The organism is Streptomyces sp. SID13666, from assembly GCF_010548325.1.
Classification (GTDB): Bacteria; Actinomycetota; Actinomycetes; order Streptomycetales; family Streptomycetaceae; genus Actinacidiphila; species Actinacidiphila fildesensis.
This window is the reverse complement of sequence record NZ_JAAGLX010000008.1, coordinates 1-57,671: the sequence shown is the minus strand read 5'-3', so window position 1 is coordinate 57,671 and position 57,671 is coordinate 1. Positions and strand designations below refer to the sequence as shown.

At 71.1% G+C, this 57,671-nt stretch carries 50 protein-coding genes (1 of these 50 running past the window's edge); 28 read left to right on the top strand and 22 right to left on the bottom strand.

Annotated elements, in window-relative coordinates; translation table 11 throughout:
* A protein-coding gene (locus G3I60_RS14035; RefSeq protein ID WP_138350988.1) for a MarC family protein crosses the window boundary here: on the top strand, positions 1-369 show its 3' portion. 240 nt of this gene lie to the left of the window's left edge; the window shows 369 of its 609 coding nt (coding positions 241-609); the start codon falls outside the window, past its left edge; its stop codon occupies positions 367-369.
* Between the two features lie 84 nt (positions 370-453).
* Here the strand turns inward: G3I60_RS14035 and G3I60_RS44575 are convergent, their stop codons facing one another.
* Positions 454-594 (bottom strand): hypothetical protein, encoded by a 141-nt coding sequence (locus G3I60_RS44575; RefSeq protein WP_203672895.1) that lies wholly within the window; start codon positions 592-594, stop codon positions 454-456.
* 124 nt (positions 595-718) lie between these two features.
* Between G3I60_RS44575 and G3I60_RS14030 the strand changes: the two genes are divergently transcribed.
* Entirely contained in the window at positions 719-1,615 is an 897-nt protein-coding gene (locus tag G3I60_RS14030; protein WP_138350987.1) for an NYN domain-containing protein, read from the top strand.
* A 4-nt stretch (positions 1,616-1,619) separates the two neighbouring features.
* Here the strand turns inward: G3I60_RS14030 and G3I60_RS14025 are convergent, their stop codons facing one another.
* Positions 1,620-2,477, bottom strand: a complete 858-nt coding sequence (locus tag G3I60_RS14025; protein WP_164607181.1) for an alpha/beta fold hydrolase — start codon at positions 2,475-2,477, stop codon at positions 1,620-1,622.
* Positions 2,478-2,617: 140 nt separating this feature from the next.
* Positions 2,618-4,216, bottom strand: coding sequence for a DEAD/DEAH box helicase (locus G3I60_RS14020; protein ID WP_239069816.1), 1,599 nt, complete (start codon positions 4,214-4,216; stop codon positions 2,618-2,620).
* Between the two features lie 467 nt (positions 4,217-4,683).
* Here G3I60_RS14020 and G3I60_RS14015 point away from each other — a divergent pair, with 467 nt between their 5' ends.
* Positions 4,684-5,412 (top strand): ferritin-like fold-containing protein, encoded by a 729-nt coding sequence (locus G3I60_RS14015; RefSeq protein ID WP_138350985.1) that lies wholly within the window; start codon positions 4,684-4,686, stop codon positions 5,410-5,412.
* 33 nt (positions 5,413-5,445) lie between these two features.
* Here the strand turns inward: G3I60_RS14015 and G3I60_RS14010 are convergent, their stop codons facing one another.
* The 4 genes from G3I60_RS14010 to G3I60_RS13995 form a co-directional block, all read right to left on the bottom strand.
* Positions 5,446-5,724 (bottom strand): hypothetical protein, encoded by a 279-nt coding sequence (locus G3I60_RS14010; protein WP_138350984.1) that lies wholly within the window; start codon positions 5,722-5,724, stop codon positions 5,446-5,448.
* A 112-nt stretch (positions 5,725-5,836) separates the two neighbouring features.
* Positions 5,837-6,067: a DUF3107 domain-containing protein gene (locus G3I60_RS14005; protein ID WP_138350983.1), complete on the bottom strand. Its 231-nt coding sequence runs from the start codon at positions 6,065-6,067 to the stop codon at positions 5,837-5,839.
* Between the two features lie 172 nt (positions 6,068-6,239).
* Entirely contained in the window at positions 6,240-6,881 is a 642-nt protein-coding gene (locus G3I60_RS14000; protein WP_138350982.1) for a TetR/AcrR family transcriptional regulator, read from the bottom strand.
* A 102-nt stretch (positions 6,882-6,983) separates the two neighbouring features.
* Positions 6,984-7,220 (bottom strand): hypothetical protein, encoded by a 237-nt coding sequence (locus tag G3I60_RS13995; RefSeq protein ID WP_138350981.1) that lies wholly within the window; start codon positions 7,218-7,220, stop codon positions 6,984-6,986.
* Positions 7,221-7,325: 105 nt separating this feature from the next.
* Between G3I60_RS13995 and G3I60_RS13990 the strand changes: the two genes are divergently transcribed.
* From G3I60_RS13990 to moeZ, 12 genes are all read left to right on the top strand, one after another.
* The gene (locus tag G3I60_RS13990; RefSeq protein ID WP_164295272.1) at positions 7,326-8,351 is read left to right on the top strand and encodes an alpha/beta fold hydrolase; all 1,026 of its coding nucleotides are present in this window, start codon (positions 7,326-7,328) and stop codon (positions 8,349-8,351) included.
* A gap of 8 nt (positions 8,352-8,359) precedes the next feature.
* Positions 8,360-9,784, top strand: a complete 1,425-nt coding sequence (locus tag G3I60_RS46790) for a DUF3152 domain-containing protein (RefSeq protein WP_343241269.1) — start codon at positions 8,360-8,362, stop codon at positions 9,782-9,784.
* An 82-nt stretch (positions 9,785-9,866) separates the two neighbouring features.
* Positions 9,867-9,959 carry an Ms4533A family Cys-rich leader peptide gene (locus G3I60_RS47065; protein WP_368860151.1) on the top strand — a complete coding sequence of 31 codons (93 nt, stop codon included), beginning with the start codon at positions 9,867-9,869 and terminating at the stop codon, positions 9,957-9,959.
* Between the two features lie 175 nt (positions 9,960-10,134).
* Positions 10,135-11,853: an ABC transporter substrate-binding protein gene (locus tag G3I60_RS13980; RefSeq protein WP_138350979.1), complete on the top strand. Its 1,719-nt coding sequence runs from the start codon at positions 10,135-10,137 to the stop codon at positions 11,851-11,853.
* A gap of 11 nt (positions 11,854-11,864) precedes the next feature.
* Positions 11,865-12,848, top strand: a complete 984-nt coding sequence (locus tag G3I60_RS13975; RefSeq protein ID WP_164607196.1) for an ABC transporter permease — start codon at positions 11,865-11,867, stop codon at positions 12,846-12,848.
* Positions 12,845-13,834, top strand: coding sequence for an ABC transporter permease (locus G3I60_RS13970; RefSeq protein WP_164295271.1), 990 nt, complete (start codon positions 12,845-12,847; stop codon positions 13,832-13,834). The genes G3I60_RS13975 and G3I60_RS13970 overlap by 4 nt, the downstream gene beginning before the upstream one ends.
* Entirely contained in the window at positions 13,831-15,546 is a 1,716-nt protein-coding gene (locus G3I60_RS13965) for an ABC transporter ATP-binding protein (protein WP_164295270.1), read from the top strand. Before G3I60_RS13970 ends, G3I60_RS13965 begins: the two co-directional genes overlap by 4 nt.
* Positions 15,547-15,816: 270 nt before the next feature.
* Positions 15,817-17,580 carry a DUF3492 domain-containing protein gene (locus G3I60_RS13960; RefSeq protein ID WP_164295269.1) on the top strand — a complete coding sequence of 588 codons (1,764 nt, stop codon included), beginning with the start codon at positions 15,817-15,819 and terminating at the stop codon, positions 17,578-17,580.
* Positions 17,577-19,640, top strand: coding sequence for a hypothetical protein (locus G3I60_RS44570; RefSeq protein ID WP_203672891.1), 2,064 nt, complete (start codon positions 17,577-17,579; stop codon positions 19,638-19,640). The genes G3I60_RS13960 and G3I60_RS44570 overlap by 4 nt, the downstream gene beginning before the upstream one ends.
* Before the next feature lie 79 nt (positions 19,641-19,719).
* The gene (locus tag G3I60_RS13950; RefSeq protein WP_138350974.1) at positions 19,720-20,631 is read left to right on the top strand and encodes an NAD(P)-dependent oxidoreductase; all 912 of its coding nucleotides are present in this window, start codon (positions 19,720-19,722) and stop codon (positions 20,629-20,631) included.
* Positions 20,619-21,464: a spherulation-specific family 4 protein gene (locus tag G3I60_RS13945; protein WP_164298443.1), complete on the top strand. Its 846-nt coding sequence runs from the start codon at positions 20,619-20,621 to the stop codon at positions 21,462-21,464. Before G3I60_RS13950 ends, G3I60_RS13945 begins: the two co-directional genes overlap by 13 nt.
* 110 nt (positions 21,465-21,574) lie before the next feature.
* On the top strand, positions 21,575-22,753 hold the full coding sequence (gene moeZ, locus G3I60_RS13940; protein ID WP_138350972.1) for an adenylyltransferase/sulfurtransferase MoeZ: 1,179 nt from the start codon (positions 21,575-21,577) through the stop codon (positions 22,751-22,753).
* Between the two features lie 71 nt (positions 22,754-22,824).
* Here moeZ and G3I60_RS13935 read toward each other — a convergent pair whose 3' ends face one another.
* The 12 genes from G3I60_RS13935 to G3I60_RS13880 all read right to left on the bottom strand — a co-directional run bounded on the left by G3I60_RS13935 (position 22,825) and on the right by G3I60_RS13880 (position 39,036).
* Positions 22,825-24,429, bottom strand: a complete 1,605-nt coding sequence (locus tag G3I60_RS13935) for an alpha/beta hydrolase (RefSeq protein ID WP_164298445.1) — start codon at positions 24,427-24,429, stop codon at positions 22,825-22,827.
* Positions 24,430-24,530: 101 nt separating this feature from the next.
* On the bottom strand, positions 24,531-25,610 hold the full coding sequence (locus G3I60_RS13930; protein ID WP_164298447.1) for a hypothetical protein: 1,080 nt from the start codon (positions 25,608-25,610) through the stop codon (positions 24,531-24,533).
* Positions 25,598-26,263 carry a hypothetical protein gene (locus G3I60_RS13925; RefSeq protein WP_164298449.1) on the bottom strand — a complete coding sequence of 222 codons (666 nt, stop codon included), beginning with the start codon at positions 26,261-26,263 and terminating at the stop codon, positions 25,598-25,600. Before G3I60_RS13925 ends, G3I60_RS13930 begins: the two co-directional genes overlap by 13 nt.
* 185 nt (positions 26,264-26,448) lie before the next feature.
* A complete protein-coding gene (locus G3I60_RS13920) occupies positions 26,449-27,003 on the bottom strand; it encodes a hypothetical protein (protein ID WP_239069826.1) in 555 nt (184 codons plus the stop codon).
* A 134-nt stretch (positions 27,004-27,137) separates the two neighbouring features.
* A complete protein-coding gene (locus G3I60_RS13915; protein ID WP_164298452.1) occupies positions 27,138-27,470 on the bottom strand; it encodes a hypothetical protein in 333 nt (110 codons plus the stop codon).
* A gap of 80 nt (positions 27,471-27,550) precedes the next feature.
* Positions 27,551-27,922 (bottom strand): hypothetical protein, encoded by a 372-nt coding sequence (locus G3I60_RS13910; RefSeq protein WP_164298454.1) that lies wholly within the window; start codon positions 27,920-27,922, stop codon positions 27,551-27,553.
* A 5-nt stretch (positions 27,923-27,927) separates the two neighbouring features.
* A complete protein-coding gene (locus G3I60_RS13905; protein ID WP_164298456.1) occupies positions 27,928-29,508 on the bottom strand; it encodes a WXG100 family type VII secretion target in 1,581 nt (526 codons plus the stop codon).
* Between the two features lie 179 nt (positions 29,509-29,687).
* Positions 29,688-30,773 (bottom strand): phosphotransferase family protein, encoded by a 1,086-nt coding sequence (locus G3I60_RS13900; RefSeq protein ID WP_164298481.1) that lies wholly within the window; start codon positions 30,771-30,773, stop codon positions 29,688-29,690.
* A 149-nt stretch (positions 30,774-30,922) separates the two neighbouring features.
* Positions 30,923-32,083: a hypothetical protein gene (locus G3I60_RS13895; protein WP_164298458.1), complete on the bottom strand. Its 1,161-nt coding sequence runs from the start codon at positions 32,081-32,083 to the stop codon at positions 30,923-30,925.
* 329 nt (positions 32,084-32,412) lie between these two features.
* Positions 32,413-33,165, bottom strand: a complete 753-nt coding sequence (locus G3I60_RS13890; RefSeq protein WP_239069815.1) for a VC0807 family protein — start codon at positions 33,163-33,165, stop codon at positions 32,413-32,415.
* Between the two features lie 182 nt (positions 33,166-33,347).
* Positions 33,348-35,951: a glycosyl hydrolase gene (locus G3I60_RS13885; RefSeq protein WP_164298460.1), complete on the bottom strand. Its 2,604-nt coding sequence runs from the start codon at positions 35,949-35,951 to the stop codon at positions 33,348-33,350.
* Between the two features lie 184 nt (positions 35,952-36,135).
* Positions 36,136-39,036: a flippase-like domain-containing protein gene (locus G3I60_RS13880; RefSeq protein ID WP_164298462.1), complete on the bottom strand. Its 2,901-nt coding sequence runs from the start codon at positions 39,034-39,036 to the stop codon at positions 36,136-36,138.
* A gap of 80 nt (positions 39,037-39,116) precedes the next feature.
* Here G3I60_RS13880 and G3I60_RS13875 point away from each other — a divergent pair, with 80 nt between their 5' ends.
* The 8 genes from G3I60_RS13875 (at position 39,117) to nudC (ending at position 51,381) form a co-directional block, all read left to right on the top strand.
* Positions 39,117-39,482 carry an MGMT family protein gene (locus G3I60_RS13875; RefSeq protein WP_138350965.1) on the top strand — a complete coding sequence of 122 codons (366 nt, stop codon included), beginning with the start codon at positions 39,117-39,119 and terminating at the stop codon, positions 39,480-39,482.
* Positions 39,483-39,589: 107 nt separating this feature from the next.
* On the top strand, positions 39,590-39,751 hold the full coding sequence (locus G3I60_RS13870) for a hypothetical protein (protein WP_164298465.1): 162 nt from the start codon (positions 39,590-39,592) through the stop codon (positions 39,749-39,751).
* A gap of 205 nt (positions 39,752-39,956) precedes the next feature.
* Entirely contained in the window at positions 39,957-43,364 is a 3,408-nt protein-coding gene (locus G3I60_RS13865) for an ATP-dependent DNA helicase (protein WP_203672926.1), read from the top strand.
* Between the two features lie 178 nt (positions 43,365-43,542).
* Entirely contained in the window at positions 43,543-44,283 is a 741-nt protein-coding gene (locus G3I60_RS13860) for a hypothetical protein (protein ID WP_164298467.1), read from the top strand.
* Between the two features lie 81 nt (positions 44,284-44,364).
* A complete protein-coding gene (locus G3I60_RS13855; RefSeq protein ID WP_164298469.1) occupies positions 44,365-45,174 on the top strand; it encodes a hypothetical protein in 810 nt (269 codons plus the stop codon).
* 143 nt (positions 45,175-45,317) lie between these two features.
* The gene (locus G3I60_RS13850; RefSeq protein WP_164298471.1) at positions 45,318-48,872 is read left to right on the top strand and encodes an ATP-dependent DNA helicase; all 3,555 of its coding nucleotides are present in this window, start codon (positions 45,318-45,320) and stop codon (positions 48,870-48,872) included.
* A gap of 63 nt (positions 48,873-48,935) precedes the next feature.
* Entirely contained in the window at positions 48,936-50,354 is a 1,419-nt protein-coding gene (locus tag G3I60_RS13845) for a M20/M25/M40 family metallo-hydrolase (RefSeq protein ID WP_138350960.1), read from the top strand.
* Positions 50,355-50,454: 100 nt separating this feature from the next.
* Positions 50,455-51,381, top strand: coding sequence for an NAD(+) diphosphatase (gene nudC / locus G3I60_RS13840; RefSeq protein ID WP_164298487.1), 927 nt, complete (start codon positions 50,455-50,457; stop codon positions 51,379-51,381).
* A gap of 79 nt (positions 51,382-51,460) precedes the next feature.
* On the opposite strand, the gene G3I60_RS13835 is transcribed toward nudC, so the two are convergent.
* Positions 51,461-51,703 carry a mycoredoxin gene (locus tag G3I60_RS13835; RefSeq protein WP_138350959.1) on the bottom strand — a complete coding sequence of 81 codons (243 nt, stop codon included), beginning with the start codon at positions 51,701-51,703 and terminating at the stop codon, positions 51,461-51,463.
* 175 nt (positions 51,704-51,878) lie between these two features.
* On the opposite strand from G3I60_RS13835, the gene G3I60_RS13830 reads away from it, so the two are divergent.
* The 5 genes from G3I60_RS13830 to G3I60_RS13810 all read left to right on the top strand — a co-directional run bounded on the left by G3I60_RS13830 (position 51,879) and on the right by G3I60_RS13810 (position 55,681).
* Positions 51,879-54,083 (top strand): ATP-dependent DNA helicase UvrD2, encoded by a 2,205-nt coding sequence (locus tag G3I60_RS13830; protein WP_164298473.1) that lies wholly within the window; start codon positions 51,879-51,881, stop codon positions 54,081-54,083.
* Positions 54,084-54,243: 160 nt separating this feature from the next.
* Positions 54,244-54,525 carry a hypothetical protein gene (locus G3I60_RS13825; RefSeq protein WP_164298489.1) on the top strand — a complete coding sequence of 94 codons (282 nt, stop codon included), beginning with the start codon at positions 54,244-54,246 and terminating at the stop codon, positions 54,523-54,525.
* A gap of 125 nt (positions 54,526-54,650) precedes the next feature.
* On the top strand, positions 54,651-55,010 hold the full coding sequence (locus tag G3I60_RS13820; RefSeq protein WP_164298475.1) for a WhiB family transcriptional regulator: 360 nt from the start codon (positions 54,651-54,653) through the stop codon (positions 55,008-55,010).
* Positions 55,007-55,333 carry a hypothetical protein gene (locus G3I60_RS13815; RefSeq protein ID WP_138350956.1) on the top strand — a complete coding sequence of 109 codons (327 nt, stop codon included), beginning with the start codon at positions 55,007-55,009 and terminating at the stop codon, positions 55,331-55,333. The genes G3I60_RS13820 and G3I60_RS13815 overlap by 4 nt, the downstream gene beginning before the upstream one ends.
* A gap of 150 nt (positions 55,334-55,483) precedes the next feature.
* Positions 55,484-55,681, top strand: coding sequence for a hypothetical protein (locus tag G3I60_RS13810; protein WP_138350955.1), 198 nt, complete (start codon positions 55,484-55,486; stop codon positions 55,679-55,681).
* 15 nt (positions 55,682-55,696) lie between these two features.
* On the opposite strand, the gene G3I60_RS13805 is transcribed toward G3I60_RS13810, so the two are convergent.
* Complete coding sequence (locus G3I60_RS13805) at positions 55,697-57,046, bottom strand: AarF/ABC1/UbiB kinase family protein (RefSeq protein ID WP_138350954.1); 1,350 nt, start codon at positions 57,044-57,046, stop codon at positions 55,697-55,699.
* A 20-nt stretch (positions 57,047-57,066) separates the two neighbouring features.
* The coding region (locus G3I60_RS13800) for a TOMM precursor leader peptide-binding protein (RefSeq protein WP_164607177.1) at positions 57,067-57,671 on the bottom strand (605 nt) is incomplete at its 5' end.

Genomic DNA, 57,671 nt, shown 5'->3' with positions numbered 1-57,671 from the left:
CTGCTGCTGCTGCTCATCGCGCTCGACCTGCTCACCGGCAAGATGGACGAGCCGACCCAGACCAAGGACGTGAACGTCGCGCTGGTGCCGCTGGGGATGCCGCTGCTGGCCGGGCCCGGTGCGATCGTGACCGTGATCCTGGCGGTGCAGAACGCCCACGGCTTCGGCGAGCAGGCGTCGGTGTGGCTGGCGATCGCCGCCATGCACGTCGTGCTGTGGCTGGTCATGCGCTACTCGCTGGCGATCATCCGGCTCATCAAGGAGGGCGGTGTGGTGCTGGTGACCCGGCTGTCCGGGATGCTGCTCTCGGCCATCGCCGTTCAGCAGGTGGCCAACGGGGTGCTGGGGTTCGTGCACGGCGAGGGCTGACCCGGACGGCCCCCGTGGCGCCCACCGGACGCAGAAGCGCCCCTGTACGTCTTGCGTACAGGGGCGCCGTCGTCGAATGCTGTCTCAGATCGCCGGTCGGATGTAGATCCGCTGGCCGACGGCCGCGGCCTGTTGGACGATCTTGTTGACGGCGGCGGCGTCCACGACTGTGCTGTCCACAGCGGTGCCGTTCCGGTCGTCGAGTCGCATGATCTCGAAGCGCATGGTGCTTCTCCCTTCGTCGCACTGTCCATGAGTAGTCAACGAACCCCCTCACTAAAACATTCCCTACGCTAATGAAAACTTTTCCGAGCCTAAGTACTCACGAGTACGGGACAATGGCGGACCTATGGACAACGACAACGCGCTGGCCGCCATGGCCGCCGGTATCGAGCGCACCAACGAGCTCCTGCAGCGGGTCCTGGCCGAAGTCGCCACCACCCCCGCCACCCACGCCGTGTTCGTGGACGCCGGCTACGTCTACGCCGCCGCGGGCCGCCTCGTCGCGGGCACCGAGGACCGGCAGACCTTCGACCTGGACGCCGAGGGCATCATCGAGGCGTTCATCGACAAGGCGCGCTCGCTCTTCCCGGACAGCCGGCTGCTCCGCGTCTACTGGTACGACGGCGCCCGCCGCCGGATCCACACCCGCGAGCAGGAGCGCATCGCCGAACTCCCCGACGTCAAGGTCCGGCTCGGCAACCTCAACGCCAGCCGCCAGCAAAAGGGCGTCGACTCCCTCATCCGCACCGACCTCGAATCGCTCGCCCGGCACCGCGCCATCAGCGACGCGGTCCTCATCGGCGGTGACGAGGACCTGGTGTCCGCCGTCGAGGCGGCCCAGGGCTACGGCGCGCGGGTGCACCTGTGGGGCATCGAGGCCACCGAAGGACGCAACCAGGCGGACCCCCTCCTCTGGGAGGTCGACAGCCAGCGCACCTTCGACCTCGAGTTCTGCAAGCCGTATCTGACCCGGCGACCCGTGCCCGAGTACGGTGACGCGCCGGTGCCCTCGCGGGCGGACGTGCACTTCGTGGGCGCCCGGGTGGCCGGCCAGTGGCTCGCCGTCCGGGGCCGCGACACCCTCGCGGAACTGCTGCCCGGCCGGCCCTATCTGCCGCCGGCCTACGACCAGGAACTGCTCGTCGAAGCCGAGGGATTGCTCGGCATCTCGCTGCGCGCCCACGCCGACCTGCGACGTTCGCTGCGCGACGGCTTCTGGGACCACCTCACCGCCCAGCTCTGACTCCTCACTCGCCCTTCGGGCTCCAGAAATCGATCAGCGCCTCGGCCGTCGCCTCCGGCTGGTCCACGTTCGGTGAGTGCTCGGCGCCCTTGATGACCACCCGCCGCGCGCCCAGCCGCAGCGCCATCTCGTCGAGCCACTCCGGCGGCCACGCGTAGTCGACGTCGCCGGAGAGCACCAGCGTGCGGATCGGTACGGCGGCCAGCTCGGCGACCCGGTCGGGCTCCGCGATCAGCTGCTTGCCGGTCGCGATCAGCTGCTCGGGGACATTGCCCATCCAGCGCTGGTACAGGAACTCCGCGATGGCGGGCGGGACGTCCGGCGCGTCGGCGTTCTCCGCGTCCATGTCGCGCATCGCCTGCCAAACCGCCTCCATCCCCATCGCGGGCAGCGCCTCGACGAGCATCCGCGTCCTGGCCTGCTGCTCGGCGTCGATGGCGGCCGGCCCGGAACTCATGATCGTCAGCGACGTCCACGGCGGTGCCGCGTCGATCGCCGCCGCCCGCACGATCAGCCCGCCCAGCGAGTGGCCCAGTACGTGCACCGGACCCGAACCGCCCAGCGCCTCGGTCTGCGCGAGGACGTCGGCGGCCAGTTCGGCCTGGGTGTACGCGCTCTCCTCGGGCGGGCCGCCCGTCTCGTGCTGCCCTCTGCCGTCGACCGCGACCACCCGGTAGCCGGCCAGTGCCAGCGGTTCGAGCAGCGCGATGAAGTCCTCTTTGCTCCCGGTGAACCCGGGCACCAGCAGGGCGGTGCCCAGGACCGCCGTTCCGGCGTCCAGCACCGCGAAGTCGCCCCTCGCGGTGGCGAGGCGGCACGCACGGGCCCCTTCGGGCAGCTCCAGTGTCGGGGGTCTGCTCATGCCGTGAGATTACGCGACGCGTGTGTACGACAGGTTGCAAGCAGCGACTGCACACCGACGAACACTGACGCCCCCGGTGGAGAACCGGGGGCGTCGGCGTTGCTGGTGGTGCTGTTCCGCTGTGCTGTTCCGCGGGTCGGTCAGCTGTCGGCCGGCTCGGCCTTCGCGGGACGGGTACGGCGACGGCGGCGGGCCGGCTTGGCCTCGTCGCCCTCGGCGGTGGGAGCCTCGGCCGGAGCGGCCTCGACCACGGCCGCCGGAGCGCCCTCCGCGGCCGGAGCGCCCTCCGCTGCCGGAGCGGCGGCGCGGGTACGGCGACGGCGGCGCGGGGCCGCCTTCGCCTCGCCCTCGGTGTCCGCCACGTCGATGACCGGGGTCACGGCCGCGGCCGCATCCACCGCGGTGACGGCGGTCTCACCGGCGAGGGTCTCACCGGCACGGGTGCGGGTGCGCTGACGCGGGGTGCGGGTCCGCGGCGGACGCTCCTCGGTCACGGTCGCCGCTGCGGCGACGGCGGGCTTGCGCCCACCGGCCTTGCCGCGGCCACCGGTCTCGCCGAGGTCCTCGACGGTCTCCGCGCCGAGGCCGGCACGGGTCCGATCGGCCCGGGGCAGTATGCCCTTGGTGCCGGCCGGGATGTTGAGCAGCTCGTACAGGTGCGCGGAGGTGGAGTACGTCTCCTCCGGCTCGTCGAACGGCAGGTCCAGCGCCTTGTTGATGAGCTTCCAGCGCGGGATGTCGTCCCAGTCGACCAGCGTGATCGCGATACCGGTCTTACCGGCGCGGCCGGTGCGGCCGACGCGGTGGAGGTACGTCTTCTCGTCCTCCGGCGACTGGTAGTTGATGACGTGCGTCACACCGTCGACGTCGATACCGCGGGCGGCGACGTCGGTGCAGACCAGCACATCCACCTTGCCGTTGCGGAAGGCGCGCAGGGCCTGCTCACGAGCGCCCTGGCCCAGGTCGCCGTGGACCGCGCCGGAGGCGAAGCCGCGCTGGGCGAGCTGGTCGGCGATGTCGGCCGCGGTGCGCTTGGTGCGGCAGAAGATCATCGCGAGGCCACGGCCGTCGGCCTGCAGGATGCGGGAGACGAGCTCCGGCTTGTCCATGGAGTGCGCGCGGAAGATGTGCTGCGTGATGTTCGCGACAGTCGCGCCCTCGTCGTCCGGCGAGGTGGCGCGGATGTGCGTGGGCTGCGACATGTAGCGGCGGGCCAGGTTGATGACCGCGCCCGGCATGGTGGCCGAGAACAGCATCGTCTGGCGCTTCGGCGGCAGCATGGCCATGATCCGCTCGACGTCGGGCAGGAAGCCCAGGTCCAGCATCTCGTCGGCCTCGTCCAGGACGAGGGCGCGCACCGACTTCAGGTTCAGCTTCTTCTGGCCCGCGAGGTCCAGCAGCCGGCCCGGGGTGCCGACGACGATGTCGATGCCCTTCTTGAGGGCCTCGACCTGCGGCTCGTAGGCGCGGCCGCCGTAGATGGCCAGGACGCGCACATTGCGCACCTTGCCGGCGGTCAGCAGGTCGTTGGTGACCTGCTGGCACAGCTCACGGGTGGGGACGACGATCAGGGCCTGCGGCCCGTCGGGGAGGTCCTCGGCCTTGGCGCGGCCGGCCTCGACGTCGGCGGCGACCGTGACGCGCTCGAGCAGCGGCAGGCCGAAGCCCAGCGTCTTGCCGGTGCCGGTCTTGGCCTGGCCGATGATGTCATTGCCCGCCAGGGCGACCGGAAGGGTCATCTCCTGGATCGGGAACGGATTGATGATGCCGACAGCCTCAAGGGCTTCGGCGGTCTCGGAAAGGATTCCGAGGCTGCGGAAAGTCGTGGTGGTCAGGATGCTTGCCTCTTCTGTGAGACGCGGCACTGGGCTGTGAGGGGGGTCGAGCGTCCGCGTCCGGAAAGGAACGCCGGGCGCTGACCGCGCAGGTGTCGTCCAGCCGTGGGTGGCTGAGAAGCGCGGGACCGCTGCCCTCGCACATGCCGCGAGTGGGCCCCTCCTGCTGTCAGGAGGGCGGTCGGTGTAGGAGCCGATCGGGCCACCGACCGGGCATCCAGATACTGCGTACAGTGCACAGGAAATTGCCGAAAATCGGCGGAGTGCATTACCACTCTACCCCGGAAACACGCAGCTGCACCCGATCAAATGTTTCGGCGGGGGCTACGGGGGTGGTCCGGCGGGACCCGGACTTGGCTATTGTGCGCAGCATGGAGACGCCTGACGAGACGACCGCACCTGCCACCGGAATCGCTGCCCTGGACTGGGCCGGAGCTTCCGCGGACCCCCACTACCGGGCCGCGGTGGTGGATCTGCTGGGTGCGCTGGCCTACGGCGAACTGGCCGCGTTCGAACGCCTCGCGGACGACGCGAAGCTCGCGCCGGAGCTTGAGGACAAAGCTCAGCTGGCGGCCATGGCGGCGGCCGAATTCCACCACTTCGAGCGGCTGCGGGACCGGCTTTCCGAGATCGGGGCCTCCGCGAAGGAAGCCATGGAACCCTTCGGCGCCGCGCTGGACGAGTTCCACCGGCAGACCGCTCCGTCGGACTGGCTGGAAGGTCTGGTCAAGGCCTACGTCGGCGACTCGATCGCCTCGGACTTCTACCGCGAGGTCGCGGCGCGGCTCGACACCGACACCCGCACGCTCGTGCTGGCCGTACTGGACGACACCGGCCACGCCAGCTTCGCCGTCGAGAAGGTCCGCGCCGCCATCGAGGCGGACCCGCGGGTCGGCGGCCGGCTCGCGCTGTGGGCGCGGCGGCTGATGGGTGAGGCGCTGTCACAGGCGCAGCGCGTCGTCGCCGACCGGGACGCGCTGTCCACGATGCTCGTCGGGGGAGTGGCCGGCGGTTTCGACCTGGCCGAGGCCGGCCGGATGTTCACCCGGATCACCGAAGCGCACACCAAGCGGATGGCGGCACTCGGGCTGGCCGCCTGACCCTCGCTCAGGCCTGGTCCTCAGCTGTGGTCCTCAGGCCCGCCCCGCGACCGAGTGGCGGAGAAAGCGCCGGTCGTCAGCGGGGCGGAGGAGCAGGCTGAGCAGCGCCGCCGCGACGAGCGCCGACACCGGAAGCGTCACGGCCGCGTGGCCGGCGCCGAGAACCGTACGGGTGATCAGACCTCCGACCAGGGCCGCGATCGGACCGGTGGCGAGGACGAGGACGCGGGACGGGAAGCGTTCGGGCAAGAAGTGCGTGGCGGCGTAGGCGATGCCCAGACCGAGCGCGGCGAATGCGACTGCTTCCCACATGTACGGGGTCCTTCCCGAGGGGGCCGACCGTTGCATAACGGTCCTACCCCTTCGGGGAGCCGGACAAAACGGAGGGCTCGCACCCGATTACGGTGCGAGCCCTCCGCCGTCGTCACATCGACGCGCCGAAGCCGACCTTCCGGCTGGCGGGCTGGCCGATCTCCACGTACGCGATCTTGGCTGCGGGGATGAGGACCTTGTGGCCCTTCTCGTCCACCAGGCTCAGGAGCGGCGACGCGCCGGAGAGGGCGTCAGCGACGGCCTTCTCGACCTCCTCGGCCGACTGCACGCTCTCGATGCTGATCTCGCGCGGCGCGTGCTGCACGCCGATCTTGACCTCCACGGCTCTGTACCTCCAGGTCTGGCGGTGTGCGCGTCTTCGCGCCGTACGCAGGAAACACTAGCCGGGCTCGGAGGGGTGGAATCCGAAGATGATGAACGCCGGTAGCGAACAGCGACGGGGAATAACCGGCGGTGGCCGTCCGCGGGCAGCCGTCAGTGCTGGCCGGCGGCCGTCAGTGGTGGCCGTCGGTGCCGTGCAGCGGGAAACCGGCGATACCGCGCCAGGCCAGCGACGTCAGCAGGTTGACGGCGGTGTCCCGGGGGATCTGGCTGTTGCTGGAGAGCCAGTAGCGGGCCACGACCTGGGAGACGCCGCCGAGGCCGACGGCCAGCAGCATCGACTGTTCGCGGGGCAGCCCGGTGTCCTCCGCGATGACCTCGCAGATCGCCTCGGCGCACTCCAGCGAGACCTTGTCGACGCGCTCGCGGACCGCGGGCTCGTTCGTCAGGTCCGATTCGAAGACCAGCCGGAAGGCGCCGCCCTCGTCCTCCACGTACGCGAAATAGGCGTCCATGGTCGCCTCGACGCGCAGTTTGTTGTCGGAGGTGGAGGCCAGTGCGGTACGCACCGCTTGCAGCAGTGACTCGCAGTGCTGGTCGAGCAGCGCCAGATACAGCTCCAGCTTGCCCGGGAAGTGCTGGTAGAGCACCGGCTTGCTGACGCCGGCCCGCTCGGCGATGTCGTCCATCGCGGCGGCGTGGTAGCCCTGGGCGACGAACACTTCCTGGGCCGCGCCCAGGAGTTGTTCGCGACGGGCCCGGCGGGGCAGGCGGGTGCCGCGCGGGCGTGCCTGAGTGTGCTCGATGGCTGTCACGCCGCCTCCCAATCTGTTGAAGGAACACTGCGGGTGCCATCGTACTTTTCGGTAACGGGGCTGTGCGCGGTGCGAGAGCACATTCTCACTACCTGGAACCTTTCAGCGATAGTCCTCCTCGTCCAGGTTGACGACACGACGTTGTTCCGCGACGTCCGCGGGATCGGCGGACGCGACGGGCGAATCGGAGTCCTCCCCGGCCGGGACGTCGTCGCGGTGGACGACATCGGTGTGCTGCTCGGCGGCATCGGCTTCGGGGGTTTCGATGTCCATCTCGATGGCCGGATCGTCGGCGGCGGCCTCGAATTCATCCTCGGAAATCTGGACTTCGTCGGACACGGTGACTCCCTTCCTTACTGTCGAGCGTAGGAGCGCGGGGTCCTGAGCGCAGCCTGTGAGGGCGAACACACAGGCGCATGCGTGATCGTCTCGTAACATTGCCCCATGTCCTCGACGGAGTCTCCTCAAGCTGCGATCGCTCCCGCAGCCGTCCCCCCGCAGGGGCCGCGGCTCGGACCAGGGGAAACGCAGCGAAATGTGAGCCTGCCCGGTCTCTCTCTGGTGGTCCGCGAGCGGACCTCGGAGCGCGACGGACTCGAACCGGCCGTTCTTGTGCACGGACTGGGCGGTTCGTCGCAGAACTGGACACAACTGATGGACCGGCTGGCCGACCGGCTCGACAGTCAGGCACCGGATCTGCCCGGCTTCGGCTTCTCGCCGCCGCCGGACGACGGTGACTACTCGATCGCCGGACACGCCCGGGCGGTGGTGCGGCTGATCGAGTCGGGCGACCGTGGCCCGGTCCATCTGTTCGGCAACTCGATGGGCGGCGCGGTGGCGACGAAGGTCGCGGCGGCCCGTCCCGACCTGGTCAGGACGCTGACACTGGTCTCGCCCGCGCTGCCGGAGCTTCCGCCGCAGCGCACCGCGTGGCCGACGGCGTTCGTCTCGATGCCGGGGATCCCGGCGCTCTATCTGCGGGCGACCAAGGACTGGCCGGCCGAGCGGCGGACCCAGGAACTGCTCACGCTGTGTTACGGCGACGCCTCGTCGGTCGGTGACCGGGCGCGGGCTGAGGCGGTCGAGGAGTACGAACGGCGGATCGCACTCCCGTACTTCTGGGATGCGATGGTCCGTTCGACACGGGGCATCGTCAACGCGTACACCTTGGGTGGACAACACTCTCTGTGGCGGCAGGCGGAGCGGGTACTCGCGCCGACGCTGCTGGTCTACGGGGGGCGCGACAAGCTGGTCTCCTTCCGGATGGCGCGGAAGGCGTCCCAGGCGTTCCGCGACTCCCGGCTGGTGACGCTGCCCGACAGCGGGCACGTCGCGATGATGGAGCACCCTGACGTGGTGGCACGGGCCTTCCGGGACCTGCTCGATCAGACGGACGGTCACGTGGTGAACGAAAAGACGGGCGCTCGCGTAATGAACGACACGACGAGCGACGCGGCGAGCAGGAGCTGATTGAGGGCGTGGGGAAACACAGCGCGGGCGGCGGCCGGCAGAGCCGCGACAACGACATATCGAGCACCCTCGGTGGCGGTCGTGCAGGCCAGGGCCGCAGACGCCGGGGTGACGTCGGCGTTCCCGTCTCCGTCCCGTCCCAGGCTCCGGCGCCGGGTGCCCGCTACGACGGCGGTTACGTCGTCGGCGACCACCCGGACTCCCGCCCGCACCCCGAGCACCGTGAGCACGCCGCCTGGGGCGCTCAGGACGGCTGGGCGGCGGAGAGCGGCCGTGGCCGGAGCACCGGCTACCGGCCGGACGAGCTCCCGGACCCGTACGACACGGGTCAGTGGCAGACGTTCGACGAGCCCGTCCTCCCCGTCCCGGATCCGTACGACACCGGTCAGTGGCAGACGTTCCAGCAGTCCGTCCACCCCGTCCAGGACCCGTACGACACCGGCCAGTGGCAGACGTTCGACGAGCCGGTCCTCCCGCCGCAGTCCTTCGAGGCCCCGCCCGGCCGCCGGATACCCCGGCAGCGCGTCGAGCAGGAGACGGTTCCGGAGCCGGAGCCCGTCCTGGACTCCGACCTGCCGGAGGCCACGGCCGCCGACACCGGCCGGAAGAGCGGTGGCAAGGGCCGTACGTTCACCGGGATCGCCGCCGCCGCGGTGGTGACGGTGCTCGCCGTGGTCGTCGCCGGGCAGGTCGGCAGCGGTGGCGCCGGACACAGCGAGGCCGGGGCCTCCGACGGCGCGACCCGCGACGGCAGCGACGCGGCCTCACGGTCGAAGGACCGTCCGACGCCCGGCGTCGCACCCTCCAACGCACCCGCCGTGGCCGTCGCCGGCTACGACCAGCTGATGGCCAGGCAGTACCCGCTCGACGCCAAGCTGGCCCTGAGCGGCCAGTTCCAGACGATGCCGGGACACGACCCGGCGCCGGGCAAGGGGAAGGTGCTGCGCTTCCGGGTGGACGTGGAGAAGGGCCTGCCGCTCGATTCCGCGCTCTTCACCCGGACGGTCTTCACCACCCTGAACGACGACCGGAGTTGGGGGCACGGCGGGACCAAGACGTTCGAGCGGGTGTCATCGGGCCCCGTCGACATCGTCGTCACGCTCGCCAGCCCCGGCACCACTGCCAAGTGGTGTGCGAAATCCGGCCTGGACATCACCGTTGACAATGTGTCATGTGACGCCGCGTCGACCGAGCGCACCATGATCAACGCGTTCCGCTGGGCACAGGGCGCCGTCACGTTCGGCCCCGACCGGATGCACGAGTACCGGCAGATGCTCATCAACCATGAGGTCGGCCACCGGCTCGGGCACGGCCACGTCGGCTGCCCGAAGGCGGGCGAGCTCGCGCCGGTCATGATGCAGCAGACGAAGTTCCTGTCGCTCGACGGCGGCCCCACCTGCAAGCCCAACGCCTGGCCGTTCCCGAAGGCCTGACCAGCGGTTTCGACCGCCTGAGCACGAATGATCCCGCCGACCGGATTTTGACATCGGCGGGATCGTCGTTCACTCTTCTCCCATGTCGCACCGCCACGCACCCGAGGACGCCAGCATCAAGCTGGTGCTCATCGGCGTGGCCGAAATCTGCGTAGCCGACATTCTCTGTCGGTGACCCACGGTTCGGTCGCGTAGAGGCTTTCCGCCTCCGCCCCGAGCTGTCCATCCGTGGGCAGACGCACCCCCTGAGTTCGAGCCATTTCTCCGTTGAGGGGAAGCGGCTGCTGCTGCCCGCGGGTATTCGTTGAATCCTGCCGTCATACCTCGCAGCCGCGAAAGGCCGATCTCTCATGCGTCAACTGTCCCTCATATCCCGCCGCGTGGCAGCGGTAGCCGTTGGTCTGGCCCTCGCCGGAGGGGCCGCCGCCTGCGGCCCGAAGGACAGCGGCGGCGCCAAGGCCTCCACCGACGCCAAGCCCGCCAAGGGCGGCACCCTCTACGTGCTGAACAACCAGGCGCAGGAGGACTTCGACCCGGCCCGCCTGTACACCTCGGGCGGCGGAAACGTTCCCTCGCTGGTCTACCGCACGCTCACCACCCGCACCCGGGCCAACGGCGCCGAGGGCTCGAAGGTCGCCGCGGACCTGGCCACCAACACCGGCGAGCCGAGCAAGGACGCCACCGTCTGGACGTACCACCTCAAGGACGGCCTGAAGTACGAGGACGGCTCGCCCATCACCACCGCCGACATCAAGTACGGCATCGAGCGCTCCTTCGCGGCCGAGCTGTCCGGCGGCGCGCCCTACCTGCGCGACTGGCTGATCGGCGGCGCCGCGTACCAGGGCCCGTACAAGGACAAGAACGGACTGGCCTCGGTGGAGACGCCGGACGCCAGGACGATCGTGTTCCACCTGAACAAGCCCGAGGGCGAGTTCCCGTTCCTGGCCACGCAGACCTCGTTCGCCCCGGTGCCGAAGGCGAAGGACACCGGCACCAAGTACGCCGAGCACCCGGTCTCCTCGGGCCCGTACAAGGTGATCAAGAACGAGAACAACGGTGAGCACCTGGTGCTGGAGCGCAACCCCAACTGGTCGGAGGCCACCGACGACCAGCGCAAGGCGTACCCGGACAGCATCGACGTCCAGTCGGGTCTCGACCAGGCCGTGATCAACCAGCGGCTGTCCACCGGCACGGGCAAGGACGCGGCGGCCGTCACCACCGACACCAACCTCGGCCCGGCCGAGCTGGCCAAGGTCAACGGTGACAAGGCGCTCGCGAGCCGGGTCGGCACCGGCCACTTCGGCTACACCGACTACATCGCCTTCAACCCGAAGGTGAAGCCGTTCGACAACCCGAAGGTGCGCCAGGCCATCGCGTACGCGGTCAACCGCACCACCGTGGTCAACGCGGTCGGCGGCTCCTCGCTCGCCGACCAGGCCACCACGTACCTGCCGGAGCAGGCGTCCTTCGGCTACACGCCGTACGACCCGTTCCCGGCCGGCAAGACCGGGGACCCGGTCAAGGCCAAGCAGGTGCTGGCGGAGGCCGGCTACCCGAACGGGATCACCGTCTCGCTCACCCATGACGTCACCAAGGCCGACGAGCAGGGCCCCGAGGTCGCCACGGCCGTCCAGGACGCGCTGAAGGCGGCGGGCATCACCGTCAAGCTCGACGGCCAGGAGCACAAGGCGTTCAGCGACAAGATCCACAACGTGTCGACCGAGCCGGGCTTCTTCCTCACCGGCTGGGGTGCGGACTGGCCGTCCGGCGGCCCGTTCCTCGGCCCGATCTTCGACGGCCGGCAGATCGTCAAGGACGGCTCCAACTTCAACAACGCGCAGCTCGACGACCCGGCGGTCAACAAGGAGATCGACGAGATCAACAAGCTGACCGACCTCAAGGCCGCGGCGGTCCGCTGGGGCGCGCTGGACAAGAAGATCGGCGAGCAGGCCGTCACCGTGCCGCTCTTCCACCCGGTCTACAAGCGGCTGTTCGGCAAGGACATCAAGAACGTCGTGATCAGCGACTGGACCGGCGTCCTGGACATCTCGCAGGTCTCGGTCAAGTGACCACCCAGGACCTGACGGCCGTCGAGGCGGGGGCGGCCGGCAACCCGGCCGCCCCCGCCCCGGGGGCCCGGCAGGTCTGGCGGCGGCTGCGCGCCCAGCGCGCGGCCGTCGCCGGGACCGCCGTCATCGCACTCCTCGTCCTGGTGGCGCTCGCCGCACCCCTGCTGAGCGCCATCGAGGGTCAGAACACCACGGCCTACCACCCCGAGCTGGTCGACTCCGCCTCCGGCGGCGTACCGCTCGGCTCCTTCGGCGGGATCAGCGGCGACCACTGGCTCGGTGTCGAACCCGGCACCGGGCGTGACATGTTCTCCCGGCTCGTGCACGGCGCCCAGATCTCGCTGGCCGTCGCACTCGGCGCCACCCTCGTGCAGATCCTCGTCGGCGTCGGCACCGGCCTCGCCGCCGGGCTCGGCAACCGCTTCGTGGACAACCTGCTCAGCCGCGTCACCGACGTCATGATCACCATGCCCGCGCTGGTCTTCGCCATCGCGCTGATGGCCGTGGTGCCCGACAGCTTCCCGCGCCCGCTGCTGCTGGCGCTCATCATCGGCTTCGTCGCGTGGGGCAGCATCTCCAAGCTCGTCAGGGCCCAGGTGCTCAGCCTCAAGTCCCTGGACTACGTGGCGGCCTCCCGGCTCGCCGGCTCCGGCACCTGGCGGATCGCCCGCCGTGAACTGCTGCCGTCACTCGTCGCACCGGTCATCACGTACGCCGCCCTCCTCATCCCGGCGAACATGGTCATCGAGTCCGGGCTCTCGTTCCTCGGCATCGGCGTGAAGCCCCCCACCCCGTCCTGGGGCCAGATGCTCTCCAGCGCCAACACCTGGTACGAGGCCGATCCCGCGTACGTGCTGCTGCCCGCCGCGATGCTGTTCATCAGCGTGCTCGCCTTCACCGTGCTCGCCGACGGCATCAGGACCGCCCTCGACCCCCGGGCCGCCAGCCGGCTCCGCATCGGCACCGGCCGCAAGCGCGAGGAGGCCGCGTCATGATCCGCTTCCTGCTGCGCCGCACGGTCTCCGCCGCGGTGGTTCTGCTGGTGCTGGCCGTCGTGCTGTACGCCGTGTTCTACCTGGCGCCCGGCGACCCCGCGCAACTGTCCTGCGGGCCCAAGTGCTCGCCCGCCCAACTCGTGCAGATCCGCGAGCAGATGGGCCTGAACGACTCGGTGTACGTACAGTTCTGGCACTTCCTGCAGGGCATCGTCACCGGTCACGACTACAGCACCGGCACCGGTACGGTGCACTGCTCCGCGCCCTGCTTCGGCCAGTCGTACCGCACCGGCGAACTCGTCAGTGACATCCTCGTCGCCAAGCTGCCCGCCACCGCCTCCCTCGCCATCGGCGCGATGGTGCTGTGGCTGCTGCTCGGCATCGGCACCGGCGTGCTGTCCGCGCTGCGCCGCGGCCGGCCCACCGAACGGCTGCTCACCGGGCTCACCCTCGCGGGCACCGCCACCCCGGTGTTCATCATCGGCATCCTGCTGCTGATGCTCTTCTGCTCGGTGCTGCAGTGGCTGCCCTACCCCTCCTACGTGCCGTTTACCGACGACCCGCAGCAGTGGGCCTGGAACCTGCTGCTGCCCTGGCTGGCGCTCGCCCTCGTCGAGTCCGCCAAGTACGCCCGGCTGACCCGCAGTTCCATGCTGGAGACGCTCGCGGAGGACCACATCCGCACCTTCCGCGCCTACGGCGTCAGCGAGCGCGCGATCATCGGACGGCACGCGCTGCGCGCCGCCCTCACCCCGGTGATCGCGCTGTCGGCGCTCGACCTGGGCACGATGTTCGGTGGCGCGCTGCTCACCGAGTCGCTGTTCAACGTGCCGGGGCTGGGCCAGAAGCTCGTGCAGTCCGTCGAGCTCAAGGACCTGCCGGTCGTGGTGGGCATCGTGCTCGTCATGGGCTTCGCCGTCGTCATCGCCAACGCCGCCGCGGACGTGCTCTACGCGCTGGCCGACCGAAGGGTGGTGCTGGCATGAGCGCGGCCACCGATTCCGCAGTGGATCCCGCCGCCACGGCCGGCCTCGCCGAGCCGCTGGTGGAGGTCAGGGACCTCGTCATCGACTTCCCCACCGCGTCCGGCACCGTACGGGCCGTCGACGGTCTCAGCTTCCGGCTCGAAGCGGGCGGCGCCCTCGGCATCGTCGGTGAGTCGGGATCCGGCAAGAGCGCCACCGCGTACGCCCTGCTGGACCTGCACCGGGGGACCGGCGCGCGGACCGGCGGCACCGTACGGGTCGCCGGGACGGACGTCCTCGGCGCCGACGACACCGAACTGCGGCGGCTGCGCGGCGGCCGGGCGGCGATGGTCTTCCAGGACCCGCTCTCCTCGCTCGACCCGTACTACGCGATCGGCGACCAGATCGCCGAGGTCTACCGCGTCCATGTGAAGGCCACCCGGCGGGCCGCCCGCGAGCGGGCCGTCCAGGTGCTGGACCGGGTCGGCATCCCGGACGCGGCCCGGCGCTCGCGCGCCCGGCCGCACGAGTTCAGCGGCGGCATGCGGCAGCGCGCGCTCATCGCCATGGCGCTGGCCTGCGAACCACGGCTGCTGATCGCCGACGAACCGACCACCGCACTCGACGTCACCGTCCAGGCCCAGATCCTCGACCTGCTGCACGAGCTGCGCGCCGAGACCGGCATGGGGCTGCTGCTCGTCACCCACGACCTGGGTGTCGTGGCCGGCAGCGTCGACGACGTACTCGTCATGCGGAACGGCACCGCCGTCGAACGCGGCGCGGTGAGCGCCGTCCTGGACGACCCGCGCGAGCCCTACACACGGGCACTGCTCGCGGCGGTGCCGCAGGTGGACGCGGCGCGGCCGGTCGTCCTCGTGAAGCAGCGGACGGGCGACGAACGGAAGGCTGCCGTGGAAGCGCCGCTTCTCGAAGCGGTCCGTCTGCGGCGGGAGTTCGGCAAGCGCCAGGACACCGTGACCGCCGTGGACGGCGTGTCGCTGACCGTCCAACGCGGCGAGACGCTCGGTATCGTCGGGGAGAGCGGCAGCGGGAAGACCACCCTCGGCCGGATGCTGGTGCGGCTGCTCGACCCCACGGCCGGTGAACTCCGTTACGACGGCCGGGACATCGGCAAGCTCGGCGACAAGGCGCTGCGACCGCTGCGCCGCGAGCTGCAGATGGTCTTCCAGGACCCGGTCTCGTCGCTGAACCCGCGGCGCAGCATCGGCGAGTCGATCGCCGACCCGCTGCGGGCGGCGGGGGAGCTTTCGGACAAGGCGGTCGTCGAGCGGGTGCGGGAACTGCTGGAGCGGGTCGGTCTGGAGCCGGACTGGTACCACCGGTACCCGCACGAGTTCAGCGGCGGCCAGCGGCAGCGGGTCGGGATCGCGCGGGCGCTGGCACCGGCCCCGAAGCTGATCGTCTGCGACGAGCCGGTCTCTGCGCTCGACGTGACGACGCAGGCCCAGGTCGTCGCGCTGCTCGGTGAACTGCAGCGTGACCTGGGGCTCTCGCTGGTCTTCATCGCGCACGACCTGGCGGTGGTGCGGCAGGTCAGCGACCGGGTCGCGGTCATGCGCGCCGGGAAGATCGTCGAGGAGGGGCCGGCGGACGCGGTGTACGACTCGCCCCAGCACGCGTACACCAAGGGCCTGCTGGCGGCCGTGCCCGTGCTCGACCCGGTCGAGTCCGCGGCGCGGCGCGCGAGCCGGAAGGGGCTCGCCGAAGTCTGAGAAACGCTTCCCGGGAGTCCGGGAAACGCTTCCTGCCGGAGCGCGGCACGGTCGCGGACAGGGTGAGTGGAGTGTGTTGTTCCGCGCACCCTAAGCGACGACAACGCGTTGTGGTGCGAGAAGTTACGACCGTTCACCCCTTCTGGTGGCGCGGCGGACAACCGTCCGTCGCGCCACTGTCGTACCGGCATACCGTCGTCGCGCCGGGCAGACGTATCCGCCCTCCCGGCCATGCATCCGGCGGACCGGCGAAGGAAGGGGGGCGTACACATGCGCATCGCGTTGCTCACCGAGGGTGGCTACCCGTACGCACGAGGTGAAGGTGGCGCCTGGTGCGACCGGCTCGTGCGCGGGCTTCCGGGCCACGAATTCGAGGTGTACGCGCTCAGCAGGTCCGAGCGGACGGAGGCCGGGGGACGGGTCGAACTGCCGTCGCAGGTACGGCGGGTGCGCAGCGAGCGCCTGTGGGGCGCGCCGCCGGAGGACGACGGCAGCCGCGGCCGGGCGGCCCGCCGGGCGCGCCGCCACCGGTTCCTGCACCACTACCGGGAGCTGGTCGCCGCGCTGGCGGGCGGCGACGAGGGATCCGCCGCGGGCCGCACCGATGACGTCATCGGCGTGTCCGGTGCGGGAGCCGACGGCTACGGAGGTGCCCGGGCGGACCGTTTCGCCTCCGGTCTGTACGGGCTGGCCGAACTCGCCCACGAGGACGGCGGACTGCCCGGGTTGCTCCGGTCCGAGCAGGCGCTGCGCGCCCTGGAGGACGCCTGCCGCGCTCCCGGCGTACGACCCCTGCTGGCCACCGTCGGCGTGGCGGACCTGCTCACCGCCGCCGAACTTCTGGAACGCGCCCTGAGACCGCTGTCCGCGCCCTGGTACGAACCGGACGAGCTCGGCGCCGCCGATCTGTGCCACGCCGTCTCCGGCGGTCCCGCGACCCTTCCCGGCCTGCTGGCCAAACGGTTCTTCGGAACGCCGCTCCTGGTCACCGAGTACGGCGTCCGGCTGCGCGAGGCGCTCCTCGCGCACCGCGCCTCCGGCCTCTCCGCCGAAGTCCGCGCGCTCCTGACCGCGTTCCACCGGCTGCTCGCCGGTGAGTCCTACCGCGAGGCGGCCCTGATCACCCCGGGCAGCACCCACGCCCGCCGCTGGCAGGAACGCTGCGGCGCCGACCGCTCCCGGCTGCGGACCGTCTACCCGGGCATGGAGGCCGCCCGCTTCGCCCGCGCCGGCGAAGCCGCGGAAGCGGCCGGCGCGGACGCCCAGGGCGGGCACACCGACCCCACGCTCACCTGGGTCGGCCGCCCGGACCCGGCCAAGGACCTCATCGCGCTCCTGCACGCCTTCGACGCGATACGCACGGCGGAACCGGGCGCACGGCTCCGGATCCTGCACGTCCGCGGCGGCGTCGACTCCTACCTGGCGGGCTGCCGCACGCTGGCCGCCCAGCTCTTCCCCGACGAGGCCCAGGACGCGGTGACGGTCGGCGAGAGTCCCGTCACCTTCGAGGAGATCGGCTCACCCGGCGCACCACAGCTCGCCGACGCGTACGCCTCCGGTGACGTCGTCGTGCTGTCCAGCATCGTCGAGGGCTTCCCGCTGAGCCTCGTCGAGGCGATGTTCTGCGGCCGCGCGACGGTCTCCACCGACGTGGGCGCCGTCCGCGAGGTCATCGGCGGCACGGGGCTCGTCGTACCGCCCCGCAACCCCAAGGCGCTCGCCGACGCCTGCCTCGCGCTGCTGCGCGAGCCCGACCGCGCCGCCCGGCTCGGCGCCGCCGCGCGTGAGCGGGCGCTCGAACTCTTCACCGTCGAGCGGTGCGTGGGCGCGTTCCGCGAGATCTATCTGGAGCTCGTCGCGCACTGTCCGGTGCGCCGCGAGCCGCTGCTCGACACCGACGGCGTGCCGCGCCCGTTCTCCGAGCCCGCCGAGGCCCATGTCCCCGGCCGCCTCACGCCCGTGCTGCCCGCCCCCACCTGGGCCCGCCGCCCGCAACCCGCGGGCTTCCCGTTCCCGGGAGGTGACCTCGCATGACCGCCACCCGAGGCTCCGCGCAGGCCGCCCTCCTCGCCCGCATCCTCTCCGACGTCCCCACCGACCCGACCCCGCCCAACGAGACCTTCCCAGGCGCCGACCTCCTCCCCCCGGCCTTCCGCCGGGCGGCATCCGGCCCGGTGGATGATCCCGCGACCGCCGCGGAAGAGGTCCTGACCGACCGCACCGACGGCACCGACGGCACCGACGGCACCGACGGCGTCGACCGCCCGGCCGCCGGTCGCGCCGGTGACCCGGCTCCGGCCCCGGAGTCCGAGCCGGAGCGCGAGCAGGAGCCCGAGCGGGAGGACGGCATCGCGACGGCCGAAGCCGCAGCCGAGGGCCTGAGCGGCTGCGTGGGTCCTTCCGACGAGGCGGATCCCGCCGCGGCCCCGGACCGCGTGAACGCGGACGACACCATCGCGTGGCCGGAACACGACGCCGCCGCCGAAGACGCCGCCGAAGCCGCCTCCGGAGCGGAGCCGCTCATGGAGGCGCCCAGCCGCGGACTCGACGCGGCGGGCGACATCCGTGCGCGGGTCGTGGCGGCCCTGGGCTACGGCCCGGGAACGGACGGCCGCACGCCTCTGGCGGAGCCGGCTGTGGAGGGCGGGGTGTTGTTCTCGGGGGCGCGGCCTAGCCTGGCGGAGGCGGCTGCGGACGACCGGGTGTTGTTCTCGGGGGCGCGGCCGGGGCCGGTTCTGCTGGTCGGTGGCGGTGGGGTTCCCGCCTCGGCGGCGGGTCCGAGTGGCCGGGATACCGGTGGGTCGCACGCGCCGGAGTTGCCCGTCGTTGGCGGGGGTTCGTACCGCCCGGTGGAGGCGGCTGCGGACGACCGGGTCCTGCTGTCGGAGTTGCAGCCCGAGCTGACCCTGCCGGTCGGTGAGGGCGGGGGTCTCGCCTCGGCGGCGGGTCCGGGCGCCCGGGATGGTGACGTGCCGGATCGTGACGCCGAACCCGCCGGGAGGGCCTCGGTGGCGCGGCGGCGGGGGCCTGCTGATCCGGTGCGTGGGGTGATGCACCGGCATGAGGAGTTGTGCGCCGGGGCGGTGGATGTGCTGGAGATCGCCGCAGGGCTGGAGGCGCACGGTGTCACCGACCGGGTGGCGGGACGGTTCCGGCACCGGGACGTGTTCTCGCTCGCGGACGAGTTGTACGCCCGCGTCCCGCACGGCGCCGCGGGGGAGCGGGCCGGCGGGCAGCGGGTGGCGGCACGGGTCGGACCGGTACGGGTCGGGCTGCTGCATGTGGTGCCCGGCGCGGGCTGCGCCGCGGCGGCCGCGTTCGTGGTGCGGTCGCCCGCCGTCGGCGCGGTGATCGCCCTGCTCGTCGCGCTGGCCACCTGGGCGGCGCTGCGACGCGGCCCGCTGCGTAACGAGAGCGCCGGCGGGGTGCTCTCGGGCGGGTGGCTGCTGGCGTTCGCGCTGTGCGGCGGTCCGCTGCTGACGAGCCTGCTCGGCGCGCCGTTCGACCCGCCCGCCGGCGGCCCGTTCGTGGCGCTGGCCCTCACCCTGGCGCCCGCCGCGTGGTGCGCCCACCGGTTCGCGCTGCGGGCGCGGTCCGAACTCACGCCGAGCCGCGGGCTCGGGGAGTTCGCCGCCCGGGTGCGCCCGCTGCTCGCCGGCACCCTCGTGCTGTATCTCGCGGTGCTGCTCGCGCTCCTGTGGGCCGCCGCCGCGCTGGCCGGTCCCGCCGGTGTCGCCGGGGCGGCCGCCCTCGGGATGCTGCTGTTCACCGCCCGGCTGCTCGCGGTGCACGGCTTCACGCGGGCGGCCGCGTGGGGGACCGGCGCGCCGGCCGCACCCGAGGGAGCCGCGCTCGGCGCAGCCGTACTGCACCACGTGCCGGGCCTGGCCGCCGTCTCGGCCCCGGTCGAGTGGCTCGGCCCGGCGGCGATACCCGTCCTGGCCTGCGGCTGCGCCGCCACCGTCCTCGTAGTGCATGCCTTCCGCGCCCTCACCCGGGCCTCGGCGCACGGCACCGGTGCCCGCACGGGCACCCCCGCCGCCACCCACCCCCGTACGACAGACCTCCGCAACACCAACCAGGAGAAACGTTGATCACGCACCGAACGACCTCGCTCCGCCCACCGCGCGGGACAGCGCACCGGCAAGGACACCGGGTGGGGGGTGTCGGCCGATGAGAGTGCTGCTGCTCGGAGCCGATGGATTCCTGGGCCGGCACGTGGCCGAACGGCTGCTCGCCGACCCCGCCGTACAGCTGACCGCGCTGGGGCGCAGCGACGACGCCGATGTGCGGTTCGACCTGGCGAGCGGGGCGCCGGGAGCGCTGGCGCGGTTCCTGGACGCCGTGCACCCGGGCGTCGTCGTCAACTGCGCGGGCGCGACCCGCGGCGGGGCCCGGGACCTGACCCGGCACAACACGGTGGCGGTGGCGACCGTGTGCGAGGCGATGCGGCGCAGCAGTACCGGCGCGCGCCTGGTCCAGGTGGGCTGCGCCGCCGAATACGGTCCTTCGCCGGTCGGCGCGTCCACCGCCGAGGACGCGGTGCCGCGGCCGGGCGGCCCGTACGGGGTGAGCAAGCTCGCCGCGTCCGAGCTGGTGCTGGGCTCGGGTCTCGACGCGGTGGTGCTGCGGGTGTTCAGCCCGGTCGGCCCCGGCACGCCGACGAGTTCACCGCTGGGGCGGGTGGCCGAGGCGCTGCGCCGGGCGATGCAGAGCGGGGACGGCGAGCTGAAGCTCGGCGGGCTCGCCGTGCAGCGCGACTTCATCGACGTCCGTGACGTCTCGCGGGCGGTGCACGCGGCGTCGCTGTCGGCCGCGCAGGGCCTGGTGAACATCGGCTCCGGCCGGGCCGTACGGATGCGCGACATGGCGGCCGGGCTCGCGCATGTCGCGGGCTACGACGGCACCCTCCACGAGCTGGACGAGCCGCAGGTCGCGCCCGGCCCGCCCCCGTACCCCGACGGCTGCGGCATCTGGCAGCAGGCGGATGTGCGGACGGCCCGTGACCGGCTGGGCTGGCGGCCCCGTATCGGCCTCGAGGAATCGCTGGCCGACGTCTGGATGGAGGCGGCATGTCGCGTCTGACGCCGCCGCACTTCTGGGGTGCGGGGCTGCGCGACCGCTCCGGCGGGGCCGGCCCGGGAGCGGGCGGCCAGGCCCGTTCCGACCGGCTCGGCTTCGGCGTCCCGGTGAACGCGCACCCGCTGGTCGCACCGGCCGAGTGGGGTGAACTCGCCCGCCCGGGAACCCCGTTGCACTGGGTGGTGCTGAACGTGGCGCGCGGCCCCGGCACCCGGCCCGACCCGCTGTACACGGAGGCGGTGGCGCGGCTCCGGGAGAGCGGGGTGCCGGTCCTCGGTCATCTGGACGCCGGGCTCGGCGCCCGGCCGTTCGGCGCGCTCGTCTCGGACGCCTCCCACTACCTGGACTGGTACCGGGTGGACGGCTTCTACCTGGACCGCGCGCCGACGGAGCGTTCCGCGCTGAACGAGTGCCGCCGGGTGACGACGACGCTGCGGGCACTGCTGGCGGGGGACGACGGGGACAGCGCTGACAGTGATAGTGGCGACGGTGGTGACGGGCACATCGTGCTGGGGCACGGCACGCATCCGTATCCCGGGTACGCCGAGATCGCCGACCAGCTGGTGACGTTCTCCGGCCCCTGGACCCGGTACCGCTGGTCCGAGGCCCCGCAGTGGACGGCCGCGTACCCGCCGGAGCGCTTCGCGCACCTCGTCCACGGAGTGCCGCGGTCGCATCTGGTGACGGCGATGCGGATCGCGCGCTGGCAGGGCGCCGCCACCGTCTGCTTCACGGACCGCACAGACCGGGACGGCACCGACCCGTGGGAGGGGCTGGCCGGCTACTGGGACGAATCGGTGCGAACGTTACGAAAGCAGCCGCCGCCCAGTATCTGATCCCCTTCGGTCTCGCTCCTCGGACCGGGTGTCTCGGAATGAAGACCGGCGTGGCAGTGTTACGGAGAGAACCACCCGTACACCCGTATGCCTACCGATCCGGAGTCCCCGTGTCGCTGCCACCCCTGGTCGAGCCGGCTGCCGAGCTCACCGTCGACGAGGTCCGCAGGTACTCGCGCCACCTGATCATCCCCGATGTGGGGATGGACGGACAGAAGCGGCTGAAGAACGCCAAGGTGCTGTGTGTCGGCGCCGGCGGCCTCGGCTCGCCGGCCCTGATGTACCTGGCCGCCGCCGGTGTCGGCACGCTCGGCATCGTGGAGTTCGACGAGGTCGACGAGTCGAACCTGCAGCGCCAGATCATCCACAGCCAGGCGGACATCGGCCGTTCCAAGGCCCAGTCCGCGCGCGATTCCGTCCTCGGCATCAACCCGTACGTGAATGTCGTTCTCCACGAGGAGCGCCTCGAGGCCGAGAACGTCATGGAGATCTTCTCCCAGTACGACCTGATCGTCGACGGCACGGACAACTTCGCGACCCGCTACCTGGTCAACGACGCGTGCGTGCTGCTGGACAAGCCCTACGTCTGGGGCTCGATCTACCGCTTCGACGGTCAGGCGTCCGTCTTCTGGAGCGAGCACGGCCCGTGCTACCGCTGCCTCTACCCGGAGCCCCCGCCCCCCGGCATGGTCCCCTCCTGCGCCGAGGGAGGCGTGCTGGGCGTGCTCTGCGCGTCCATCGGGTCGATCCAGGTCACCGAGGCGATCAAGCTGCTCGCCGGTATCGGCGACCCGCTGGTCGGCCGTCTGATGATCTACGACGCGCTGGAGATGACCTACCGCCAGGTCAAGGTCCGCAAGGACCCGGAGTGCGCGGTCTGCGGTGAGAACCCGACCGTCACCGAGCTGATCGACTACGAGGCCTTCTGCGGCGTCGTCTCCGAGGAGGCCCAGGAGGCCGCCGCGGGTTCGACGATCACGCCGAAGCAGCTCAAGGAGTGGATCGACGACGGCGAGAACATCGAGATCATCGATGTCCGCGAGCCGAACGAGTACGAGATCGTCTCCATCCCGGGCGCCAAGCTCATCCCCAAGGGCGAGTTCCTGATGGGCACCGCCCTGCAGAACCTGCCCCAGGACAAGCGCATCGTCCTGCACTGCAAGACGGGCGTCCGCTCCGCGGAAGTCCTCGCCGTCCTGAAGTCCGCGGGCTTCTCGGACGCGGTGCACGTCGGTGGCGGCGTCATCGGCTGGGTACACACGGTCGAGCCGCACAAGCCGGTCTACTAGCGGTATCGCTGGTCGCGCATACGTTGAGGGCCCGCACACCGGAAACGGTGTGCGGGCCCTCACATGCGTGATCAGGAGCAGGTCGTGCCCTTCGCGGGGACCGTTCCCTCCAGCAGGTAGGCGTTGACGGTCTTCGTCATGCAGGTGTTGCCGCTGTTGTACGCGCCGTGGCCCTCGCCCTTGTAGGTGATCTCGATCCCGACGTCCGCGCCGAGCCCGGCTGCCATCTTCCCGGCGCCCTCGTACGGCGTGGCCGGGTCGCCGGTGTTGCCGATGACGAGCATCGGCGCCGCGCCCGGGGCGCTGACGTCAGGCGTCTGCCAGTTGCCCGGTACCGGCCAGCCGGTGCAGGCCGGGAGGCTCCAGGCCAGGAACTCGCCGAAGATGGCGGAGGCCTGACGGAACGCGGGCAGCTTCTCCCGCACCTGCTCCTGGGTGTAACGCTGCTTGGCGTCGGCGCAGTTGACCGCCGTGTTGGCCGGCATCAGGTTGTTGTACCGGCCGTTCTGGTCCCGGCCGGCGAACGAGTCGGCGAAGGCGAGCAGCAGATTGCCGCTGCCCGTCGCCTTGGCCTCCTTGAGCGCCATGGTCAGGTACTTCCAGTCGTCCTTGGAGTACAGCGTGGCGGCGATCCCGTTCGTCGCGATGGTCTGGGTGACCTTGCGGCCGTCGTCGGTCGGCAGCGGCTTCCCGTCGAGCTTCGCCAGGAACGCGGAGATCCACTGGTCGCCGGCCTGCCGGCTGCGGCCGGCCGGGCAGTTGGCGGTGTTCTTCGCGCAGTCCGTCAGGTAGTTGTCCAGCGCGAGCTGGAAGCCCTTCGCCTGGCCGATGCCGGCCTGCTCCGGGTCGAGCGTCGGGTCGACCACCCCGTCGAGGACCGCGCGGCCCACCGTGCCCGGGAACAGATGGGCGTAGACGCCGCCGAGCTCCGTGCCGTACGAGATGCCGAAGTAGTGCAACTGTTTGTCACCCAGCACCTGGCGCATCAGATCCATGTCGCGAGCGGCACTGATCGTGTCCACGTGCGGCAGCACGTCGCCCGAGTTCTGCACGCAGGCCGCGACCAGCTTCCGCAGATCTGCCTGCTGCGCCTGTACCTCGTCGGGTGTGTCCGGGGTCCCGTCGATCTGCCGCGAGACGTCCGTGGCCCGGTCGTCCAGGCACTTCACGCCCTGGCTCTCGCCGACGCCGCGCGGATCGAAGCTCACCAGGTCGTAGCGCGACCGCAGCTTCTCGTAGTCCTTCCCGAACGACGGCAGCGCGGCCACGCCCGACCCGCCGGGGCCGCCGAAGTTGAACACCAGCGACCCGATCCGGCCGCTGCCGGTGGCCTTGGCGCGGATCATCGCGAGACCGATGGTCGGCCCGTCCGGCTTCGCGTAGTCCAGCGGCGCCTTGAGCGTCGAGCACTGCCATTCGCTCCCGGGCGCCTTGCCGTCCGCGCCCTGCGCCACACTCGGCGCTGGGCACCGCCGCCAGCTCAGCTTCTGCCCGGTCAGCGACCCGGGCAGCGCGCCCGGCGCGCCGGCCGGCGGCGTGCTGCCTGTCACGGAGGCCGTAGCCGCGGGCTTGTCGTCCGCGGCCTTCGAGTCCCCGCCCCCGCACCCCGCCGCCCCCAGCGCGATGACCAACGCGACACCCACCACCGCGTCCCGCCGCACCCGTACGTTGCTCATGGATCTCCCACCCGTCGTTCCCAATGCGCGGATGATCCCATACGGGCGGATAGGTCTGCTTGCGGTTGCGGCACGGCGGTGGGTGGCGGCGGGGCGGACGATCAGCGGACGACGCTCTGGATCTCGCGGACGGTGACGGCCTTCGGCTCGTTGATGACGCCGTTGGGCAGCCCGGCCGGCGCACCGCCGTCGGAGCCGACCCAACTGACCTTCCACGTCGCGGTGACATTGAGCTGGTACGCCCCGGAGTGCTCCGTCGAACGGAGATACGTGACGCCGCAGGGCGGATTGCCGGTCGCACCCTTGGCGTACGCGGCGCCCACCTTGCCGTCCGGGGCGATCGGGCACTCACCCGAAGCGGGGAACACGGTGGCATCGGACGTACCGGGCTCGATCCGCACACTGCTCGCCTGCGCGGTGGTCTCCGCCCAGATCTCCTGGCCGCCGCCGAGGTTCACGGACGCGCGGACCTTCACCGGCGTGTACTTCTCCCGCAGCCACACCCACGTCGGCAGGTTGACCGTCTGCGTTGTCGTCGGGCTCATGGTGATGGTCACGCCCGGGAGACGCGTGCTCGCGAAGGCGAGTTTGGAGAGCATCTCCGGGGTGATGACGTGCCTCGTCGTGCCCGGCGGCCGCTCGCCGTTCGGCACCCACAGCGGATTCTGGTCGTTGCACGACATCTGGTCGAACGCGCTGGCGGCGGGGTTGGTGGACACGGCCCACCACTGGCCCTTGCCCTCCTGCTCGATGTTGAAGTCCTTGTACCCCTTGACGCCGGGGTAGTCGTAGCCGTCCTGGTAGTGCGCGAGGTCCATGCCCATGGCGGTGGAGAAGCTGCCGTGGACGTTGGGGGACTGCTCCTTGTAGCTCTTGGTGTACTCGTCCTTGAACTGCTGGGCGCTGTACTTGGGCCCGAACCAGCAAGGCGGCGGCGTCCAGGACGTATCGACCGAGGCGATCCGCTTGCGGCCGGGGTCGGTGGCGCCGGGTGTCACGGGCACCACCGAGTATCCGGCGGCGGCGTTGAGGTTGCGGGTGTCGTTGCCACCCGACACATGTGTCTTCGGCGGAATGGGAATCGTGTCGTTGGCGTAGCTCGTTCCCGCCGCGGAAACGACGGTGACGGCAGCGAGGGCCAGCGCCCGGCGCAGCGGTATCGAGCCACCTATTGCTTGCACTGCAGGGCACTCTCCTTCACTTCGATGGATGCCGCCTGCCACAGATCGACGTTGGGCCTGAACTTGATCAGGACGATGTCGTAGAACCTGTAGCTCTCATTGTTCTCCGGGGTGACGGCGACCTTTCCGGTCGGGATCGCCTTGCTGTACAGCTTGGCCTGGTTGTTGCAGAAGGTGACCTCGGCGGAAGTCTTGTTGGCCGCGACCTTGATGACGGGACGGTAGTAGTGGTCGGTGCCGGTGAGCGTGCTCTTGGCGTCCACATGGCGCTGGACATAGCTCTTGCCGTACACGAGCGCGCTGTCCGTCGCGTAATTGGCCAGGCCGCTCTTCGTCACGCTCTGCTTCACGACTCCGTGCACCAGTGACTGCATGAAGTTCGCCGTGGCGGCCAATGCGACCGCCTGCGTGTGGTCCGACGGCCTCGGCCAGTCGAAATTCAGCTTCAGGTCGGCGGGTAGCGCCAGGCTCGGGTCGATCGTCAACGGGGCGGCGGTCGGCGCGGCAGTGGTCGCGGCGGCGGACGGTGCGGTCGTCGGGACGCCGTCGATCGTGTCGGACGTGCCGTCGGATCCGCCCCCGCCGCAGGCGGTGAGCAGCAGGGCGGTCGCCGTCGCGAGGGCGGCGGCGGTGAGCGCTGTGGGGGCTCGCATAAAAGTGAAGGGCTCCCGGTCGGTGGGTGGGCACCGGCGGGTCAGCGTTGGGTACGTCCCCGAGGTCCCCGTACGTAGGACGTATGACGTTACCCAAGCCGCGCGGGGGGATCGAGGGAGAGTCTGTGCCTAATGCGTCACGTTCATGTCACCGCCGGAAAACGACACCGGCCGGGCGGCCGGGCCTACCGGTTCCGGGCCGGAGGGTCAGGGCTTTCCGTGATGAACCGGAAGGTGGAGGTGACGGCGTCGAAGATGTCGTGGAATGCCTCGGCGAGATCCAGGACGGGGCTGGCGCCGGAGATCAGGATGATCTGGTCGGTCGTCCCGGGAATGGGGATGAAGGTCTGGGTGAGAGCCATGCGCACCGTTCGGGTGTCGCCCTGCTCGATGGGGATGTCCTCAACGCCGTTGGTGCGGGCGGCCGTGCCGACTTCGGGAATGTCGACAGTCGTGACCGTGCGCCAGGCGTCGCCCTCGCGGCGCGGGGTGATGGTGGCGAGGCTGCCCGCGATGGCGAGGGGGTCGGTGGACAGGGCGGCGCCCTGGCGGTTCTGCGCGCCCAGCACGGTGACCGTCACGGTGGCGGAGAGCGGTACGCCCTCGAATCCCTCGGCCATGCAACCGCAGTAGATCGCACCGGAGTCGTAGGCGTCACGCGCCATCCTGCGCAGCAGGGCCGTGAGATCGGCCCGGTAGGGCGCCAGTTCGGGTGTGTCCCGGACCCTTTCGTCGACCATCGCCCGGACGGTGGCATCCCGGCCTTCCGGCCGTACGTCGAACTCCCACCACGACTCGGGCACGGACAGCGAGACCGCGAAGGCCTGGGCCGGCGTATCGACGGGACCGTGGGGATCGACGGCCGGGTTGGTGCTCACGCCTTGGGCTCCTTCGTGCCGGGCCGCTGCTGCGGCTTGGTTGCCTTCTCCAGCTCCTGGGCCAGATCGGTATCCACTTTGCGGATCTCGCGTACGACGGTCGTGGCCATCTTCTCCAGACCCGACAACTGCTTGTCGATGTCGCCGCGGCCGTCCTTCCAATGCGACTCGAAGTGATCGAGCGCCCCGGCCACGCTGCCGTCCCCGAGATCGTTCTCGAACTCGTGGAACAGGTTCCTCGTCCCGTTCAGCCGCTGCGTGATCGAACCGAGGAGCCCGGCGAAATCCTCGAGCGCATCGAGCGGTATCGCAAGCCTGTCATCGGTCACTACGTCCCCCACATCCTGGCTACGGTAGTTCGGTTTCGATACTTCACGTACTGCTGTGTTCCGAAGAAATGTCACCCCGGTCAGGGAAGGGGGATGCCGAGCGATTCGCTGATTTCCATCAATCGGTCAACGGGAATTTCGGGAGCCAAGAAGTTCATATCCCGGGCATGGTTCATGAACTCCTGCGGTGGGGCTACTTTGTGATAGAGAACGTAATCGGCCCAGGCGAGATCCCAGGTCCACTCGCCGTCGGTCATGATGCCGACGCGCACTCGCATGTCCTCATTCTCTGCGAAGGGGTCGGCGACGGAGCCCGGTGAAATGATCAGCGCCTCTGCCGATTCAAGGAACTCTGCAAGACGTGCCACTTCGTCCTCGGACAGAGTGTTTGGGGTCGCTTCCATTGAATGGGCGGTTTCGGAGATCCGATGGGGGGCCGATACTGAAGTCATGAAACCTATCCGTTCCCTGGGGTGAATGTTTCGTATTTTCCACGAATGCTCGGGTGGATTGACTTTCCGGCGGCGTCGAAGGGTGCTACGGCTATCTTCCCGTTCGGGTAGACCCACAAGAAGTCGTTGGGAGCCTCAACCGTTGTACCAAGATGGTTCGCCAGGTTCTGGGCAAAACCATTGGGTACCTTACCGGTCGAGCACGACAGAAGGCGAACCGGTTCGCCGTTCCAGCCGTTTGCCTTCATGAGGGCCGCAAGTTCTCTGTGATTGAAGTTGTGCCAATTCTCGGGAAGGTGGGCCGCGCCACTCTTTATCTGATATCCAACGCTCGTCGGACTGCCATGTATGCCTACGTCAAAGCTTCCATTGTGCGGAATTCTATCCATGTATTTTCGAAGCTGATCGCCGGGTGCGAAGAGTTTCATTCCAGGGCGCCCGTCCTTGAAGCCCGTGATCTCCAAGGCGAGCGTTTTGGCGCCGCGGGCCGAGAGCCCCTTCGCTAGGCTGACGACTGCGACTTTTCCGCCGCGGAGCCCCGCTGCGGCTGCGCGTACTCCGTTTGCTATCCCCTGCAAACCATTCTTGATGGACCCCAGCGCGTGGGCACCGATCTTGAGGAGGCCGCCGGCCTTCCAGAGTTCTTTCAGCTTGCCAAGACTCGTCAGGCCCTTGGTCATGGGTATGCAGTCGAGGACGGCGAAAGCCACATCCCAGAGGCTGGCTTCGCCGTGCACGTATTTGTTGATGGTGTCGGCGAGAACGACGAGTGCGGCGGCGACCACCAGCCATGCGAGCGGGCCGCCGACGATCATGACGATGATGCCGGCGATCGCCACGATCCATTTGCAGACGGTGACGATCTCATCCCAGTGGTCGGCGACCCAGTGGACCGCCTTCTCCCACCAGTGCCGGTTGCGGATCCCGGCGTCGGATGCCTCGTGGAGCTTGGTGACCGTCCGCTTGGCGGCGTTCTCCCGCATGCCGCGCGCCTGTTCGGCCAGCCGCTTCGCCGCGTCCAGCGCGGTCTGTGCGGTGGTGACCGCGGTCTGGCACTCGGTGTGCCGCGCCGTGGCCTGGCTCGCGTTGCGGGTGGCCTGGCGGACCTCGTCCGAGTCCGGCTTGGGGATGTCCTTGCCGGGGTTCTTGGCCGGGTCGTACTCGTCCGCCTTGGCGGCGGCGGTGCGGACCCAGTCGTTCGCACTGTTCAGGTTGGTCTGCGCGGTGGAGAGGTGCGCGCGGGCGGTGCGGCCGTCGGACAGGGCCTTGTCCGCCTGGCGCTGGCAGTGGTCCAGTTCGGGCCAGTACGCGGCGAGCGCGTCGGCGGCGAGCCGGTAGGACTTGTGCAGCTTGGTGAGATTGCCCGGCACACCGTCGAATTCGTCGCGGAACGCCTCGGCGGACAGCCCCGCCCACTGCAGGATCGCGTCCTCGCTCTGCAGTCCCTTGACCTGACGTAGCGCGCCCTCGACATCATCGGCGAAGTCGTCCAGGCGCGTCGCCAGGGTCTTGACCCGGTCCGGATCACCGGGCGTCGGGTCGCCGTCGAGATCGAGTAAGTGCCAGTCGGTTGGGCGGTGCCCCATGCGATCGTTCCCCCGTGAAGTCGTCGACGTACGACGTTACCCAAGTGGTTCACAGGGATCGACGGAGTATCTGTGACTGATGTGTCACGTCGATGTAACCGACAACGAGGGCTGCGACGTCGGGGAAGAGGCGACCTTCTCCCCGGAGTTGCAGCCCTCGCCGGGCGTCAGGGCAACGTCTACCAGTAGCGGTTCTCGATCATCGCCTCCAGGGAGGTGCGGTGCATGATCAGGTCGTCCGGGTCGCTGGGGAGGGGGCGTTCGCCGAAGTGGATCTGGCGGTAGCCGATGCGGAGCATGACGTTGGCGTGCCGGAGGGCCGCGTACAGGGTGTGGAAGTCCAGGTCGCGGGGGGTGTGGCCGGTGGCGTCGCGGTAGCGGTCGGCGATGGCGTCGCGGGTCATGAAGTCGGGGAGGCCCGGGTAGCCGGTCTGTTCCGTCAGGTCCTGGAAGAAGCGGTGGAGGTAGATCATCCAGCCGAGGTCGAGCTCACGGGGGCCGAGGGCGGCCATCTCCCAGTCGAGGACGGCGACAGGGTCGAAGCCCGCGTAGAGGATGTTGCCGATGCGGGCGTCGCCCCAGCTCAGGACGGTGGGGCCGGGGTCGTCCGGCCACAGTTCGTCGAGCCGGTCGAAGGCGCGCTCGATGAGCGGGGAGCGGGGGCGGCCGTCGACGACCCAGTGGTAGTACTCGCGTTGGGCCGTCACATGGTCGCGCAGGGCGTCGCCGGAGGGCCCGGCCAGGAACGCGACCGGTTCCACCGGGACGGTGTGCAGCTCGGCCAGGACGTCGACGGTGGAGCGCTGGAGGTGCTCGCGGTCGGCGGGTTCGGCTTCGTAGAGCCAGTTGTCGCCGTAGGTGTACGGCATGACGTCGGGCGGTACTCGGCCCTCGACGCGTTCCATGACGAAGAACGGCGCGCCGAGCGGCGCCGGGTCGGTCTCCAGCCACAGCAGGGCCGGGACCGGGGTCTTGCTGTGCTGGGCGACGGCCTGGATGGTGCGGTACTGGCGCTCCATGTCGTACACGGGGAAGGCCGCGTACGCGTCGGGGTCCGCGGCCAGCCGCAGGACGCAGGGGCGCAGCTGCTGGCGGGCGGTGCCGGCCCGGTGCGGCACCGCGAGGTCGAACAGAACGGTCTCGCTGGACATGCCGTTGGAGGACGGGACGTGGAAGGTGCGGGTGTGCGCGCCGGGTTCGCGGGCGTGCAGCCAGGCGTCGAGCCGCTGCCGGAGGAGCTGGGGATCGCGGGTGCTGGTGGTCATGTGCGGTGCGGGGGGTGGGGTCGGGCTCGACACGGGTCCTCCTTGCGGGCCTTGCCGGACAGGGCTTCGGCTACTCCCCATTCCTTGCCGGAATCGGCGGGGAGTACGCGGGGCTGCTCCAAAGGGCTACGAGCCGTGGGCCGACAGGGTTACGGCGCCACCGAGTCGAAGCCGGTGAACCCGCTCGGGTCGTGCCGCCCGAAGCTGCCGTGCTCGAAGATGCCGTAGCCGGTGGCGCCGTCCCAGGTGAAGCGGGCCGCGTGGTCGATGACGCCGTACGCCGCCAGGCCCAGGCCCGCCGGGTCCGCCAGGTCGTACGTGCGGCGGTCCAGCCAGCCGCGGCCCTTCCACTCGCCGTGCTGCCAGTCGCCGGCCGGCGGGTATCCGGCGCCGACCGCGAGCGGGCTGCCGCCCAGCAGTTCGACGTGGATCTCGATCGGCTTGCGGTCGGCCCCGGTGAGGTGGATGACGGCCGACTCGGGGTGCCGGCTGCCGGAGCGGTACGTGATGTCGACGTGGGCGCGCCCGAGTTGCTCGTCGGGGCGGCCGGCGTCCGCGGGGTGTACGAGGACGGCGCTGTCGAGGGTGCGGTAGCCGTCGGCGTCCTCCTGGAGGATCACCATGACGAAGCGGTCCTCGAAGCGGATCGGGATCCACAGCCAGTGGAAGCCCTCGGCACGGAACTCCTCGGCGGCCCGGCCGGGCGCCTCGCCGGGGATGGGGCGGACGCCCCAGCTGCGGTCGCGGGTGGCGGTGAAGCGGCCGCGTTCCACGGTGATCTCCTGGCCGCCGGCGCGGATCACGCCGTGGCAGCTGCCGGCCTGGCAGAACCGGTTGGCTTCGAGGAAGAGCCGGTCGCCGGTGTACTGGATGTGGTGCGGCTCCTCGACGGCCGGGAAGTCCGCCTCCCAGACCAGGTCGAAGGAGAGGCTCGAAGCCTCGTCGCCGTCCGGGTCCGCGCCGTCCGGGTCCGGTTCCTGCGGTTCGCACACCAGCCGCAGCCGTTTGAGCGGTTCCTGGACCTCGATCCGCAGCGGTCCGACCTGCTGCCGCATCCGGTCCTCGCCGAGCGCGTCCGAGGCTCTGACGGCGATGATCCGGTCGCCCTGGAGCAGCGTCGCGTAGGCGTCGGTGACGCCGAGGTTCGGGTAGACGCCGAGGCCGGTGATGAGCAGCGCCCGGCCCTCGTGGTCGAAGACCTGGAAGATCGACCGGTCGTAGGCGTTGCGGTCACCGCTGGCGACATGGCGCATGGATCGGGCGATCTGGTGCACGGGGTACTCGTCCAGCGGAACGGGGCGTTGGGGCACGGCCGTCTCCTCCTCCTCGGTCTCCTCGGTGTCGAGAATTCCCTGACGGTACGTCAGTTATGGAGGCCGGGCCTAGATCCGTGCACGTATCACTCGGATTTCGGGCCGTACGCGGCGGCGGGCGCGGCGAACGACCCCTTCGGCTCCCACGCCAGGTCCGGATAGGCCGCTCCACGGCCCGACGGCAGCATCCTGACCACGCCGTACGCGGCCGGATCGAGGTCATGGCGCGGGCCGGGGGAGGCCGCGGGGGAGAAGCCCGTGTCGTAGTTGATGCCCTTGGCGCGCAGGGGAGTTCCTTCCGGAGGCGAGAGGGGGAGCGACGTGTGTCAGGCCGCGACGGTCTCCGTCGCCATGGCACTCGCCTCCGACGCGGCGCCTTCGTCGGCCGCCTTCACCTCGTCCGCGATCATCCGCTCGATCGGGTTGGTGGCGATGCCGCCGACCACCGCGGCGAGGAGGACGGACGCGATCAGCAGGACGGTCGACAGCCAGACCATGGTGGAGACCGGGAGGATGAAGGCCAGCACGATCCGCGCGACGCACTCGCTCAGCATGGAGACGCCCCAGATCGTGCTGAACAGCAGCTCCGCCCGCCGGAAGCGGGCGCTTCCGGCCGACAGCCGGTCCCAGGCGAGGATGTTGGCGGCCTTGCCCTTCGTCATGAACGGCTTCAGGCCGACCGACATCAGCGGCTTCCCGGTGGCGGCCGCGATCAGTACGGAGATCCCCACCACGCTGCTGAGTGCCGAGTCCTTGACGATCATCAGCCGCGCGTCGCCGGTGACGAAGCTGAGGACGATTCCCACCAGGTTGACCACCAGCATGATGCCGGCGAGCCCGTTGAACGACCGGTCCCGGGCCGCCGCAACGACGGTGCGGACAGCGGGGACGATGCTGCTCAGCATGAGCGACGCGACCAGGCCGACGCCGAAGCCGTTGTGCAGCAGGTAGTACGAACCGAGCGGCACGGCGATGTCGAGGACGAGCGGCTTCAGCATTGTGACCAGCGGGTTGGACTCCTGCTCGGTCTCAGCGGCCTTGCTCTGCGTCTCCTGCTGCACCTGCTGGACCTGCGTCATGTCCGGGCTCCTCCGTGAGAACTTCTGGTAGGAAGAGCTTCGCGCGGAGGGTGGTGCGCTCGGCAGAGCTGGATCTCCAGGCTTCGGCAGTACAAATGTCCTGGCCGGATCGCGGCGATCCGGCCAGGACATCCGTTACTTCCGTGGAGACGGCCGCGCCGTCGGATGCGCGGGCCGCACCGTCACCTCAGATCGATCGAGAAGATGCCGCGGCCGTGCGTCGCCGCGTACAGGCGCCCGTCGGGGCCCGTCCTGATCTGCAGGACGGCCACGGCGGGAAGGTGCCCCACGCGCTTCCAGCCGGTGCTGCCGGGTGCCCGGTAGATGACGCCCAGGTCGGTCGCGAGTACCAGGCCGCCGCCCGGGAGGGCGACGAGGGAGTCGGACGGCACGTCGGGCATGTTCGACGAGATGTCCTTCCACGTGGTGCCGCCGTCCGTGGACTCGAAGACATGGCCGACACCGGCACCGGGACCTTCGGTCCAGTGCCGGGAGAAGCCATTGACCGCGAGGTACACGTGGTCGGCGTTCCTCGGGTCGATGGCGAAGCCGGAAAGGTATCGGTTGGGTACGGTGCCGTCCGCCCCGGTCGCGGGGAGGTCGATCTGGTGCCAGCCGGTGCCGTCCGCGTTGCCGACGGCGATGCCGCGCGTGAAACCCTGGTTGTTGCAGGGGCCGCACCACGCCGCGTAGACCTTGCCGCCGGAAGCGGCCACCGCGGTGGCGGTGTGGCCTTCTCCGAGGTCGAAGGCGTTGGTCCACTCGCCGGAGCTGCGGATCGCGTAGCCATGGCTCTGCGTCCAGACGTGCCGGCCGCCGGCCACCCAGGCGTTGCTGTTCCTGATGTCCGCCGCGAGCGGGGCGATGAAGCGGGCCTCCCCGGTGGCGTTGTCGGCCGGGGCGACGGAGTACGAGGTGGCCTTCGTCGGGTCGGTGGTCCATGAGCCGTCGTTCACGGCACAGTTCTGGGTGACCTGAACCGCCAGATAGACGTATTCCTGCGCGATGTTGCAGCCGTTGGCCGGGTCGGTGATCGTGTCGGCGCCGTCGCCGCCGAAGTTGGAGCCCATGACGGTGTCGTGCGGACGCAGAACGGACTGCCCGTTGTCCTGCAGGCCGCCGTTGACCGCCACCCCGCGGAAGGCCGGGTCCTTGCCGATGCCCACCGAGTAGTACTGCAGGGTGTCGATGGTGCCGTCATTGAGCGAGGCCCAGTCCGTGGCATGACCGGACGAGTCCTGCGCGCCGTTCACCGGGCGGCGGTAGACGCCACCGTCGTTGCCCGCGTAGAAGTACGTTCTGCCGTGGTAGCTGCCGATGGCGGCCGCGTGCTGGTCCGGGTGGACGGTCTGGCTGCAGGCGCCGGTCTGCCGGGACGGATCAATGCTCCAGCAGGGGAAGTTGAAGTTCCAGTACGGTCCGACGGCCGACCAGGTCGCACCGGCGTTCGTCGTCTCGAAGACCTCTTCCAGACCGGCGTAGAGGTGGTCCGCGTTGTTGGGGTCCACCTGCAGAAACTGGTTGTACCAGGCCTGCACGCCCGGCATGAAGCCACTGCTGTTCAGCGCCGATCCGGCGGCGCTGAGGGTCGGATAGTCCGCGATCCGGGTCCACGGACCCAGCGGAGAGCCGGACTTGGAGGTGTAGATCCCCGCCAGCGAGCTGTCCGGATTGGCGGCCTGCTGAGCGGGGGACTGGTCGATGGCGTAGTAGCGCGAACCGTCGGCCGAGCGGGCGAAGGTGACGTTGCCGACGTCGGTCGCGGCGGTCGGCAGATCGCCGAGTGACGTGACGCGTTGCCAGCTCCCGCCGGTCTTCGCGTAGAAGCCGTTGTACGTGTCGCCGCTGCGCCAGCCGACGGCGAGGACCACCCGCGAGGGTTGCTTCGGGTCGATCGCGACGTCGTTGGCGATGTTCTTGTACGGCGCGGACGGGTCGTTCGCCTGCGAACCTCCGGGCAGGAAGTCCGGGTTGGGGGCGAACTCCAGTTTCCAGGGGCCGCGGGTGTGGCTGACGGAGTGGCTCCACACGCCGCGGCTCGTCGACGCCCACACCGTGTCGCCGCCGAAGCGCAGGGTGTGGACGGTGGTGTTGTCCAGTTCCTTGCCGCCGACCCGGCTGTACGCCGAGAACGTGCCGTGCCGCGGATCGGACAGCAGGTACACACCGCTGCCGAGGTAGGCGTCCGCGTTGGTCGTCGCCTCGCCGGTGCCCAGCCAGAGCCTGCCCGCGCTGTCCAGCGCGAGTGCCCCGGTGGCCTGGGCGGGCAGGGCGTCGCTGATGGCCTGCCAGTTGCCGCCGCCGGTACGGGATCTCCACACCCCGCCGCCCGCACTGCCCTCGTAGACATAGCCGGCGTTGTCGGCGACCAGGGCCGCGGTGCGGCCGGTGACGTTGCCGGCGCCGCCACTGGAGTTGGAGTCGATGTCGCGGTAGCGCGGATCGTCGGCGTTGTAGACGAGACCGGTGTCGTGCCGCCAGGTCCCGCCCGTGTTCGGGAGGGTGTTGAGGGCCGCCCAGGCGGCACCGTACGCGCCGGGCTGGATGACGCCGGGGGAGGTGCGGGCCTCGGCGAACTGATCCGCACCCTCGGCTATCTCGTCGGCCTCACCGCCCTCGTCGCCGTCGGTGGCGGCCGTGGCGGCACGTGCGAGGGTGCTGGTGACGGAGTGCGGTCGGGGGCTGCCGTGGCCGGGTGCGGCTCCGGCGGGTACCGCGATGAGCGCGGCTGTCGCGGTGATGGCGCAGATCGTGAGCCATCGCCTCTTGCGGGTTGGTGCCGACATCAGTTCCTCCCCGGTGGAGCCCGGATGGGCCGGTGCGAAGGTGTGCACGCCAGACCCGACCATGGGAGGGGGAGGAAGAGATGCTGAAAGGAGGGAACTTGGGCAAAGTTTGACGAGAACCTGTCAGTCGATCACAGCTGCCCCGACCTGGAGGCGACGGGCATCGTCCGCCGGCGGCGGTCGCTCAGAGATCGCCCTTGCGGCTGAGGTAGTTGAAGGAGAGCCAGCCCGGCAGGACGGGGAGCCAGAAGGTCAGGAGCCGGAAGAGCAGCACCGCCGGCGTGGCGATCGTGCCCGGGAGGCCGGCCGCGATCAGACCACCGGTGAGGGCGAACTCGACCGCGCCGACACCGCCGGGGGTCGGCGCCGCGGAGCCGAGGGCGTTGCCCGCGAGGAAGACGACCGCGATCGTCGAGTAGCTGAGGCTGCCGCCGAAGGAGCGTACGCAGGCGTCGAGACAGATCACGAAGGTGACGGTGACCATCAGCGTGCCGCCGATGCCCGTCACCAGCTTCGCCGGGCGCTGCAGCACGTCGAGCATGCGTGGGATGACGCCCGCGAACAGCGCCCGTACCCGGGTGGAGACGAACTTGCGCAGGGTCGGGATCGCCGTCCCGACCAGCACCAGCACACCCGCGGTGAGGAGCCCGGCCATGACCGTGCGGGACGGTGACAGCGACGGCGTCTTCTCGGTGCCGGTGATGTAGCCGAAGGTCAGCAGCAGCAGGATGTGCGAGCCGAGACCGACCAGCTGGGACGCGCCGACACTCGCCACCGCGAGGCCCGGCCGTACGCCCGTCTTCTGCAGATAGCGGGTGTTGAGGGCGACGCCGCCGACCGCCGCCGGGGCGACGAGCTTCACGAACGATCCGGCGATCTGCGCCATGACCGTCCTGAACAGCGACAGCCGCTCCGGGACGAAGCCGGCCAGCGCGCAGGCCGCCGCCACATAACTGAGCGCGGAGCCGACCACGGCGACGGCCGCCCAGCCGTAGTTCGCTCGGGAGATCGTGTCGGCGATCGGCACCGAGCTGATCTGCGACAGCAGGAAGTACGCGGCGAAGGCGCCCGCGATGACCGTGACGAGGGTGCGCGGCTTGATCCGCTCCAGACGGACCGGCTCCACCGGGGCCTGCGGCCGGATGAGCAGCACCTGCTGGCGGATCCTGGAGAGCAGATCCTCCTCGCGGGCCTCGTCCTGGGCCACTTCGATGGCGCGTTTCTCGGCCCGTTTCTCGGCCTTGGCCGAGCCGCGCGAGGGGGCGGCCGCGGCCGCCGCGGCCCGCGCCTCCTTGTCGGCCGCGGACGCGGCGAGCACGGCGTCCCGCTCGCGCTGCGCCCGCGCGCGGTTCAGCTGCTTGAGCTCCGCGCGGGTGGAGCGGCTCAGCGCGATCGGCTGGAGCAGCGGCAGGGAGTTCGCGACCGCGTCGGGGCCGAGGACGGCGACGGCCGACTTGACCGCCGGTTCCGGGCCGACGCGCAGCGCGACGGTGGTCAGCAGCTGGGCGATGTCCATCCGCAGCACGATGTCGCCGGCCGCGATCTCGCCGCCGCGCAGATCCGTCAGAAAGACCTTGCCGGAACGATCCACCAGAAGGGATTCGCCGACCAGCCGCCGATGGGCGATCCGCCGCGACTGGAGCGCCTTGACCTGCTGCCAGGCGTTGTACAGCAGCGCGTCGGTGAGCTCCTCGTCCGGCAGCGAGTTCAGCCGGCGGCCGCCGATGTGCTCGTAGACGAGCATGACGGCGTCCGGGCCCAGCTCGGAGGTGGCGATCAGCTTCGGCGCGTTGGCCCCGGCGGCGATGGCCGCGTACGCGAGCAGCGCCTCCTGCTCCAGGGTCTGGCGCAGCGACTGCAGGCTGCGGCGCTGGTTGATGCCGCGCAGCGAGATGCGGCGCCACACCCGGTAGAAGAAGCCGTGCGCCTGCTGCTCGCGGTCCACGACGGTGACGTCGAGCGGGGGTCCGTCCTCCAGGGTGACGAGATAGCCGCGGCCGCGTTCGGAGTCGGGGGTCTCGGGGACCTCGTCGTCCGCGCGGCGGGTGGTCAGTGGCGCGAAGCCGACGCGCCGCAGGCCGGCGAGCAGGTTCTGGCCGGTCGGCCGGACGTTCGGCGAGCCGACCGAGTACAGGGTGCCGTAGGCGACGGTCCAGCCGATGAGCACCGTCACGATGATCGAGAACGGCGTCGTGTAGCCGCCGACCAGCACCGCGAACGCGTCCAGCAGCAGCACGAACCACAGCAGCACCCGCCAGCGCGGGCGCCGGGCCATGCCGACGGCCGTCATATAGGCGATGACCGGTGCCAGATAGCCGTGCACGGGGTCGGTGATCCCGCCGCCACCCGGCGCGATCTGGGTCATCGCGGCCCTGATCGGGTCCGGTGCGGCGTTGGTCACCCACAGGTCGGTGGCCAGCGCCACGCCGTGGGCGAGGACGGCGGCGAGCACGCCGTCGGCGATCCGCAGCCCGTCCCGTTTGATCAGCCGCTCGATCGCGAAGGCGACCGGGACGATCAGTACGGCGATGCTCGCGGTGAGGCCGGCGAAGGTGCTCAGCGCGTCGGGCGAGTTGCGCGCGCCCTTGGCGATGTCCGCCTCGACACCGCTGGTGGTGGCATGGGCGAAACCGGCGATGGCCATGACCACGGCGATGCCGAGCAGACCGAGCAGGAACCGCATGAGGTCGGCGGGGCGGTGCACGCGGGCGGCGAGCAGCGGCTCGTCGCTGGAGACGTCGTCGCTGTGGACGACATCGGTCTCTTCGGCGGACTGGGCGGCCTGGTCGGACCGGGCGGGCTCGTCGGCTGCTACCGGTTCGGTGGCTTCGAGCGGTTCGGCGTTTTCAGCCGCTTTGACTGGTTCGGTCGCTTCGGTCGGTTCCGTTGCTCCGGTCGCTTCGGGTTTGTCCGAGGGGGTTTCGTTCGCGGCGGTCGAGGCCTCAGGACCGGTGCTGCCGTTGGCGCCGCTGTCGGCTCCGGGTGTCACGCTGTCGGGCGACGGCACGTCAACGGCGCGGCCGGCCGAAGTGGCCGCCGCGTCCTGGTCCTGCTGTCCCGCTGTCTCGTTTTGTTCTCGTATCACCAGTCACCCCGCGGACGATGGTGGCATGAGCAGTGCGGGGATGCGCGCTGAACCCCCCGTTGTCGGTGGCCTGAGGCAGGATGGGCCGGATGAGTGAGCGGACGAACGAGGAGACCGCGCCCTCCGAATACGCAGAGCGGGTGCTGGAAACCGCCGAGGCCATCCCACCCGGCCGGGTGATGACCTACGGGGATGTCGCCGAGTGGCTCGACGAGGGAGGGCCGCGGCAGGTCGGCCGCGTCATGGCGCTGTACGGCGGCGCCGTGCCGTGGTGGCGCGTGGTGCGTTCCGACGGCCACCTGCTGCCCGGCCATGAGCTGCGCGCGCTGGCGCACTACCGGGAGGAGGGCACGCCGCTGCGGGAGGCGGCGCGCTCCGCCGAGGGTCATGTGCCGCGTATCGATATGCGGCGGGCCCGGTGGGACGGCGCGCCCACCGGGGAATGACGACCGGATGCTCACAGTTTCCAGCTTCGGCCATCGCGGGCCGGAATATGCGGTGGGCCGTCCGTACGGAGTACGTGAACGCGTGGGCGAACGAGGTCGTGAATGAGGTGAGGGAGTATGCGGTCGAGCACCTGACCGAGCACCTGACCGAGAACCCGACCGGGAACCCGACCGAGTACGTGACGAAGAAGTACGCGACGAAGCACGTGACCGAGTCCACGCCCGAACACCGGTGGGACCGGCTGCGGCCCGTGCGCCGGGAGGCGTAGCGTCGACAGCTGACCGCACCGGCCCCACGGTCCGGGTCACCGTCCGGACCACCGGGCGGTACGAGAAGCCCCCGCAGGACCTGCAGCACCCGAGCCACCCACAGCACCCACGGAACCGGCGAACCACGTGACCTCCTCCTCCCTCCGACCGGCGCAGCGCGCGCCGCACCGGGGGATCGACACGGGCACCGCCGCCTACCGTCTGCTGCGGACCCCGCCCGCGCGGACCGCGCCTCCTGTTCTGGACGCGTCACAGCGCGCGGTGGTTGAGCACCGGTCGGGACCGTTGCTGGTCCTCGCGGGACCGGGCACCGGCAAGACCACGACGCTCGTCGAGGCGGTCGCCGAACGGGTGCGGCTCGGCACCGCCCCCGAGCGGATCCTCGTCCTGACGTTCAGCCGCAAGGCGGCCGTCGAGCTGCGGGACCGGATGGCCGCCCGAATGGGGGGCACGGCCACCGCACAGTCGACCACGTTCCACTCCTTCTGTTACGCCCTGCTCCGCGCGCACCAGGACCCGGAGCTCTTCGCCGATCCGCTGCGGCTGCTGTCCGGCCCCGAGCAGGACGTCGTCGTCCGTGAGCTGCTGGCGGGACAGAGCGCGCTGGAGAAGGACGGGCGCGGCCGGATCCGCTGGCCCGACGACCTGCGGGCCGCACGCACCACCCGCGGCTTCGCGGACGAGGTGCGCGCCGTGCTCGCCCGCAGCCGTGAGCTGGGCCTGGGCCCGGCGGCACTGCAGGACTTCGCCCGGCGGATCGGCCGCCCGGACTGGTCGGCGGCGGCGTCCTTCCTCGCCGAGTACCTGGACGTGCTCGACCTCCAGGGCGTCCTGGACTACGCCGAGCTGCTGCACCGGGCGGTGCTGCTCGCGGAGCGCCCGGAGGTCTTCGAGGCCCTGGCCGGGCAGTACGACGCCGTCTTCGTCGACGAGTACCAGGACACCGATCCGGCGCAGGTCCGGCTGCTGCGCGCGCTGGCGGGCCAGGGCCGCACCCTCGTCGCCTTCGGTGACCCCGACCAGTCGATCTACGCCTTCCGCGGCGCCGACGTGAACGGCATCCTCGAATTCCCGGACGCCTTCCCGCGCCGCGACGGCCGACCCGCCCCCGTCCACGTCCTCACCGTCTCGCGGCGCGCCGGCGCCGCCCTGCTGGACGCCACCCGCCTCGTCACCCGCCGGATGTCGCTGCCGCGACTGCCCGCCGCGGCCGTCCGCGCCCACCGCGAACTGACCGCGGTCCGGGACGGCGGCACGGTCGCCGTCCGCACGTACCCCCTGGCGGGCGCCGAGCTCGACGGCATCGCCGACACCCTGCGCCGCGCCCATCTGGAGGACGGCATCCCGTGGCGCGACATGGCCGTCCTGGTCCGGGCAGGGGCCCGCTCCATCCCGGGCCTGCGCCGCGCGCTGACCTCCGCGGGTGTCCCCATCGAGATAGACGGTGACGATCTGCCGCTCCGGCACGAACCCGCCGTCGCCCCGCTCCTGCTGGCGCTGCGCGTCGCCGCCGCGGGCGCGCAGGGGGCACCCGTCGTACCCGCCCAGACCCGGATCGGCGAGTACGAGGAGCCGGCAGAACCCGAAGAGGCGGCAGAACCGGAGGAGAACGAGGCAGAGTCCGCGGGCGGGCCCGATCCAGAGCCCGATCCAGAGCCCGATCCAGAGCCCGACCCCGAGCCCGACCCCGCGTCCGTGAGCGTCGAAGACGCGATCACGCTGCTGACGTCACCCCTCGGCGGCATGGACGCCGCGGACCTGCGCCGGCTGGGGCGGGCCCTGCGGGAGGAGGAGCGGGCCGCCGGCCGTACCGTGCCGCGGCCCTCCGATCTGCTGATCGCGGAGGCGCTGGGAGAACCGGAGCGGCTGGTGGCGCACGATCCGGCGTACGCGCGCGGCGCGCAGCGGCTCGGCATGCTGCTGCGGAAGGCGCGCGAGCTGTTGGCGGGCGGCGGCACCGCGGAGCAGGCGCTGTGGGAGCTGTGGGACGGATCGCCGTGGCCGCAGCGGCTGGAGCGGTCGGCGACCCGTGGCGGCACGGCCGGGCGGAACGCGGACCGGGACCTGGACGCGGTGTGCGCGCTGTTCGAGACGGCGGCGCGCGCCGAGGAGCGGACCGGTGGCCGTGGCGCGCTGAACTTCCTGGAGGAGCTGGACGCGCAGGACATCGCCGCCGACACGCTGAGCCGCCGGGCCGTCCGTACCGACGCCGTACGCCTGATGACCGCGCACCGGTCCAAGGGGCTGGAGTGGCGGCTGGTGGTGGTCGCCGGAGTGCAGGAGGGCCTCTGGCCGGACCTGCGCCGCCGGGGTTCGCTGCTCGAAGCCGACCGGATCGGCCGCGACGGGCTCGCGGAGCCGCTCACCCCCGGCGCCCTGCTGGCCGAGGAGCGGCGGCTGTTCTACGTGGCGGCGACCCGCGCGAAGGAGCGGCTCGTCGTCACCGCGGTCAAGGCGGCGGCGGACGACGGCGACCAGCCGTCCCGCTTCCTGACCGAGCTCGGCGTCGAGCCGCAGGACGTCACGCACCGGGCGCGCCGTCCGCTGGCCGTCTCCGCGCTCGTCGCGGAGCTGCGCGCGACCACCGTCGACCCGGCCGCGTCCCCGGCGCTGCGCGAGGCCGCCGCCCTGCGGCTGGCCCGGCTCGCCTCGCTGAACGACGCCGGGCACGCGCTCGTACCGTCCGCGCACCCCGACCGCTGGTGGGGCCTGTACGAGCCGACGCGCTCGGCCGTTCCGCTGCGCGACCGCGACCAGCCGGTGGCGCTGTCGGGCAGCGCGCTCGACCAGCTCGCCAACACCTGCTCGCTGCAGTGGTTCCTGGGCCGCGAGGTGAAGGCGGAGCCGCCGTCGACCGCCGCGCAGGGCTTCGGCAACGTCGTGCACGTGCTGGCCGACGAGGTCGCCTCCGGGCGGACCCCCGCCGACCTGGACGTACTGATGGCCCGGCTGGACACCGTCTGGGACGCCCTGGCCTTCGACGCGACGTGGAAGTCCCTCCAGGAGAAGCGGAACGCGCGGGACGCGCTGGAACGCTTCCTGCACTGGCACGTGATGGAGCGCGGCCGGGCGTCCGTCGCCACCGAGCACGGCTTCGACGTCGTCATCGAAGCCGGCGAGGTGCAGGTCCGGATCCGCGGCAGCATGGACCGGGTCGAGGCGGACGCGGACGGCAACGCCTATGTCGTCGACTTCAAGACCGGCAAGTCCAAGCCGACGGCGAAGGAGGTCGAGCGCCACCCGCAGCTCGCCGTCTACCAGCTCGCGGTCCGCGAGGGCGCGGTCGACGAGCTGTTCGGCGGCGACCGTCCGCTGCCGGGTGGCGCCGAACTCGTGCAACTGCGCCTCGGCGCGGCGAAGAAGGACGGCGGCGACACCGTGCCGGCCGTCCAGCGCCAGCAGCCGCTCGCGGAGAAGCGGGCGGAGGCGGAGGCCGGCGGCGAGGGGGAGGCCGGCGGCGAGGGGGAGTGGGTGGTGGAGGACCTGCTGGCCGACGCGGCGGGCCGGGTCCTGGACGAGCGCTTCACCCCTGCCACCGGCCAGCACTGCACGCACTGCGCGTTCCGTGCGGCCTGCAGCGCGCAGCCGGAGGGCCGGCACGTCGTGGAGTAGTCGTCGAAGCACCCCGTGCCGCCGCGTGACCTGTGCCTCGATCGTGCAACCCTTTCGACCGTTCGTGCGTCCGTTCGACGTAAGGGCAAGTGCGGGTATGCGGGTGGGTTGAAGGAAAGTGGCCGTCGTGGCGTTGAGGCGCAGTGTTGTCGCAGTCGTAGTGGTCTGCGGTATGGCCATGGGGGCGCTGTCCGGCTGCCAGGGCACGGCCGACCGCGGGCGGGCGGTCCACGCGGCGTCCAAGCCGGCGACCGCGACCGGCACCCCGTCGGACGGCTCGCTGGAGGGACTGACGGCGCCGGAGATATCCCGCCGGATGTCGTTGGCGATGAATCTCGTCACTTCCATGACCATGGAGTTCTCCGGAGTCCTGCAGAGCAAGCAGGTCCAGGTGAAGATCGCGGCGACCACGGACGGCGTTTGCGCGGCCGCGGCGCGGCTGAACGGCGGGACGATGCAGATCATCAGAACCGCCGACCGGACCGCGTACATCAAGGGCGATGCCAGGTACTGGACGTCGCTGAGCCCCAAGGGCAAGTCGTTCGGGGCGCTGGCGGCCAACCGGTGGATCAGGTTCCCCTTCACCTCCGCCCCCGGCAAGCGGCTGTCCCAGAGCTGCGAGGTGGCGAACGTCCTGAAGACCCTGCAGCTGGCGCACGAATCGGCCACGAAGGGTGCCCCGGCGACGGTCGACGGAAAGCCGGTGGTCACCATCAAGAAGAAGGACCGGCAGGGGGCCGTCACCTATTACGTGGCGGCGCACGGCCCTTCGTACCTGCTGAAGCTCACGGACCAGACCGGGGGGACCATGACCTTCGGATCCTTCGGCAAGCCGGTCAACGTCGCGGCCCCGCCCGCGAACCAGACGATCGACTTCAGCCTGCTCGGCGGGGACTCCGGCCTGGGCCTCAACGCCTGAGAGGGCCGGGTCAAACCCGTTGCGCCCGCATGTTTATCTTGTGCTTATCAGCATGATGCGTGTGGGTGGAGGAGAAATCCGGTGGCAGTACAGCGGAACGTCGTGGCGGCCTCACTGGTCTGTGCGGCCCTGGTGGGCGGAGTGACCGGCTGCGGGGGCGACAAGTCCGACGACGCGGTGATCGGCTCCAAGCCGAAGCCGTCCGTCTCGGCGAGCACCACCGCGGCGACGGGGCTCGACGCCCTGACCGCGCGGCAGATCTCGGACAAGGCCGAGGCCGCGCTCAAGTCCCTCACCTCGGTGAAGGTGGACTTCGCGATGATGGACACCGGAAAGCCCATGCAGTTCAAGGCTTCCATGTCCAAGGCGGGCGAGTGCGCCGGTGCGATGAGCCAGGGCAAGTCGACGATGCAGTTCATCGGCACGCACCACACCAGCTACATGAAGGCCAACGACACCTTCTGGCGCGAAGCGGGCGGCAAGGAGGACGGCGACGCCACGGTCGAGCTGCTGCACGGCAAGTGGGTGAAGGTGCCCGGCGACGCCGCCAAGGACAAGGACCTGGCGTCCTTCTGCGACCTGGACTCGTTCCTCGACAACATGTCGTCGGACGACAAGGACGGCACCTTCAGCAAGGGCGCCCCGACCACGATCGACGGACAGCCGGTCGTCACGATCATCCAGAAGAATGCCGGCGACTCGGAGAAGACCACCATCTACGTGGCGGCCCAGGGCGAGCCGTACCCGTTGAAGATCGTCAACGAGGGCGGCAAGGAGCCGGGCCACGCCACCTTCGGCGACTTCAACAAGCCGGTCAAGGCGGTGGCCCCGCCGGCCTCCCAGACGGTGGACATCAGCAAGTTCCAGGACGACGGCGGCAAGAACGTCTGACGGAGGCGGGGGCACGGGCACCGGGGCACGGGCCACCAGGGCACGGTCGCCGCGAGGTGAACGCCGCGGGGTGAACGTCCGGCGGCAGGCGTCCGTGCCCAGGTGGCAGCCGGTTGTCGGTGGGGCCGGATAGCCTCACTGGGGTGGCAGCACGCATCACGGACCCCGAGCAGCTCAAGGCGCTCCTCGGCATCCCTTTCACCCCGGAGCAGATGGAGTGCGTCACCGCACCTCTCGCCCCGAACGTGATCGTGGCGGGTGCGGGCTCCGGCAAGACCACGGTGATGGCCGCCCGGGTGGTCTGGCTGGTCGGGACGGGGCAGGTCGCCCCGGAGGAAGTGCTCGGCCTGACGTTCACCAACAAGGCTGCCGGTGAGCTCGCCGAGCGGGTCCGCAGGGCGCTCGTCCAGGCCGGGATCACCGATCCGGATCCGATCGGCCCGCCCGGGTCCGGGGAAGCACCCGGCGAGGGCGCGACCGGCGAGCCGCAGATCTCCACGTATCACGCGTTCGCCGGCCAGCTCCTCAAGGAACACGGGCTGCGCATCGGGCTCGAGCCCACCGCCCGGCTGCTCGCCGACGCCACCCGCTACCAGCTCGCCGCGAAGGTGCTGCGGGCCGCGCCCGGCCCGTACCCGGCGCTGACCAAGAGCCTGCCCTCCCTGGTCAGCGACCTGCTGGCGCTGGAGGGCGAGCTCAATGAGCACCTCGTCCCGCCCGACCGGCTGCGCGCCCACGACACCGGCTGGCTCGACACCCTGGCCCCCGTCAAACTCACCAACGCGGACCTGCGCAAGCTGCCGGAGACCGCGCAGGCCCGGCAGGACCTCACCGGGCTCGCCACCGCCTACCGCGAGCAGAAGCAGCGCCGCGACCTGCTGGACTTCGGCGACCAGATCGCCCTGTCGGCGACCGTGGCCCGGACCCGCCCGGAGGTCGGCAGGATCCTGCGCGAGCAGTACAAGGTGGTGCTGCTCGACGAGTACCAGGACACCTCCGTCGCCCAGCGGCTGCTGCTCGCCGGGCTGTTCGGCGGCGAGGGCACCGGCCACCCGGTCACCGCCGTCGGCGACCCCTGCCAGGCGATCTACGGCTGGCGCGGCGCTTCCGTCGCCAACCTCGACGACTTCCCCGCGCACTTCCCGAACGCCGACGGCACCCCCGCCCGCCGCTTCTCGCTCAGCGAGAACCGCCGCAGCGGCGGCCGCCTCCTGGACCTCGCCAACGGCCTCGCCACCGAACTGCGCGCCCGGCACGAAGGCGTCGAGGCGCTGCGCCCGGCGCCCGGCGCCGAGCGCGACGGACTGGTGCGCTGCGCGCTGCTGTCCAGCCAGGCCGAGGAGATCGAGTGGCTGGCGGACTCCCTCGCGCACCTGGTGCGCACCGGCACCGAGCCCGGCGAGATCGCCGTCCTGTGCCGTACGACGGGCCACTTCGCCGACATCCATGCCGCACTCGTCGCCCGTGACATCCCGGTCGAGGTGGTGGGCCTGTCCGGGCTGCTGCATCTGCCCGAGGTCGCCGACCTGGTCGCCGTCTGCGAGGTCCTGCACGACCCGACGGCGAACGCGTCGCTGGTCCGGCTGCTCACCGGTCCCCGCTGGCGGATCGGCGCCCGGGACCTGGCGCTGCTCGGCCGCCGGGCCCGGGTCCTCGTCCGGTTCGGCGCGGGCGGCGCGGAGGACGACCCCGAGCGGCGGTTGGCGGCAGCCGTCGAAGGCGTCGACCCGGCCGAGGTGGTCTCGCTCGCCGACGCCCTGGAGACGTTCCTCGACGCCGACCCGGGCGACGAGCTGCCGTTCTCGCCCGAGGCGCGGGTCCGGTTCGCCCGGCTGGCGGCCGAGATACGGGATCTGCGGCGCGCGCTGGCCGACCCGCTGATGGACGTCCTGCACCGGGTGCTCGCGGTCACCGGCCTGGAGGTCGAGCTGTCCGCGTCACCGCACGCGCTGGCCGCCCGCCGCAAGGAGACGCTGAACGCCTTCCTGGACATCGCCGCCAACTTCGCCTCCCTCGACGGCGAGGCGACCCTCCTGGCGTTCCTCGGCTTCCTGCGCACCGCCGCCCAGTACGAGAAGGGCCTGGACAGCTCGCTCCCCGGCGGCGAGAACACCGTGAAGGTGCTCACCGCGCACAAGTCGAAGGGCCTGGAATGGGACGTCGTGGCCGTCCCGGGGCTGGTGAAGAAGGGCTTTCCGAACGAGCGCGGCCGTGAGCTGTGGACCGCCAACGCCAAGGTGCTCCCGCACACCCTGCGCGGCGACGCGGCGACCCTCCCCGATGTCGACGAATGGTCGAAGGCGGGCCTCGACCAGTTCCGTGACGCGATGAAGGAGCACAACCGGATCGAGGAACTCCGCCTCGGCTATGTCACCTTCACCCGGCCGCGCTCACTGCTGCTCGGCTCCGGCTACTGGTGGGGGCCCACCCAGAAGACCCCGTACGGCCCGTCCGCGTTCCTGGACGCGCTGCGCGTGCACTGCGAGGCGGGCCACGGCGAGATCGAGCACTGGACGGAGCCTCCCGCGGAGGACGCCGTCAATCCGGCGCTGCAGACCTCCGTCGAGCACGCCTGGCCGCTCCCGCTCGACCCCACCGCCCTCGACCGCCGCCGCCAGGCGGCCAGGACGGTCCTCGCGTACCTGGACGCGCCGGAGGAGCACGCGTTCGCGGACGCGGAAGCGGGCACGTTCGCGGACGCGGAAGGGGAGATGGAGGACGAGCCCGCCTGGGCGGACGAGGAGGAGTGGGAGGACGCCGACTGGGACGAGCTCTCGGCGGAGCGTCCCGCGGGCTTCGAGCATCCCGAGAGCCCCGATCCCGAACCCGATCCGGTGCCGGTGCCGGTGCCGGAGCGTCCCGTCGACCCCGACCACACGGTTCCCGACCCCAGGGTTGCTGAGACCGCCGTTGCCGGAGCTCCCGCACGGGCGCACCTGCTCCCCGAGGAGTCCCGTCTCGTCGCCTCCTGGGACCGGGACCTCGACGCCCTCGCCGGGGAGCTGCGGCGCGCCCGGGCGACCGTCCGGGACGTGCCGGTGCCTCCCGTTCTCACCGCCTCGCAGCTGATGCGGCTGGCCGCCGACCCGGACGGGTTCGCCCGCGAGCTCGCCCGCCCCATGCCGCGCGCCCCGCAGCCCGCGGCGCGCCGCGGCACCCGTTTCCACGCCTGGGTCGAGTCCCGCTTCGACGAACGGCCGCTCTTCGCCCCGGAGGACCTGCCCGGAGTCGAGGGCGGTGACGAGATCGACGACGAGCGCGACCTGGCCGCCCTCAAGGAGGCGTTCCTCGGCACCCCGTACGCCGACCTCTCGCCCTACCGCGTCGAGGCGCCCTTCCAACTGGCGCTGGCCGGCCGCATGATCCGCGGCCGGATCGACGCCGTCTACCGCACCGAAGGCACCACGGACACCACAGGCACCACAGGAACCATAGGCACCACGGACACCGAAGGTGCGGACGGGGACGCCGGCGCGGGCGCCACCTACGAGATCGTCGACTGGAAGACCAACCGCTCCCGGTCCGCCGACCCGCTCCAGCTGGCCCTCTACCGGCTCGCCTGGGCCGAGCAGCACCAACTGCCGCTGCACCGGGTGACCGCCGCGTTCCTCTACGTCCGCACCGGTGAGGTCGTCCGGCCCGCGTCCCTGCCGGACCGTGCCGCCCTGGAGCGGCTGCTGCTCGACGAGCCGGGCTGAGAGCCGGGCTGATGCCGCCACCTCCGGGCGGAGGGGTCCGGCGCGCCGGTTAGGCTCGACGTCATGAGTACCGCCCCGGACAGCGCAGTCCACGCCTACATCGACGCCCACCGTTCCGCGTTCCTCGCCGACCTCGTCGAGTGGCTGCGGATCCCGTCCGTCTCCGCGGACCCCGACCGCGCGGACGATGTGCTGGGCAGTGCGCGATGGCTGGCGGCGAAGCTGGCGGAGACCGGCTTCCCGACCGCCGAGGTCTGGGAGAGCGACGGGCTGCCGGCGGTCTTCGCCGAGTGGCCGTCCGGCGACCCGCAGGCGCCGACGGTGCTGGTCTACGGCCACCATGACGTGCAGCCGGCCGCCCGCGAGGACGGCTGGGACACCGACCCGTTCGAGCCGCACACGGCCGACGGCCGGATCTACGCCCGGGGCGCGGCCGACGACAAGGGCCAGGTCCTCTTCCACACGCTGGGCCTGCGCGCCCACCTCGCCGCGACCGGCAGGACCGCGCCGGCCGTGAACCTCAAGCTGCTGATCGAGGGCGAGGAGGAGTCCGGTTCGCCGAACTTCCTCACCCTGATCCGGAAGCACGCCGACCGGCTGGCCTGCGACGCGGTGATCGTCTCCGACACCGGGATGTGGTCGGAGGACACCCCGACCGTCTGCACCGGCATGCGCGGTCTGGCCGACTGCCAGGTCGATCTGTACGGGCCCGACCAGGACATCCACTCGGGTTCGTTCGGCGGCGCGGTGCCCAACCCCGCCACCGAGGCCGCCCGGCTGGTCGCCGCGCTGCACGACGACGACCGGCGGGTGGCGATCCCGGGGTTCTACGACGGTGCCGTCGAGCTGACCGCCCGCGAGCGGGAGCTCTTCGCGGCGCTGCCGTTCGAGGAGTCGCGCTGGCTGAGCACCGCCAAGTCCCACGGGGCGCTCGGCGAGGCGGACCACACCACCCTGGAGCGCATCTGGGCCCGGCCGACCGCCGAGGTCAACGGCATCTACGGCGGCTACCAGGGCCCCGGCGGCAAGACCATCGTCCCGGCCTCCGCCCACCTCAAGCTGTCCTTCCGGCTGGTCGCGGGACAGGACGCGGGCGCGGTGCAGCAGCTCGTCACCGATTGGGTCGCCGCCCGGCTCCCGGACGGCATCCGCCACGAGGTCACGTTCTGGGGCACCACCCGCCCCTGCCTGACCCCGCTGGACCACCCGGCGCTGCAGTCGGTCGTCCGGTCGATGGGCCGGGCCTTCCAGCAGGAGATCCTCTTCACCCGTGAGGGCGGTTCAGGACCGGCCGCGGATCTGCAGGACGTGCTGGGTGTGCCGGTGCTGTTCCTGGGCATCTCCGTACCGTCCGACGGCTGGCACTCGGTGAACGAGAAGGTCGAGCTCGACCTGCTGTTCAAGGGTGTGGAGACCGCCGCCTACCTGTGGGGCGACCTCGCCGAGAACTGGCGTCCCGCCTCCGCCGACGTCACCGGGTGACACCGCCGGCGCCACCGGCGCGCCCCACCGACACCAGTCACTGACAACGACAGCCGCGCTACCGCGTACCGCAGGTACGCACGGGGAGTTGGAAGCAGCCTTGTCCGAGATCGACCTGTCAACCCAGCCGCTGACCCTCGCCCAGACGGGCGTGGACCGCGCCGCCCACCACCGGCTCGACGAGGCCTGGCTGGCCGCCGCCTGGAGCCATCCGACGACCCGGGTCTTCGTGGTCTCCGGCGGCCAGGTCCTGGTCGAGGAGAAGGACGGCGCCACCGAACTCGTCATGGTCCCGGCCTTCGACGCGCCCGAGACCGAGACCCACCGCTACTTCCTCGGCATCGGCGAGGACGGCGTGCGGTACTTCGCGCTGCAGAAGGACGCGCTGCCGGGACGGATGGACGACGTGGCACGGGCGGCCGGGCTGCGCGAGGTGGCCGGGCTGCTCTCCCCGCTGGAGGCCGGCCTGATGGCGCACGCCGTCGCGCTGGAGAACTGGCAGCGGATGCACCGCTTCTGCTCCCGCTGCGGCGAGCGCACCGTCATCGCCGCCGCCGGCCACATCCGGCGCTGCCAGGCGTGCGGTGCCGAGCACTACCCGCGCACCGACCCCGCCGTGATCATGCTGGTGACGGACGACCAGGACCGTGCACTGCTGGGCCGCCAGGCGCACTGGCCGGAAGGGCGCTTCTCGACGCTCGCGGGCTTCGTGGAGCCGGGCGAGTCACTGGAGCAGGCCGTGGTCCGCGAGACGGCGGAGGAGGCGGGGGTGGCGGTCGGCGACGTGACATATGTCGCGAGCCAGCCGTGGCCGTTCCCGTCGAGTCTGATGCTCGGCTTCATGGCCCGCGCCACTTCACCGGACATCCAGGTCGACGGCGAGGAGATCCACGAGGCCCGCTGGTTCTCCCGCGAGGACCTGCGCAAGGGCATCGAGTCCGGGGAGATCCTGCCGCCGGGCGGCATCTCGATCGCCGCCCGCCTGATGGAGCTCTGGTACGGCAGCCCGTTCCCGGCCGCCGGCTAGCAGCACCCCGGACAGCACTCCGCCGGGGCGCGGTCGCGCCCCGGCGGATGCGGGTGGGATCAGGCGTCGAGCTGGGGAATCAGACGCCGAGCTTCTGCTTGACCTGCGCCAGCGACGGGTTCGGGAGCGCCGAGCCGTCCGGGAAAAGGACGGTGGGGACCAGCTGGTTGCCGCCGTTGACCTTCTCGACGAACGCCGCGGACTCCGGGTCGTTCTCGATGTTGATCTCCGTGTAGCCGATGCCCTCGCGGTCCATCTGGCCCTTGAGCCGACGGCAGTAGCCGCACCAGGTGGTGCTGTACATCGTCACAGTGCCCGACATGGGTGTCCGCTCCTCACAAGCAGGTGGAATCGTCGATCGGGAGAACGCTGACCCTGCTCCGGGCATTCCTGGACTCCCCGATCTCACCCCTGCACCACCGCTCGCGGTCCGACAATCGCACCTCGGCTGTGGATAACTTTCCCGACCGCCTCCGCGGACCTGGCAGCATGGCGGGGTGACCGCACCAACGCACACCTCGCTCTTCCCCGCAGTACCGGATTCCCCCGACGCCGTGCTCGACGGGCTCGACCCCGAACAGCGCGAGGTCGCCACCGCCCTGCACGGGCCGGTCTGCGTGCTGGCCGGCGCCGGCACGGGCAAGACCCGGGCGATCACCCACCGGATCGCCTACGGGGTGCGGGCGGGGATACTGCAGCCCGGCAGTGTGCTCGCGGTCACCTTCACCGCCCGCGCGGCGGGGGAGATGCGTGGCCGGCTGCGCCAGCTCGGCGCGGGCGGCGTCCAGGCGCGTACGTTCCACTCCGCCGCGCTGCGCCAGCTCCAGTACTTCTGGCCGCGCGCCATCGGCGGTGAGATGCCGCGGCTCGTCGAGCGCAAGGTCCAGCTCGTCGCCGAGGCCGGCGCCCGCTGCCGGATCCGGCTGGACCGCAGCGAGCTGCGGGACGTGACGGGCGAGATCGAATGGTGCAAGGTCACCCAGACCGTTCCCGAGGACTACCCGGCGGCCGCCGCGAAGTCCGGCCGTGAGGTCCCCCGGGACCCGGCCGAGATCGCCAAGATCTACACGGCGTACGAGCAGCTCAAGCGGGACCGCGGCGTCATCGACTTCGAGGACGTGCTGCTGCTCACCGTGGGCGTCCTGCAGGAGCGCCCGGACGTCGCGGACACCATCCGCTCCCAGTACCAGCACTTCGTCGTCGACGAGTACCAGGACGTCAGCCCGCTCCAGCAGCGGCTGCTGGACCTGTGGCTCGGCGGCCGGGACACCATCTGCGTGGTCGGGGACGCCTCCCAGACCATCTACTCCTTCACCGGCGCCACCCCGGACTACCTGCTCGGCTTCCGCTCCCGCCACCCGGAAGCCACCGTCGTGAAGCTCGTCCGCGACTACCGCTCCACCCCTCAGGTGGTGCAGCTGGCCAACGGGCTGCTCTCCCAGGCCAGGGGCCAGGCGGCCCAGCACCGGCTGGAACTGGTCTCGCAGCGCGAGCCGGGCCCCGAGCCCGGCTACACCGAGTACGTGGACGAGCCCACCGAGGCCGAGGGCACCGCCCGCCGGATCAAGGAGCTCATCGCCGGCGGGGTGCGCCCCAGCGAGATCGCCATCCTGTACCGCATCAACGCCCAGTCCGAGGTCTACGAGCAGGCGCTCGCCGACGCCGGGGTGCCGTACCAGCTGCGCGGGGCGGAGCGGTTCTTCGACCGCCCCGAGGTCCGCGAGGCCGGGCTGCTGCTGCGCGGCGCCGCCCGGGCCGGGGCAGGTTCCGATCCGGGGATGGCCGGTACGGAAGTGCCCGAGCACGTCAGGGCCGTCCTCAGCTCCCGCGGCTGGACGGCCGAGGCCCCCGCCGGATCGGGCGCGGTCCGGGACCGCTGGGAATCGCTGGCCGCGCTGGTCCGGCTCGCCGACGACTTCGCGCTGGCCCGCCCCGAGGCCACCTTGTCGGATCTCGTCGCGGAGCTGGACGAGCGGGCGAGCGCCCAGCACGCCCCGACGGTCGAGGGCGTCACCCTCGCCTCGCTGCACGCCGCCAAGGGCCTGGAGTGGGACGCGGTGTTCCTCGTCGGGCTGACCGAGGGCATGATGCCGATCACGTACGCCAAGACCGACGAGCAGGTCGAGGAGGAGCGCCGGCTGCTGTACGTCGGCGTCACCCGGGCCCGGCTCCATCTGTTCCTGTCCTGGGCGCTCTCCCGCTCGCCCGGCGGACGCGCCACCCGCAAGCCCTCACGCTTCCTGGACGGCCTGCGGCCCGGTTCCGCGACTCGCGGCACCGGAAACCGCTTCGCGGCCGGTACGGGCGGCATCGAGCGCGGAGTGGCCGCCGCCAAGCGCAAGCGCGGCCCGGTGCGCTGCCGGGTCTGCGGCCGCACCCTGTCGGAGGCCGGCGAGATCAAGCTGATGCGCTGCGAGGACTGCCCGTCCGATCTGGACGAGGGGCTGTACGAGCGGCTGCGCGACTGGCGCATGGAGCAGGCCAGGGAGCTGGGCCAGCCCGCGTACTGTGTCTTCACCGACAAGACGCTGCTGGCCATCGCCGAGGTCCGGCCCGCAGGACCGGCCGAGCTCTCCGCGATCGCCGGAGTCGGCAGCCGAAAGCTGGACAAGTACGGCGCCGAGGTCCTGGCGCTGTGCACCGGCGGGGATGCCGGGCCCGGAGCCGGTGACGAAGCTGTTGCAGAAGAACCAGAAAAATAGTTTGCGCCCGGCGAGGAAGTCCCCATAGCCTTCCGGAGCACGGTCACTGCGGCTCTTCCAAGAGCCGGGGAGATCGTGATGTACTGACCAAGCACCACAGGCCCTACGAGACGCCGAGAGGAGGCGAAGACCCGTGACCATCAACTTCGAGAACGTGAAAATGACCGATCGTCCGGTCGTCGTCGCCACCTGCCCGCTCGGCTCCCCGCTGCCTGGCACCGGTATGTCCGGTGCCCCGGCTCTGCGCCTGGCTTCCATCGCGGAACTCTCGATCCGCGAGCGCAGCGAGCGAGCGACCAAGGCACCGGCAGTACTGGAGACGAAGGCCCCGGCCTATGTCTTTACGCCCGGCGGTGCCGGTCACAGCACAAATGGACAGAAGCAGCAGCACCTCTCGATGTGGGCCTTCCGCGGGCTCGAACCCTGGAGCGATCCAGTCTGATCGACGATCAGACCGGCACCTTCCAGGGCCGCGGAATCCCAGACCGGGATCCGCGGCCCTTTTGTTTTCTCCAGCCGAACCACCGGCCCACCGGCCGGACCAGACAGACGAGGAACACCAAGACCGTGCATGCCACCCCGCACGCCCCGTCCGTATCGCCCACAGACCCGCTCCCCCCGCCCGCGGTCCACTCGGAGGTCCCGTTGCTGCCCCTGACCGAGCTCGATGACGAAATCGAGCGCCTCGGTGTACCCGTCCCCTGCCGGACCTACGACCCGGAGGTCTTCTTCGCGGAGTCCCCGGCCGACGTCGAGTACGCCAAGTCGCTGTGCCAGACCTGTCCCGTCCGCGAGGCCTGCCTCGCCGGTGCGAAGGACCGCCGTGAGCCTTGGGGCGTCTGGGGTGGAGAGCTCTTCATCCAGGGCGTCGTCGTAGCCCGCAAGCGGCCCCGTGGCCGTCCGCGCAAGAACGCAGTAGCGGTGTGAACACCAGCGCCGTAGGAACAGTCGACCGACCCCTGACGCACGACCCGAAGAAGCAGGTCCCCATGAACCCCTCCACAGAAGTGGCGCACGCCACCGAAGCCTCCCGACACACTTCCGGCGCGTACAGCGCCCGCCAGAACAGGAACCTCGAAATGCAACTCATGCCAGAAGCCTTGGCACGTGCCCATATGCAACAACGCCTCTACGAGGCCGAGCACGAACGTCAGGCCCTTCGAGTGGTGTCGGCCCGCCGACTCCAGCGCCGGGCCGAACGAGTCTCGCTGCGCGCCCGCCGTGCGCTGGCGATGGCCGTCATGCAGTAAGTCGGCGGCAACCACGCCCAACGGCCGCACACCAGCGGCTGAGCAACACCACTCCGTGCCACAGCGAACACCGCGGGGCCGGTCCGAAAGGACCGGCCCCGCGGTGCGTTACGGCGTATTAACGGGCACTGGGAGAGGTATCGTCGCCAAGTGGACCAGAAGACTCAGCACAACCGGGTCGGGACTGCCCAGACAACGACGTGCGCGCGCTGCGGTGCCGTCGAGGAGGGTCTGCCGATCACCTGGACCTGCTCCGTGGAGAACAGCCGGCGCGTCTATTTCTGTGACCGGTGCGGCCGGGAGAACCTCCGCAGTATCGAAGGTCGTCTCGACTCCTCCTGGTGGTAGCTGCCCGCCGGGTGGTTACGCCGACTCCGCCGCCCCATCGGCGTCGAAGCCCGGCAGCCACTCCAGCAGTTCATCGCGCAGCCGCACCGTCGCGCCCAGCTGGCACAGGACGCCGATGGTGCTCAAGGTCACGCGGTGGATCAGCAGATACGACGGCGGCAGGTTCAGCTGCTTGCCCAACTGATGGGCGGGCGAGCGCGGATCGGCGATCCGCGCCGCCTGGGCGCGCATCCAGCTGCGGACGAAGGTGAACTCCTCGGACCCGGCCGGCTCGATGATCGGCCGCAGATAGTCCAGCACCGCGTCCGGGCGCAGCTTGATCGACGGCCGGACGAAGCCCTCCTGACGGAGCATCGCGTGCACCGATTCGGCGTCGCCCTCCAGCGCCAGCCGCAGCGCGGTGCCGATCGGCAGCGGCAGCCCGTCGGGCAGCCGGTCCACCGTCCCGAAGTCCAGCACGCCCAGCCGCCAGCCCTCGGCGGGGCCGTCGTCCACCAGCAGCCGGAAGTTTCCCGGGTGCGGGTCGGCGTGCAGCAGCCCGGTACGCGCCGGGCCCGCGAACAGGAAGCGCGCCAGCAGCTGGCCGGCCCGGTCCCGCTGCTCCTGGGTGCCCTTGGCGATCACCTCGGCCATGGGCACGCCGTCCATCCACTCGGTGACCAGGACCTGATCGGCCTGGTGCACCACATCGGGCACCGAGACATCGGGGTCGCCGGCGAACTCCGCGGCGTGGGCGTGCTGTGCCTGGGCCTCCAACTCGTAGTCCAGCTCCTCCGAGACCCGGTCGCGCAGCTCGGCGATGAGCGGCTTGATGTCCATCCCCGGGATCAGCGGGCCGAACAGCCGGGCCACCCGGCCCAGTTGGGACAGGTCCGAGAGAAGGGCCGCCCCGGCGCCCGGGTACTGCACCTTCACCGCCACCGTCCGGCCGTCGTGCCACACCGCGCGGTGCACCTGGCCGATCGAGGCGGCCGCGGCCGGAGTCTCGTCGAATTCGGTGAACAGCTCCCGCCAGTCCGCGCCCAGCCGCTCGGTGAGCACCTTGCGCACGGTGCTTGCGGGCATCGGCGGCGCGGAGTCCTGCAGTTTGGTGAGCGCGGCCCGGTATGGACCCGCCACGTCCTCGGGCAGCGCGGCCTCGAACACCGACAGCGCCTGGCCGAACTTCATGGCCCCGCCCTTGAGCTCTCCGAGCACCTTGAACAACTGCTCGGCCGTGCGTTCCTGCAGTTCGCTCGCGACGACCTCGGCAGGACGACCGCCCAGCCGCTTGCCCAGCCCGAGTGTGGCGCGGCCCGCGAACCCCAAGGGGAGCGCGGCCAGTTTCGCGGTGCGAGTCACCGCCTTACGAGGAAGATCAGACATGCGCTCCTCATTCCCGTCGGTCACCCGGCCATTGTGCCTCTCCGCACTCGCGGCGCGGCGGGCAGCACCGCCCTCGGGTCATTTCCCGCACCACAACCGCATCTGATGTCACCGGGAACCGGTCGTACTTTCATGGACAGCCGGGCCAGCGCGATCTCCACCCGGGCCCCGGAACTCGGCGGACTTCCGCCGTCGAGGAAGGCCAGCGCATGGGCGGCGGCGAGCCCCGCGACCGTCGTCGCCAGGGCGATGTCGCAGGCCGGAACCGCGGGCGCCCGGCCCGATCGGAGCTGGGCGAGCATCCGCGGCCACGCGGGATCCGCGTCCGCCAGCCGCAGCGCCAGACAGCCCGCGCAGCCGGTACGCCCCGGAACGACGAGCGGGCCGACCACTCCCATGCCTTCGACGACGCCCGTATAGAGGTGCGGGATGCCCGCCGCGAGCAGCCGTTCCGCCTCCCGGGGCTCCGGAGCGTAGGCCGCCAGCCCGTCGCGCGGGGCCACCACGACCAGCGAGAGCCGGGAATCCTCCGGCTCCTGTCCGGGCCCGTGGCCGGAGCCCGGCCCGCGCCCGGCCCGGGGTCCCCGGCGGCCGAGCGCCGCCGCGCGCGGATCGGGCGCGGCCC

Coding starts and splice junctions, on each gene's coding strand:
- G3I60_RS44575 (WP_203672895.1), bottom strand. CDS start 594: ATGCGCTTCGAGATCATGCGACTCGACGACCGGAACGGCACCGCTGTG.
- G3I60_RS14030 (WP_138350987.1), top strand. CDS start 719: ATGGACAACGACAACGCGCTGGCCGCCATGGCCGCCGGTATCGAGCGC.
- G3I60_RS14025 (WP_164607181.1), bottom strand. CDS start 2,477: ATGAGCAGACCCCCGACACTGGAGCTGCCCGAAGGGGCCCGTGCGTGC.
- G3I60_RS14020 (WP_239069816.1), bottom strand. CDS start 4,216: ATGACCCTTCCGGTCGCCCTGGCGGGCAATGACATCATCGGCCAGGCC.
- G3I60_RS14015 (WP_138350985.1), top strand. CDS start 4,684: ATGGAGACGCCTGACGAGACGACCGCACCTGCCACCGGAATCGCTGCC.
- G3I60_RS14010 (WP_138350984.1), bottom strand. CDS start 5,724: ATGTGGGAAGCAGTCGCATTCGCCGCGCTCGGTCTGGGCATCGCCTAC.
- G3I60_RS13990 (WP_164295272.1), top strand. CDS start 7,326: ATGTCCTCGACGGAGTCTCCTCAAGCTGCGATCGCTCCCGCAGCCGTC.
- G3I60_RS47065 (WP_368860151.1), top strand. CDS start 9,867: ATGTCGCACCGCCACGCACCCGAGGACGCCAGCATCAAGCTGGTGCTC.
- G3I60_RS13980 (WP_138350979.1), top strand. CDS start 10,135: ATGCGTCAACTGTCCCTCATATCCCGCCGCGTGGCAGCGGTAGCCGTT.
- G3I60_RS13970 (WP_164295271.1), top strand. CDS start 12,845: ATGATCCGCTTCCTGCTGCGCCGCACGGTCTCCGCCGCGGTGGTTCTG.
- G3I60_RS13965 (WP_164295270.1), top strand. CDS start 13,831: ATGAGCGCGGCCACCGATTCCGCAGTGGATCCCGCCGCCACGGCCGGC.
- G3I60_RS13960 (WP_164295269.1), top strand. CDS start 15,817: ATGCGCATCGCGTTGCTCACCGAGGGTGGCTACCCGTACGCACGAGGT.
- G3I60_RS44570 (WP_203672891.1), top strand. CDS start 17,577: ATGACCGCCACCCGAGGCTCCGCGCAGGCCGCCCTCCTCGCCCGCATC.
- G3I60_RS13950 (WP_138350974.1), top strand. CDS start 19,720: ATGAGAGTGCTGCTGCTCGGAGCCGATGGATTCCTGGGCCGGCACGTG.
- G3I60_RS13945 (WP_164298443.1), top strand. CDS start 20,619: ATGTCGCGTCTGACGCCGCCGCACTTCTGGGGTGCGGGGCTGCGCGAC.
- G3I60_RS13935 (WP_164298445.1), bottom strand. CDS start 24,429: ATGAGCAACGTACGGGTGCGGCGGGACGCGGTGGTGGGTGTCGCGTTG.
- G3I60_RS13925 (WP_164298449.1), bottom strand. CDS start 26,263: ATGCGAGCCCCCACAGCGCTCACCGCCGCCGCCCTCGCGACGGCGACC.
- G3I60_RS13920 (WP_239069826.1), bottom strand. CDS start 27,003: ATGGTCGACGAAAGGGTCCGGGACACACCCGAACTGGCGCCCTACCGG.
- G3I60_RS13910 (WP_164298454.1), bottom strand. CDS start 27,922: ATGACTTCAGTATCGGCCCCCCATCGGATCTCCGAAACCGCCCATTCA.
- G3I60_RS13905 (WP_164298456.1), bottom strand. CDS start 29,508: ATGGGGCACCGCCCAACCGACTGGCACTTACTCGATCTCGACGGCGAC.
- G3I60_RS13900 (WP_164298481.1), bottom strand. CDS start 30,773: ATGACCACCAGCACCCGCGATCCCCAGCTCCTCCGGCAGCGGCTCGAC.
- G3I60_RS13890 (WP_239069815.1), bottom strand. CDS start 33,165: ATGACGCAGGTCCAGCAGGTGCAGCAGGAGACGCAGAGCAAGGCCGCT.
- G3I60_RS13885 (WP_164298460.1), bottom strand. CDS start 35,951: ATGTCGGCACCAACCCGCAAGAGGCGATGGCTCACGATCTGCGCCATC.
- G3I60_RS13875 (WP_138350965.1), top strand. CDS start 39,117: ATGGGCCGGATGAGTGAGCGGACGAACGAGGAGACCGCGCCCTCCGAA.
- G3I60_RS13860 (WP_164298467.1), top strand. CDS start 43,543: ATGGGGGCGCTGTCCGGCTGCCAGGGCACGGCCGACCGCGGGCGGGCG.
- G3I60_RS13845 (WP_138350960.1), top strand. CDS start 48,936: ATGAGTACCGCCCCGGACAGCGCAGTCCACGCCTACATCGACGCCCAC.
- G3I60_RS13835 (WP_138350959.1), bottom strand. CDS start 51,703: ATGTCGGGCACTGTGACGATGTACAGCACCACCTGGTGCGGCTACTGC.
- G3I60_RS13825 (WP_164298489.1), top strand. CDS start 54,244: ATGACCGATCGTCCGGTCGTCGTCGCCACCTGCCCGCTCGGCTCCCCG.
- G3I60_RS13805 (WP_138350954.1), bottom strand. CDS start 57,046: ATGTCTGATCTTCCTCGTAAGGCGGTGACTCGCACCGCGAAACTGGCC.